The organism is Bordetella ansorpii (assembly GCF_900078705.1).
Taxonomy (GTDB): Bacteria; Pseudomonadota; Gammaproteobacteria; order Burkholderiales; family Burkholderiaceae_B; genus Bordetella; species Bordetella ansorpii_A.
This window is the reverse complement of record NZ_FKIF01000009.1, coordinates 222,384-278,533: the sequence shown is the minus strand read 5'-3', so window position 1 is coordinate 278,533 and position 56,150 is coordinate 222,384. Positions and strand designations below refer to the sequence as shown.

50 protein-coding genes and 2 tRNA genes (2 of these 52 cut by a window edge) are annotated in these 56,150 nt (G+C 67.6%); 23 read left to right on the top strand and 29 right to left on the bottom strand.

The genetic code is table 11. From position 1 onward, the window contains the following. Positions 1-1,060, top strand: partial view of a ParB/Srx family N-terminal domain-containing protein gene (locus A6745_RS24015; protein ID WP_082853261.1) — the 3' portion only. Its footprint begins 293 nt before the window's first position; only the last 1,060 of its 1,353 coding nucleotides appear in the window; its start codon lies off the left edge, out of view; the stop codon is at positions 1,058-1,060. Between the two features lie 122 nt (positions 1,061-1,182). Here the strand turns inward: A6745_RS24015 and A6745_RS24010 are convergent, their stop codons facing one another. The 3 genes from A6745_RS24010 to A6745_RS24000 form a co-directional block, all read right to left on the bottom strand. Beyond that, positions 1,183-1,434, bottom strand: coding sequence for a hypothetical protein (locus A6745_RS24010; RefSeq protein WP_066132891.1), 252 nt, complete (start codon positions 1,432-1,434; stop codon positions 1,183-1,185). A gap of 5 nt (positions 1,435-1,439) precedes the next feature. Next, positions 1,440-1,910, bottom strand: a complete 471-nt coding sequence (locus A6745_RS24005; protein WP_066132888.1) for a hypothetical protein — start codon at positions 1,908-1,910, stop codon at positions 1,440-1,442. Positions 1,911-2,031: 121 nt separating this feature from the next. Continuing rightward, positions 2,032-2,119: transfer RNA gene (locus A6745_RS24000), tRNA-Ser, on the bottom strand. Positions 2,120-2,304: 185 nt separating this feature from the next. Between A6745_RS24000 and A6745_RS23995 the strand changes: the two genes are divergently transcribed. The 3 genes from A6745_RS23995 (at position 2,305) to secG (ending at position 4,672) form a co-directional block, all read left to right on the top strand. Continuing rightward, positions 2,305-3,282, top strand: coding sequence for an NAD(P)H-quinone oxidoreductase (locus tag A6745_RS23995; RefSeq protein WP_066132886.1), 978 nt, complete (start codon positions 2,305-2,307; stop codon positions 3,280-3,282). A gap of 145 nt (positions 3,283-3,427) precedes the next feature. Next, positions 3,428-4,174, top strand: coding sequence for a triose-phosphate isomerase (gene tpiA / locus A6745_RS23990; RefSeq protein ID WP_066132885.1), 747 nt, complete (start codon positions 3,428-3,430; stop codon positions 4,172-4,174). A gap of 21 nt (positions 4,175-4,195) precedes the next feature. After that, positions 4,196-4,672 carry a preprotein translocase subunit SecG gene (gene secG, locus A6745_RS23985; protein ID WP_066132882.1) on the top strand — a complete coding sequence of 159 codons (477 nt, stop codon included), beginning with the start codon at positions 4,196-4,198 and terminating at the stop codon, positions 4,670-4,672. A gap of 93 nt (positions 4,673-4,765) precedes the next feature. Here the strand turns inward: secG and A6745_RS23980 are convergent, their stop codons facing one another. Further along, positions 4,766-5,698: a LysR substrate-binding domain-containing protein gene (locus A6745_RS23980; protein ID WP_066132881.1), complete on the bottom strand. Its 933-nt coding sequence runs from the start codon at positions 5,696-5,698 to the stop codon at positions 4,766-4,768. 243 nt (positions 5,699-5,941) lie between these two features. On the opposite strand from A6745_RS23980, the gene A6745_RS23975 reads away from it, so the two are divergent. The 6 genes from A6745_RS23975 to A6745_RS23950 all read left to right on the top strand — a co-directional run bounded on the left by A6745_RS23975 (position 5,942) and on the right by A6745_RS23950 (position 13,431). Next, on the top strand, positions 5,942-7,786 hold the full coding sequence (locus A6745_RS23975; protein ID WP_066133224.1) for a CocE/NonD family hydrolase: 1,845 nt from the start codon (positions 5,942-5,944) through the stop codon (positions 7,784-7,786). 47 nt (positions 7,787-7,833) lie between these two features. Further along, on the top strand, positions 7,834-8,862 hold the full coding sequence (locus A6745_RS23970; protein ID WP_066132877.1) for an extracellular solute-binding protein: 1,029 nt from the start codon (positions 7,834-7,836) through the stop codon (positions 8,860-8,862). 135 nt (positions 8,863-8,997) lie between these two features. Further along, positions 8,998-10,755, top strand: coding sequence for a monovalent cation:proton antiporter-2 (CPA2) family protein (locus tag A6745_RS23965; RefSeq protein WP_066132875.1), 1,758 nt, complete (start codon positions 8,998-9,000; stop codon positions 10,753-10,755). 261 nt (positions 10,756-11,016) lie between these two features. Further along, positions 11,017-11,101 (top strand) — tRNA-Leu (locus A6745_RS23960). A gap of 382 nt (positions 11,102-11,483) precedes the next feature. Further along, positions 11,484-12,731, top strand: a complete 1,248-nt coding sequence (locus A6745_RS23955) for a dicarboxylate/amino acid:cation symporter (protein WP_066132874.1) — start codon at positions 11,484-11,486, stop codon at positions 12,729-12,731. A gap of 82 nt (positions 12,732-12,813) precedes the next feature. Then, positions 12,814-13,431, top strand: a complete 618-nt coding sequence (locus tag A6745_RS23950) for a polysaccharide deacetylase family protein (protein ID WP_066132869.1) — start codon at positions 12,814-12,816, stop codon at positions 13,429-13,431. On the opposite strand, the gene A6745_RS23945 is transcribed toward A6745_RS23950, so the two are convergent. Then, complete coding sequence (locus A6745_RS23945) at positions 13,408-14,433, bottom strand: phosphotransferase family protein (protein WP_156513521.1); 1,026 nt, start codon at positions 14,431-14,433, stop codon at positions 13,408-13,410. The two genes, A6745_RS23950 and A6745_RS23945, sit on opposite strands and share 24 nt — an antisense overlap. Here A6745_RS23945 and A6745_RS23940 point away from each other — a divergent pair. Continuing rightward, positions 14,432-15,130, top strand: a complete 699-nt coding sequence (locus A6745_RS23940) for a cephalosporin hydroxylase family protein (RefSeq protein WP_066132866.1) — start codon at positions 14,432-14,434, stop codon at positions 15,128-15,130. The two genes, A6745_RS23945 and A6745_RS23940, sit on opposite strands and share 2 nt — an antisense overlap. On the opposite strand, the gene A6745_RS23935 is transcribed toward A6745_RS23940, so the two are convergent. The 6 genes from A6745_RS23935 to A6745_RS23910 all read right to left on the bottom strand — a co-directional run bounded on the left by A6745_RS23935 (position 15,087) and on the right by A6745_RS23910 (position 21,029). Next, complete coding sequence (locus tag A6745_RS23935; protein WP_066132863.1) at positions 15,087-16,298, bottom strand: glycosyltransferase; 1,212 nt, start codon at positions 16,296-16,298, stop codon at positions 15,087-15,089. The genes A6745_RS23940 and A6745_RS23935 overlap by 44 nt on opposite strands. Next, on the bottom strand, positions 16,295-17,500 hold the full coding sequence (locus A6745_RS23930) for an asparagine synthase-related protein (protein WP_082853260.1): 1,206 nt from the start codon (positions 17,498-17,500) through the stop codon (positions 16,295-16,297). Before A6745_RS23930 ends, A6745_RS23935 begins: the two co-directional genes overlap by 4 nt. After that, on the bottom strand, positions 17,497-18,342 hold the full coding sequence (locus A6745_RS23925; RefSeq protein WP_066133218.1) for a GTP 3',8-cyclase MoaA family protein: 846 nt from the start codon (positions 18,340-18,342) through the stop codon (positions 17,497-17,499). The genes A6745_RS23930 and A6745_RS23925 overlap by 4 nt, the downstream gene beginning before the upstream one ends. A 15-nt stretch (positions 18,343-18,357) precedes the next feature. After that, positions 18,358-19,365: a phosphotransferase enzyme family protein gene (locus A6745_RS23920; RefSeq protein ID WP_066132860.1), complete on the bottom strand. Its 1,008-nt coding sequence runs from the start codon at positions 19,363-19,365 to the stop codon at positions 18,358-18,360. A gap of 6 nt (positions 19,366-19,371) precedes the next feature. Then, positions 19,372-20,121 carry a class I SAM-dependent methyltransferase gene (locus A6745_RS23915; RefSeq protein WP_066132857.1) on the bottom strand — a complete coding sequence of 250 codons (750 nt, stop codon included), beginning with the start codon at positions 20,119-20,121 and terminating at the stop codon, positions 19,372-19,374. A gap of 86 nt (positions 20,122-20,207) precedes the next feature. Further along, positions 20,208-21,029: an IclR family transcriptional regulator gene (locus A6745_RS23910; RefSeq protein ID WP_066132856.1), complete on the bottom strand. Its 822-nt coding sequence runs from the start codon at positions 21,027-21,029 to the stop codon at positions 20,208-20,210. 120 nt (positions 21,030-21,149) lie between these two features. Here A6745_RS23910 and A6745_RS23905 point away from each other — a divergent pair, with 120 nt between their 5' ends. Together A6745_RS23905 and A6745_RS23900 are read left to right on the top strand one after the other, a co-directional pair. Then, positions 21,150-22,124, top strand: a complete 975-nt coding sequence (locus A6745_RS23905) for a Bug family tripartite tricarboxylate transporter substrate binding protein (RefSeq protein WP_156513520.1) — start codon at positions 21,150-21,152, stop codon at positions 22,122-22,124. A gap of 74 nt (positions 22,125-22,198) precedes the next feature. Next, positions 22,199-24,544: a cytochrome P450/oxidoreductase gene (locus A6745_RS23900; protein ID WP_066132851.1), complete on the top strand. Its 2,346-nt coding sequence runs from the start codon at positions 22,199-22,201 to the stop codon at positions 24,542-24,544. Positions 24,545-24,679: 135 nt separating this feature from the next. Here A6745_RS23900 and A6745_RS23895 read toward each other — a convergent pair whose 3' ends face one another. Continuing rightward, complete coding sequence (locus A6745_RS23895) at positions 24,680-25,510, bottom strand: oxidoreductase (protein WP_066132848.1); 831 nt, start codon at positions 25,508-25,510, stop codon at positions 24,680-24,682. 157 nt (positions 25,511-25,667) lie between these two features. On the opposite strand from A6745_RS23895, the gene A6745_RS23890 reads away from it, so the two are divergent. Then, positions 25,668-26,579 (top strand): AraC family transcriptional regulator, encoded by a 912-nt coding sequence (locus A6745_RS23890; protein WP_156513532.1) that lies wholly within the window; start codon positions 25,668-25,670, stop codon positions 26,577-26,579. Positions 26,580-26,621: 42 nt separating this feature from the next. On the opposite strand, the gene A6745_RS23885 is transcribed toward A6745_RS23890, so the two are convergent. From A6745_RS23885 to A6745_RS23875, 3 genes are all read right to left on the bottom strand, one after another. After that, on the bottom strand, positions 26,622-28,157 hold the full coding sequence (locus A6745_RS23885) for an FAD-dependent monooxygenase (RefSeq protein WP_066132846.1): 1,536 nt from the start codon (positions 28,155-28,157) through the stop codon (positions 26,622-26,624). Positions 28,158-28,519: 362 nt separating this feature from the next. Continuing rightward, on the bottom strand, positions 28,520-29,092 hold the full coding sequence (locus A6745_RS23880; protein WP_066133212.1) for a YceI family protein: 573 nt from the start codon (positions 29,090-29,092) through the stop codon (positions 28,520-28,522). 219 nt (positions 29,093-29,311) lie between these two features. After that, the gene (locus A6745_RS23875; RefSeq protein WP_066133206.1) at positions 29,312-30,247 is read right to left on the bottom strand and encodes an AraC family transcriptional regulator; all 936 of its coding nucleotides are present in this window, start codon (positions 30,245-30,247) and stop codon (positions 29,312-29,314) included. Positions 30,248-30,515: 268 nt separating this feature from the next. On the opposite strand from A6745_RS23875, the gene A6745_RS23870 reads away from it, so the two are divergent. Together A6745_RS23870 and A6745_RS23865 are read left to right on the top strand one after the other, a co-directional pair. Beyond that, positions 30,516-31,253, top strand: a complete 738-nt coding sequence (locus tag A6745_RS23870; protein WP_066132843.1) for an SDR family oxidoreductase — start codon at positions 30,516-30,518, stop codon at positions 31,251-31,253. 256 nt (positions 31,254-31,509) lie between these two features. Further along, positions 31,510-32,289: an SDR family oxidoreductase gene (locus tag A6745_RS23865; protein ID WP_066132840.1), complete on the top strand. Its 780-nt coding sequence runs from the start codon at positions 31,510-31,512 to the stop codon at positions 32,287-32,289. A 55-nt stretch (positions 32,290-32,344) separates the two neighbouring features. Here the strand turns inward: A6745_RS23865 and A6745_RS23860 are convergent, their stop codons facing one another. The 4 genes from A6745_RS23860 to A6745_RS23845 all read right to left on the bottom strand — a co-directional run bounded on the left by A6745_RS23860 (position 32,345) and on the right by A6745_RS23845 (position 38,420). Beyond that, a complete protein-coding gene (locus tag A6745_RS23860; protein ID WP_066132837.1) occupies positions 32,345-33,823 on the bottom strand; it encodes a SulP family inorganic anion transporter in 1,479 nt (492 codons plus the stop codon). 318 nt (positions 33,824-34,141) lie between these two features. Then, positions 34,142-35,671, bottom strand: coding sequence for a PepSY domain-containing protein (locus tag A6745_RS23855; protein WP_066132834.1), 1,530 nt, complete (start codon positions 35,669-35,671; stop codon positions 34,142-34,144). Between the two features lie 16 nt (positions 35,672-35,687). Then, complete coding sequence (locus tag A6745_RS23850; protein WP_066132830.1) at positions 35,688-37,823, bottom strand: TonB-dependent receptor; 2,136 nt, start codon at positions 37,821-37,823, stop codon at positions 35,688-35,690. Positions 37,824-38,024: 201 nt separating this feature from the next. After that, entirely contained in the window at positions 38,025-38,420 is a 396-nt protein-coding gene (locus A6745_RS23845) for a DUF2946 family protein (protein ID WP_066132827.1), read from the bottom strand. 257 nt (positions 38,421-38,677) lie between these two features. Between A6745_RS23845 and A6745_RS23840 the strand changes: the two genes are divergently transcribed. Next, complete coding sequence (locus tag A6745_RS23840; RefSeq protein ID WP_066132825.1) at positions 38,678-40,141, top strand: cryptochrome/photolyase family protein; 1,464 nt, start codon at positions 38,678-38,680, stop codon at positions 40,139-40,141. A gap of 20 nt (positions 40,142-40,161) precedes the next feature. On the opposite strand, the gene A6745_RS23835 is transcribed toward A6745_RS23840, so the two are convergent. The 5 genes from A6745_RS23835 to A6745_RS23815 all read right to left on the bottom strand — a co-directional run bounded on the left by A6745_RS23835 (position 40,162) and on the right by A6745_RS23815 (position 47,096). Beyond that, entirely contained in the window at positions 40,162-41,457 is a 1,296-nt protein-coding gene (locus tag A6745_RS23835) for a DUF445 domain-containing protein (RefSeq protein ID WP_066132822.1), read from the bottom strand. A gap of 112 nt (positions 41,458-41,569) precedes the next feature. Continuing rightward, complete coding sequence (locus tag A6745_RS23830) at positions 41,570-41,926, bottom strand: YdcA family protein (protein ID WP_231886083.1); 357 nt, start codon at positions 41,924-41,926, stop codon at positions 41,570-41,572. 13 nt (positions 41,927-41,939) lie between these two features. Beyond that, the gene (locus tag A6745_RS23825; RefSeq protein WP_066132815.1) at positions 41,940-44,372 is read right to left on the bottom strand and encodes a response regulator; all 2,433 of its coding nucleotides are present in this window, start codon (positions 44,370-44,372) and stop codon (positions 41,940-41,942) included. Then, positions 44,369-44,866 (bottom strand): response regulator, encoded by a 498-nt coding sequence (locus A6745_RS23820; protein ID WP_231886082.1) that lies wholly within the window; start codon positions 44,864-44,866, stop codon positions 44,369-44,371. The genes A6745_RS23825 and A6745_RS23820 overlap by 4 nt, the downstream gene beginning before the upstream one ends. 7 nt (positions 44,867-44,873) lie before the next feature. Beyond that, a complete protein-coding gene (locus tag A6745_RS23815; protein WP_197488224.1) occupies positions 44,874-47,096 on the bottom strand; it encodes an ATP-binding protein in 2,223 nt (740 codons plus the stop codon). A gap of 175 nt (positions 47,097-47,271) precedes the next feature. On the opposite strand from A6745_RS23815, the gene A6745_RS23810 reads away from it, so the two are divergent. Then, positions 47,272-48,510: an alpha/beta hydrolase gene (locus A6745_RS23810; RefSeq protein WP_197488223.1), complete on the top strand. Its 1,239-nt coding sequence runs from the start codon at positions 47,272-47,274 to the stop codon at positions 48,508-48,510. On the opposite strand, the gene A6745_RS23805 is transcribed toward A6745_RS23810, so the two are convergent. The 3 genes from A6745_RS23805 to A6745_RS23795 form a co-directional block, all read right to left on the bottom strand. Beyond that, on the bottom strand, positions 48,443-49,111 hold the full coding sequence (locus A6745_RS23805) for a transposase (RefSeq protein ID WP_066132809.1): 669 nt from the start codon (positions 49,109-49,111) through the stop codon (positions 48,443-48,445). The genes A6745_RS23810 and A6745_RS23805 overlap by 68 nt on opposite strands. A gap of 440 nt (positions 49,112-49,551) precedes the next feature. After that, entirely contained in the window at positions 49,552-50,211 is a 660-nt protein-coding gene (locus tag A6745_RS23800) for a thiopurine S-methyltransferase (protein ID WP_066132805.1), read from the bottom strand. Positions 50,212-50,279: 68 nt separating this feature from the next. Next, complete coding sequence (locus A6745_RS23795; protein ID WP_066133197.1) at positions 50,280-51,260, bottom strand: aldo/keto reductase; 981 nt, start codon at positions 51,258-51,260, stop codon at positions 50,280-50,282. 156 nt (positions 51,261-51,416) lie between these two features. Here A6745_RS23795 and A6745_RS23790 point away from each other — a divergent pair, with 156 nt between their 5' ends. The 5 genes from A6745_RS23790 (at position 51,417) to A6745_RS23770 (ending at position 55,214) form a co-directional block, all read left to right on the top strand. After that, positions 51,417-52,001 carry a TetR/AcrR family transcriptional regulator gene (locus tag A6745_RS23790; RefSeq protein ID WP_066132802.1) on the top strand — a complete coding sequence of 195 codons (585 nt, stop codon included), beginning with the start codon at positions 51,417-51,419 and terminating at the stop codon, positions 51,999-52,001. A gap of 51 nt (positions 52,002-52,052) precedes the next feature. After that, positions 52,053-52,532, top strand: coding sequence for a nuclear transport factor 2 family protein (locus A6745_RS23785; RefSeq protein ID WP_066132799.1), 480 nt, complete (start codon positions 52,053-52,055; stop codon positions 52,530-52,532). Positions 52,533-52,673: 141 nt separating this feature from the next. Then, complete coding sequence (locus A6745_RS23780; RefSeq protein ID WP_066132796.1) at positions 52,674-53,660, top strand: diacylglycerol/lipid kinase family protein; 987 nt, start codon at positions 52,674-52,676, stop codon at positions 53,658-53,660. Continuing rightward, positions 53,657-54,454 (top strand): metallophosphoesterase family protein, encoded by a 798-nt coding sequence (locus tag A6745_RS23775; protein ID WP_066132793.1) that lies wholly within the window; start codon positions 53,657-53,659, stop codon positions 54,452-54,454. Before A6745_RS23780 ends, A6745_RS23775 begins: the two co-directional genes overlap by 4 nt. A gap of 7 nt (positions 54,455-54,461) precedes the next feature. Then, positions 54,462-55,214: a phosphatase PAP2 family protein gene (locus A6745_RS23770; RefSeq protein WP_066132790.1), complete on the top strand. Its 753-nt coding sequence runs from the start codon at positions 54,462-54,464 to the stop codon at positions 55,212-55,214. 33 nt (positions 55,215-55,247) lie between these two features. On the opposite strand, the gene A6745_RS23765 is transcribed toward A6745_RS23770, so the two are convergent. After that, entirely contained in the window at positions 55,248-55,673 is a 426-nt protein-coding gene (locus A6745_RS23765) for a PaaI family thioesterase (protein ID WP_066132787.1), read from the bottom strand. After that, on the bottom strand, positions 55,670-56,150 hold the 3' portion of the coding sequence (locus A6745_RS23760) for a TetR/AcrR family transcriptional regulator (protein WP_066132784.1). Its footprint extends 128 nt past the window's final position; only the last 481 of its 609 coding nucleotides appear in the window; its start codon lies off the right edge, out of view — the gene reads right to left on this strand; its stop codon occupies positions 55,670-55,672. The genes A6745_RS23765 and A6745_RS23760 overlap by 4 nt, the downstream gene beginning before the upstream one ends.

Here is a 56,150-nt window from a genome sequence, read left to right as displayed (position 1 = left end):
CAAGCTCGGCCGCTGGCAGGGCGACTTCGACCGCCCCACGTGGACCGCCGATCCGGATTCGCAACTGGACTACATCAACGACACGGTCGGCAAGAAGTTCGGCGACTACTGCGAGGACACCGGCCAGCATGATTTCGGCGGTTTCGCCACCATCGCCGAGGCGCGCGCCGCGACGCTGGCCGACCTGAGTTCGTTCCAGTGCGACAGCGAGCCGGGCGCGGATCCCGACGACAAGGCCGTGATGAAGACGGTCGTGATCGGCTACGACGGCAATCTGTACCTGACCGACGGCCATCATTCGTTCAGCGCCCTGCGCGAGATCTTCGACGGCGGCCCCGAGCTCGACGTGTATGTGCGCGTGTCGGCCAACTACAGCGACATCGCCACCAAGGAAGCCTTCTGGCAGAAGATGGTCGACCAGAAGCAGGCCTGGCTGGTCGATGGCGACAACAACCCCATCACCGTCGACCAGCTGCCGACGCGCCTGGGCATGGCCAACGACACCGAGCCGGGCGGCATGTCGGAAGACAAGTACCGTTCGCTGGTCTACTTCACCCGCGACATCGCCTACAAGCAGGGCGACCTGCCCGAGTTCGCCGAATTCCTGTGGGGCGACTGGATCCGCCGCCAGCAGCAGGTCATGGGCACGCAGATCCGCGTCCTGCCGTACTACGCGCTGTCCTCCACGACGACGGCCGGCCTGACCGACGTGCTGGCCAAGAGCACGATCGAAGAGAGCGCCACCACTCCCGGCACGTACGAGGCGGTAGCCGGCGACAGCAACATCAGCTACTCGGCCGCCGTTCGCGACGTCACGCTGCAGATGATGAAGTTGAGCGGCACCGACGTGGTCTATGGCGACTACACGGCCGCCAGCCTGGGCCACATCACCCTGGGCGCCGACGCCGACGAGACCGACGACGCCCTGACGGAACTGGACGAGCTGTCGCGCGGCGACGTGAAGAACAACGGCGAGTCGCGCAAGGCCGGCAAGCTGTGGTATTCGGCACACTATCGCACCTGCGGCAAGCCTGCCGCAGGTACGTGCTGGGGCTATTGATATCGGGCGGGACCATGCGTCTTCGGACGCGCGGACGCTCGCGTCGATGATGTGAAATGGCCGCGACGCAAGTCGCGGCCATTTTCATTGGTCCGTGCGTGCGACGGCTGTGTGGAGCGTTTTCAGGGCAGCGAATCCCGCACCAACGTCGCCCATTCCTGGAAGTCCTGCGCCGGCCAGTTGTTGCCGAGTTTCAGCCCGTTGATGTCATAGGCGCGTGGCGCGCCGCCGAACCAGTTGAACCAGCCCTGGCCCGGCACATGCACCAGCGGCACATCGAATTCCTTGATATGGAAGGTGGAGCCGGGCGGAAATTCGTCCTCGCGGGGAACGCGGCGGGTGACAGCGGCAGGGCGGGTCTTGAACAGGCGCATGGGGCTCAGATCAGATATCGCGCATGGGCATCCCGCAGGAACTGTTTTCCCTTCGCGGTCAGGCCAGAATCCTCGACGAATGCGAGGAAGTCGCGGCTCAGGCCTTCACGGTCCCACGAACCGCCGATGATCGTCTCGGGACCGAACACGACGTGAAAGCGTTCGCCGGATGGCAGCCAGGCGAAAAGCGGGCCTGACGCGAACGCCAGGATGACGTCCGCGTAGGACACGTCGAAGAACGCCCGCCATGCGCGGTCGGTGCCTGCGGTGACGATGGTCTGTTGCGGTTTTCCGAACTCGGCATGATGGATGTGGATGGGGGCGTCGGCATTGCCCGCCATCGTGGCCAGCGCAATCAACCCGTCCTTGTCGAGCACATCGGGAAAGATGCGGGCCGTATAGCCGCGCGCATGGAGGTAGGCGGGGCGCAGCAGGCGCTCCTCGTCCAGCGCCTCACCGAAGAACGTAGCGGTCATGGTTCTCGCATCACGTTTCTGGCCCGCTTCGTGGCCGACTGGGGCATGCATGATGCATTGCCATCCGCGTCGCGGACCACTGTGTGCCAATCAGGCCTGCCTTGCCGGCGCCTCGATTCGCTGGCGGAAGCGGTGAGATTCGAACTCACGAACGGTTGCCCGTTGCCGGTTTTCAAGACCGGTGCAATCGACCACTCTGCCACGCTTCCTGCTGCATTCGTGACTCGCGCTGGCCGGAGCGGACAGCCGTGCGCCATGAGCGCCCGTTGGTCACTGAAGGGCTGCAATCATAATCCATCCCGGCGGCGGGCGTCTGCCGTGTGGCCGTTGCGGTTTCGTGGATCGCCGCAAACAGCGGGATAATGGACGCCTCAACCAAGTTGGAGGCATTCCCATGCGTGCAGTCGAGATTTCCAAGCCCGGTGGCCCTGAAGTACTGGTGCCGGTCGAGCGCCCCATGCCCGAGCCCGGTCCGGGCGAAGTGCTGATCAAGGTGGCCGCGGCCGGCATCAACCGGCCCGACGTGTTCCAGCGCAAGGGCAACTACGCCCCGCCGCCCGGAGCTTCCGACCTGCCGGGCCTGGAAGTCGCGGGCGAAATCGTCGCGGGCGATGCCGCGGCCGGCGGTTTCGCGCTGGGCGACCCGGTGTGCGCGCTGGTGGCGGGCGGCGGCTATGCCGAGTACTGCGTGGCGCCTGCCCTGCAGTGCCTGCCGATCCCCAAGGGCCTGAGCCTGATCGAGGCCGCGGGCCTGCCCGAGACCTATTTCACCGTCTGGAGCAACGTGTTCGACCGCGGCCAACTGGCCGAAGGCGAGGCGCTGCTGGTGCACGGCGGGGCCAGCGGCATCGGCACCACGGCCATCCAGATCGCGCGCGCCATGGGCAACCCGGTGTATGCCACGGTGGGCAGCGACGACCGCGTGCGCGCCGTCGAGGAACTGGGCGCCACCAAGGGCATCAACTACAAGTCGCAGGACTTCGTGAAGGAAGTGCTCGACGCCACGGGCGGCGCCGGCGTCGACGTCATCCTGGACATGGTGGCGGGCGACTACATTCCCCGCAACATCAAATGCCTGGCCGACGATGGCCGCATCGTCATCATCGCGTTGCTGGGCGGCGCCCAGGCGCAGGTCGACTGCAATCACGTGTTGCGCCGGCGCCTCACCATTACCGGCTCCACGCTGCGTCCGCGCCCGGTGGCCTTCAAGGGCCGGATCGCGCGCGCCCTGCAGGCCCGCGTGTGGCCGCTGCTCGAGTCGGGGGCCATCAAGCCCGTGGTCCACGCCACGCTGCCGCTGGAGCAGGCGGCAGCCGGCCACGCCATGATGGAGTCGGGTGAAAACATCGGCAAGATCATCCTGACCCTCTAAAGGCTGTAACGGTCAGGCGCGTTGCGCGTCAACAGGATACAATCTTGGGTTTGACCGGGATTTTCCCTTCCGGTCTTCCTCTATCAGAGATCCTCCCAAGATCCTTTTGCAAACCCATTGCAAACCCGTTGACAACCCATCGCCAATGACCACGACCCACGCTCGCGCCCGCCTTGTGCTGGGCAACTGGAAGATGCACGGCAACCTGGCCGGGAACGCCGCGTTGCTCGACGCCCTGGGCACCGCCGACCCGGCCGCGCATTGCCAGTTCGGGGTTTGCGTGCCGTTTCCGTACCTGGCCCAGGTGCAGCAACTGCTGGAAGGCAGCTCCATCGCCTGGGGCGCGCAGGACGTCAGCAAGCACGACAAGGGCGCCTACACGGGCGAAGTGTCCGCCGCCATGCTGGTCGAGTTCGGCTGCACCTGGGCGCTGGTGGGCCACTCCGAGCGCCGCTCGCTGCACGGCGAGTCCGACCAGATGGTGGCCGACAAGGCCGCCGCCGCGCTGGCCGCCGGCATCACCCCGGTGGTCTGCGTGGGCGAGTCGCTGGACGAGCGCGAGGGTGGCAACACCCTGGGCGTGATCCAGCGCCAACTGGCTCCCGTGCTGGCCCTGGGCGCCGACGCCCTGGCGCGCATGGTGCTGGCCTACGAGCCCGTCTGGGCCATCGGCACCGGCCGCACCGCCAGCCCCGAGCAGGCCCAGGAAGTGCACAGCGCCATCCGTGTGGCCCTGCAAGGCCTGGGCGTGCCCCAGGTTCAAGTTTTGTACGGCGGCAGCGTCAAGGCGGCCAATGCCGCCAGCCTGTTCGCCATGCCCGACATCGACGGCGCCCTGGTGGGCGGCGCGTCGCTGGTGGCCGATGAATTCCTGCGCATCGCCGCAGCCTAAAGTTTCCGTTCGGAGTTTTTCATGTCTATCAATACTGTGTTGATGATCATCCAGGTCCTGTCGGCCCTGTCGATCATCGTGCTGGTCCTGCTGCAGCAGGGCAAGGGCGCCGACATGGGGTCGGCATTCGGCACCGGCTCGGCCGGCAGCCTGTTCGGCGCATCTGGCGCGGCCAATTTCCTGTCGCGTTCCACCAAGTGGGCCGCCGTGGTCTTCTTCGTGTCCACCGCCGGCCTGGCGTACGTCACGCACTCGCTGCACATCGGCAGCGCCAATCCTGTCGAAAGCGGCGTGATGCAGAACTACCAGGACCGTTCGGTGCCCCAGGTGCCGGGGGGCGCGGCGCCGTCGTCGTCCGTGCCCGGCGCGGGCTCGGTGCCTGCCGCGCCGTCCACGCCGGCTCCGGCTGCTCCGGCCGCTTCCGACAACTCGGTGCCCAAGGCTCCGGCGGAAACGCCCGCCGCGCCGGCAAGCCCGGCCCCGGCCCCGGCCAAGTAAGTCTCTCGCTTCGCCCGCGCGCGAACGGCACGTTCGCCGCCGGTACGCAAGACCCCGACAGCCTGGCGCCGTATCGCGCCAGGCTGGTTCATTTCATGGCGCGGACCGCATGCGTGCCCCGCGCCATCGGCCTCCCTCGATCAGTTCCCGCACCAGGCTGACCAGCGCGTGTTCCACCGCCTGGCAGGCCAGGCTGGTCTCGGCCGCCGCCGACACGCACAGCGCGGCGCGGCGGCGCAGGGTGTCGTCCAGGATCGGAATGCCCACGATGTCGGGCGCCACCGAATTCCCCTCCGCCAGCGCCGACCACGGCAGCACCGTCCAGCCCCGGCCATGCCGCGTGCAGGTCAGCAGGATGGACACCGCGCTGGTCTCGGCCACCAGCGTCAGCGGCAGTCCCGCTTCCGAGCAGGCGCGCTCCACGATCACCCGCACCGAATTCGGAAAGCTCGGCAACAGCAGCGGCAACGACACCGCCTCGGCCAGGCTGATCGCCTGCTGCCGGGCTTCTATCGGCAAGCCCACCAGCATCAGTTCCTCAGCGAACAGCGGCACCGTGCGCATGCCGTGGCGTGGCCGAACCTCCATGGCGATGGCCATGTCCAGGCGTTGCGTGGCCACGGATTCGGCCAGGCTGTAGGTCGACGCCTCGATCAGCTCCAGCGTGACGCCGGGCAGCGCCTGGGCCACGCGGTCGATCAGCGGCAGCGCCAGCACCCGCGACGTGCTGGTGGGCAGACCCACGGTGACGTGGCCCGAGGGCGTCTCGCGGGTGCGCGCGACCGCCGCGCTGGCTTCCTCCACCTGCCGCAGCACGGCCTTGGCGTGCTGGTACAGCACCAGGCCGGTATCGGTGGGGCGCACGCCCAGCGGGCTGCGTTGCAGCAGCACGGTGTCCAGCTCGGCCTCCAGGTTGGCGATGTGCTGGCTGAGCGAGGGTTGCGCCACGTGCAGCGCCTGGGCGGCGGCCGTGATGCTTTCGAGTTCCACGATGCGGGCGTAGTAGCGCAGTTGCCGCAGGTCCATCGGATCGGGGGATAGGCTGGTGTTATGGGCAGGGAGTGCAGAGGCCCAGACTAGGCCTTAACCGGTCCGCATGCACTAGAGATAACCCCTATAAAAATGGCCTGCCGAGGCGGCCATGCCCCTACCATCGTTTTTTCCTATGGGTGCATCGGCAATGCGTATTTGGTTCGCGGCGCCGCACGCGCCGATGATGCGTCGATCGGCGGGCATGTGGCCCGGCCGCAACGTATCACCGGTAGTGCCATGTCCGCAGAAGCCATCGTGTCCGACGACGCCTGGACGGTGTCGCCCCAGCAATATGCGCAATCGCGTCCCCCCGAGTTCGCCTTGCCCGCCGCGCCGCAATCGCGGTATCTGACGATGCGCGACGGCTGCCGCCTGGCGATCGACGTCTACCTGCCGCAAGCCCATGAAGGACGCGAGCCCCCGGCGAAGTTGCCGACGCTGCTGTTCTTCACGCCTTACTACCGCCGTTTCAAGATGGCCGAGGGCGCCGCGGGCGAGAACAATCCCAACACCGGCAAGTTCCGCGATTACTTCGTGCCGCGTGGCTATGCCGTGATCGTGATCGACGTGCGCGGCACCGGCGCCAGCTTCGGCACGCGCGACAGCTTCCGCTCGCCGCGCGAGCGCGAGGACAGCCGCGAGGTGGCCGATTGGGTGGTCGCACAGCCGTGGTCCGACGGCGTGCTGGGCGCCACGGGCGTGTCCTATCTGGGCGCCGCCTCCGATTTCCTGGCCAGCACGGGCCACCCCGCGGTAAAGGCCATCGCGCCGCTGTTCTCGGTGTGGGACACCTACATCGACAACTATTTCCCCGGTGGCATCCAGCTCAAGGCGCTGACGCAAAGCTATGACGACCTGATGGTGGCCATGGACCACGACCGCCGCGAGATGCTGTCGCGCTTCGTGTACTACGCCAATCCGGATTTCCGTGGCCCGCAGCCGGTGGACGAAGACGCGGACGGCACGCTGGTGCGGCAGGCCGTGCGCGAGCACCTGGGCAACTTCCGCCAGACCGAGTTCATGCCGGAATTCCGCTTCCGCGAGGAAGCGCTGCCGTACGACCCGACCTTCAGCTCGGCCTCGTTCAGCCCCTATGCCGTGGCCGAAGGCACGCGCGAAGACGTGGCGATCCTGTCGGTGTCGGGCTGGATGGACGGCGCGGGCTACGCCAATGGCGCCATCGCCCGTTTCCTGACGTTGTCGAAGAATCCGCGCCATCTGCTGCTGGGGCCGTGGGATCACGGCGCGCGTATCGACGTGTCGCCGTGGCGCAAAGCCGAATCGCCCGACTTCCCCTGGCTGGCCGAGATCCTGCGCTTCTTCGACCATTACCTGATGGGCCGCGACACCGGCCTGCAGAACGAGGCGCCCGTGCATTACTTCAGCCTGCATGCGCAGGCCTGGCGTGGCGCGGAACAATGGCCGCCGCAGTGGGAGCAGACCGAACTGCACCTGAACGGCGAGGGCCGTCTGGAGGCCCAGCCGTCCCAGGCCGAGGGCTCGGACGACTATCAGGTCGATTTCACGTGGGGCACGGGCCACGGCACGCGCTACGAGCGTATCGCGGCCATCAACAGCACCGAGTACTACCCGGACTGGCAGGGCCGCACCGGCAAGCTGCTGAGCTACACCTCGGCCCCGCTGGACAGCGCCGCCGAGCTGGCTGGCCATGCGGTGATCGAGCTGCACCTGTCCAGCAGCGAACCCGATGCCGCGCTGTTCGTCTACCTGACCGAGATCGAGGCCGATGGCCGCGAGCGCTACGTGACCGAGGGCCTGCTGCGCGCGCTGCATCGCAAGGAAGCGCCATGCCCACCGATGTTCCGCACCTCGTGGCCGTTCCGCACCTTCCGCCGCGAGGATGCCCGTCCGCTGGTGCCGGGCCAGGCCGAACTGATCCGCTTCGCCCTGCTGCCCGTGGCCTGGCGTTTCTCGCCGGGCAGCCGCATCCGCGTGTCGCTGGCGGGCGCCGATGCCGACCACTGCGGCCAGATCCCGCATGGCCGTCCGCCCAGGCTGACCGTGCATCGCGGGCCCGGCCAGGACTCCCGCCTCTTGCTGCCGCTGCGCAAGCCGGCCTGACCCTTTTCGCTTTCTGAATCGTTGCCCCTGAAGACCGGAGATCCGACATGCCTCACCTGACTCGCCGTCAACTGCTTTGCGCCGCCATGGCTGGCGCGGCCTTTCCCGGGCTGTCCTTCGCCGCCCGCCAGCAACTGGTGGTGGGCACGTGGGGCGGCGACTTCGGCAATATCCTGAAGGCGGCCGTGGACGATGCGCTGATGCAGCCCAAGGGCATCGAAGTCGTCCAGTCCATCGGCGCTCCGATGCAGCGCCGCGCCAAGCTGCTGGCCGAACGCAATTCGCGCCGCGGCAGCATGGACGTGGCCTGCCTGGCCGACTTCGACATCCACGCCGCCGCCGGCATGAACGCGCTGGCGCCCGTGAACGAAGACACCGTGGCGCGCACCCGCCACGTGCTGCCCTTCCTGAAGAAGCCGCACTCGATCCCCCATATCTATTCGGCCTACGTCATCGTCTACAACACCGACATGGTGAAGACGCCCCCCACGTCGTTCGCCGATCTGTGGGACCCGAAATGGCGTGGCCGCGTGGGCCTGTGCGATTTCCAGTACACGACCAACACCGCCATCGCCGCCATCGTGGGCGGCGGCTCGATGAACAACTTCGCGCCCGCCCAGGCCAAGCTGGACGAGATGAAGGCGCTGGACGCCAAGGTACTGCCGTCCACCGAGGCCGTGGCCGTGGCGCTGAAGTCGGGCGACATCTGGTTCACCATCATTGCGGCGGCGCGCGCCTACATGTGGCGCAAGCAGGGCGTGCCCGTGGCGCGGGTGGTGCCCAGCGAAGGGGGTATCCCGACGTCGTATGAAGCCGCCGTGCCGGCCAACACGCGCCAGAAGGAACTGGCCTACGGGTATCTGGACGCGATGCTGTCGCCCAGCGCGCAGGCGGCCTTCGCTACCAAGATGGGCTATCTGCCCACCGTGGACGACGTGAAGCTGCCGGAAGAGCTGGACCGCGAGATCAATTTCTCTGCCCAGCAGCGCGAGCGCATGATGCAACTGGACCTGGATTATCTGCAGCAGAACCAGGCGTCGATCCTGGATGCGTGGAACAAGACGTTCAAGGGATGATGGCCAGGCGGGGGCATGCCCGCTGAACGATCGACGCGGCGGGCCTCATACCAAGGTATGGGCCCTTTTCACGCCCGGGTCTTCAAACAGCCTTTATGATGCGGCCAAACAACGCATACAGGAAAGGCTCGCGCTATGGCAGTGGAATCCGGGGCAGGTGGTTTGGAGCAGGTGCTGACCCTGCTGGGGGCGGCGGTGGTCGCGGTGCCGCTGTTCCGCAAGCTGGGGCTGGGCTCGGTGTTGGGGTATCTGGTGGCCGGGCTGGTGATCGGTCCCTTCGGCCTGGGGCTGATCCGCGACGACGGCACCTTGCTGCACGTGGCCGAGCTGGGTGTGGTGATGTTCCTGTTCATCATCGGCCTGGAGATGCGGCCCTCGCATCTGTGGGGCCTGCGGCGGCAGATCTTCGGCCTGGGCAGCGCGCAGATCCTTGTCTGTGGCCTGTTGCTGACGGGCGTGGGCCTGGCCTTCGGTTTTCCGCTGGCGGTGTCTTTCGTGTCGGCGATGGGCTTCGTGCTGACGTCCACCGCCATCGTCGTGCAGATCCTGAACGAGCGCGGCGACATCGCCCAGCCGGGCGGCCAGCGCATCGTCTCGGTGCTGCTGTTCGAGGATCTGCTGATCGTGCCGCTGCTGGCCATCGTGGCCTTCCTGGCCCCGGCAGGCGCCGGGCCGCGCGAGCCCGCCGCCGTGCTGCAGAACATCGGCGTCGCCGCCGGCGCCCTCGCCGCGCTGGTCGCGGCGGGCCTGTGGCTGCTCAACCCCCTGTTCCGCATCCTGGCCCGCGCCAGGGCGCGCGAGGTGATGACGGCCGCCGCCCTGCTGGTGGTGCTGGGCGCGGCCGTGTTGATGGAGAAAAGCAATCTGTCCATGGCCATGGGCGCCTTCATCGCGGGCGTGCTGCTGTCCGAGTCCAGCTTCCGCCATCAGTTGGAGGCCGACATCGAGCCGTTCCGGGGGCTGCTGCTGGGGCTGTTCTTCCTGGCGGTGGGCCTGTCGCTGCGGCTGGATGTGGTCTATGCCAACTGGATGCTGATCTGCGCCGGCGTGGTCGCGATGATGGTGGTGAAGGCGCTGTGCATCTACGGGGTGGCGCGTCTGCTGAAGAGTTCGCGCGGCGAGGCGTCGGATCGCGCCATTTTGATGGCGCAGGGCGGCGAGTTCGCTTTCGTGCTGTATCAGGCGGCTGCGCATGGGGGCGTGATCGACGCGCAGGTCAATGCCAACATGACGGCGATCATCGTGCTGTCCATGGTGCTGACGCCGCTGGCCGTGATCGCTCAGAAGCGCATGGCGCGCAAGGAAGCGCCGTCGATGGATGGCGTGGACCGTGCCCAGGACCTGAAGGGCTGCGTGCTGATCGTGGGTTTTGGCCGCGTGGGGCAGATCGCCAGCCAGGGCCTGCTGGCCAGTGGGGCGGATATTTCCATCATCGACAACGATCCCGAAGTGATCCGCAATGCCGAGAAGTATGGGTTCAAGGTGTACTACGGCGACGGGGTGCGGCCGGATGTGCTGCATGCGGCGGGGATTGATAAGGCCCGGTTGATCCTGATCTGCGTGGATGACAAGGTGGCGGCTACGCGGATTGTCGAGAACGTGCAGGAGGTCAACCCGCATACCGAGATTCTGGTGCGGGCGTGGGACCGGGAGCATGCGGTGGAACTGATCAAGCACGATGCCGATTTTGTGGTCCGCGAGACGTTCGAGTCGGGGATGGCGATGGGGCGCGAGGCGGTGCTGCGGCTGGGGGCCACCGAGGAGGAAGCGCAGGAATATCTGGACGAGGTGCGGCGGCGGGATGCGGAACGGTTGGTGCTGGAGACGACCGGGGGGATCTTTGCCGGCCGGGATCTGATTCTGGGGAACATGGCGAAGAAGCAGGGGTCTTGAGGGGCTGGGGCGGGGCTTTGTTGGGGCTGCTGGTAGCGTGCCTGGAGCCTCGGTCTTGCGCGGGGGAGAGCGTCCAGGTTCGGCCTGTGCCTGGTTACAACAGCCGCTGCCGGCCCCGGGGCGTCCCATTTGAATGCTGATACAGACTCATGCTAGAATTTCCGACTTCCTTGGCAAAGTGCAGCCTCAGCACATGCGGCCAGGAAGTCTTCTGAGCCCGATAGCCGCCGCGGTATGGGTTCGAAAGATGAAGTGCAAGATGCCGACGTGGTGAAATTGGTAGACACGCTATCTTGAGGGGGTAGTGGCGAAAGCTGTGCGAGTTCGAGTCTCGCCGTCGGCACCAAGAATTTGTCCGGGGTTGTCCCCGGGAGTACCAAGAGCCCGCATTTCTCCTATGAGGATGCGGGCTTTTTGTCGCCTGACGTCCCAGTTTGTCCTCCAGCATCCACTGCGTTTGACTGGGGCTTTGAGTATGTCTTCGGCCACATACTCAAGACGGGCCGCAAATGATGCGGCCTCATCGGCGGCCCTCGAACGCGCCAAGGGTTTTCCCGTATGATTCGCCCTCCGGGCACCGGTGCATACACAAAATACGCACCCATCTGCCCATTTTTTGTACCTGCTCGCCCCGCCGTGCTGCTCCCCGGCGGACGGCAGCCGCCTTCTCCGCACCACTGGACGCGCCCCGCCACGAGCCCGCGCGCCGCCATGAGGAATCATCCGCCATGAAGAACCGCCTGACCCTGAGCATCGCCATCGCCATGCTCCTGGGTGTCGCCGTCGGCTACGCATGCCACGTCAGCATTACCGGCGCCGCGCAGCTCAAGGAAGTTGCCGGCTACTTTTCCATCATCACCGACATCTTCCTGCGCCTGATCAAGATGATCATCGCGCCGCTGGTGTTCGCCACGCTGGTGTCCGGCCTGGCCGGACTGGACAGCGGCGGCGAGGTGGGGCGGATCGGCTTGCGGTCGGTGCTGTGGTTCGTCTGCGCGTCGCTGGTCTCGCTGGGCATCGGCCTGGTGATGGCGAACGTGACGGCGCCGGGCGCGGGCCTGAACCTGACGGCGCCCGCCTCGGAAGTGACCACGGGCTTGAACACCTCGGGCCTGAACGTGAAGGACGTCATCACGCATGCTTTCCCGACCAGCGTGCTGGACGCGATGGCGCGCAACGACATCCTGCAGATCCTGGTGTTCTCGGTGTTCATGGGCCTGGCGCTCAGTGCACTGAAGCGCGATCCCAAGGTCGCCTATGTGGTCAACGTGGTCGACGGCATGGTGCCGGTGATGCTGCGCCTGACGGACTATGTGATGCGCTTCGCGCCGTTCGGCGTGTTCGGCGCCATTGCGTCGGTGGTGGCGGTGCGCGGCCTGGACGTGCTGTTTACCTACGGCAAGCTGCTGGGCTCGTTCTATCTGGCTTTGGTGCTGCTGTGGCTCGTGCTGTTCGCGGTGGGCTGGGCCTTCCTGGGTTCGAAGATCCTTACGCTGCTGAAGACGATCCGCGAACCGGCGATGATCGCCTTCTCGACTGCCAGCAGCGAAGCCGCCTTCCCGCGCCTGACCGAGAAACTGGAAGAGTACGGCGTGGACAAGAAGGTGGTGGGCTTCACGCTGCCCCTGGGCTATGCCTTCAACCTGGACGGCTCGATGCTGTATCAGGCGTTCGCGGCCATTTTCATCGCTCAGGCGTTCGGCGTGGAGATGTCGGTGCCGCAGCAGGTCACCATGCTGCTGATCCTGATGATCAGCAGCAAGGGCATGGCCAGCGTGCCGCGCGGCGCCGTGGTGGTCGTGGCGGCGGTGGCGCCGATGTTCCACCTGCCGGCGGCGGGGATCGCGCTGATCCTGGCCATCGACCAGTTGCTGGACATGGGCCGCACGATGACCAACGTGATCGGCAACAGCGTGGCCACGGCGGTGATCGCCAAGTGGGAAGAACAGCGCAAGCCGGGGGCTGACGCGGCCTGATCGTCGTGCCGCGAGGTTTCAGGCCCTGCTACGATGGCTGCCGTGCCCCACGCCTGCGCGGCACTTCCCGCACCACGCACGCATGCTCGTCCGCCTGACCTTCGACGACGGCCCCGGCCCGTCCACCCCGGATCTGCTCGACGTCCTGCGCGATGCCTCGTGCAGGGCCTCCTTCTTCCTGCTGGGCGGGAACCTGGCGGCCGGCTGGGAGGTGGCGGTGCGGATGGCCAGGGAAGGGCATGTGCTGGGCAATCACACCTGTTCGCACGCCAGGGCGGGCGAGCTGCCCCAGGCCGGGCTTGCCGCCGAGATCGAGGCCACGGACGCGTTGATCCGCAAGGTCTATATGGATGCCGGACTGAAGCCTCCCGCATCGATTCCCCTTCGCCTGCCTTACGGCGTGCAGCCCGAAGACCCGCGAGTACGCGTGCTTGAAGGATTGGGCCGCGAATCGCTGGGATGGACGCTGATCCTGGACGATTGGCATCGGCCGCAACCCGCGCCGGATGTGCTGCTTGCCAGCATCGAGCAGCATGTCGAGAAGCAAGGCAGGGCGGGGCAGGACGTGTTGCTCTGCCTGCACGACGGCTCGCGCCATCGCGAGGCGCGTCCGGCCACGGTGGAAACCGTGCGGCGTTTGTTGGTCGATCCGCACCTGCGAACCCTGGTGCGGAAGTCAGGGCCAGCGGGCATCCCATAACTGGCGCACGCAACCCAGGAATCCCATGCCCGGGCCCGGCATCCACAGGCCGCGCTGCGCGGCATGCAGATGGATCAATACCTGGTCCGCGCAGAACAGATGCATGAGCATGCCGCGGTTGCTGCGCAGCCATCCGATGGGAGCGTGCGCCTGGATCTGCGCGTAGGCGTGCAGTCCGCCGTCCCAGGCCGAGGCATCGAAGACGAAGGCGTCTTCACGCGCGACGTCCCGCGACAAGGCAAACAGCGCGAACGCGGTCTCCACCCAAGGCGATCCCTGCCCGACGTCGTCGAAATCCAGGATGCCGCAGACGTGCCGATCGCGGTAAAGCAGATTTCCCGCGTGGTAATCGCCATGCAGCCATTGGACAGGTCCGGGAATACCGCCCGCTACCGCCAGGCGGTCGGCGATACGCGTCAACAGGATGCCGTATCGTTCCGGAGTCATCGATGGCAGGACGGGGCAGGCCCGCTCGGCCACCCGTGCATGCCGGCCCCGCAGCCATGACAGCGGATCGGCGGTATCGGCCGCGATGCCCACCGCCAGCGCCGCATGCAGGCGCGCCAGCGTGTGCATGGCGCTGGCGACCCCTCTAGCGTGATCCGCATCGCTCGTGTCCGATGCCGGCGGATAGACGCCATCGCGGGCATCGACGGCCGCTTCTCCGAATTCACCGACCTCGCCGGCAATCACGTCGAACACATGCAGCCAACGCCCATACTCGCGCGCGCACGGCTGGCCGTCCCACGTGGGCACGAGGCGGGGCACGGCGGGCAATCCCTGCACGCCGGCCAGATGCCGCAACACCTTCGCTTCATCGCGCACCTGTCTTTCGGGCTTGGCTGTCCAGGACACCCGAAGAACGACCTCCCGCGCGCGCGCCCGCGCCACATATGTTTTGTTAGTATGGCCGGTCGGCGTGGCCCGCACCGAGTCCGCCCGCAGTCCCCAATGCCTTTCCAGCAAGGCGGCGACGTCTATTTCCTTCACGCTATCCATCATGTCCGAGCGCATCTCCGCCCGCATGCGGGACATCAATATCGAATGGCTGACGCGAGCCGCGGAATTCGATCATCTGTTCAATATCCGCTGGCTGGGCGAGCGCTTCTTCCATCTGCCGGGCGACATGCTGGCCTTGCAGGAACTGGTGTGGCGCCTCCGCCCGTCGGTCATCGTGCAGACGGGCATCGCGGCAGGCGGCGGCGTGGTGTTCTCGGCGTCGATGCTGGAATTGGCGACGGACACGGGCCGCGTCGTGGCCGTCGAACCACGGCTGCGCGACGAGGTGCGGCAGACGCTGCAATCCCACCGCCTGGCCCATCGCATGCACCTGGTCGAAGGCGAGTCCTGCTCGCCCGGCGTGTTGGCCCAGGTGCGGCAACAGATCGAGCAGGGCGGCGGCCAGGGGCCGGTGATGGCCATCCTGGACCTGACGCACACCCATGCGCACGTGCTGGACGAACTGCGCCGCTACGGCGAACTGGTCACGCCTGGCAGCTACGTGGTGGTCATGGACACCATCATGGAATACCTGCCCGCCGGGATGTTCCAGGGCAAGCCCTACGGGCGCGGCAACAACCCCGCCACGGCGGCGGCGGCATTTCTCGGCAGCGATACCCGGTTCGAGGTCGATCATGACATCGAGGACCGCGTCATCATGACGCTGTCTCCGGGCGGTTTCCTGAAGCGAGTGCGCTGATCCGTTGCGCGGCCCGCGCCGAGCCGTCCTGACTGGCGTAGCTGGCGGCGATGCGAACCGCGTTGCCATGGAAAGCGCCGGGGCGTTGCAGCAGGGCGCCGACGGCATCTGCGATCTGCGCCACCGGGGCCTCGCGCAGATCCAGGCGGCACCCCGCGCCCGCGCGCTCGACGAAATGCGCCGAGTGGAACTGGTCATTGCACAGCGGCGACAGCAGCATGGGCACGCCGCAGGCCAGCGATTCCATCACCGAGTTGGCGCCGCCATGGTTGATGAACACGCTGGCGCGGCGCAGCACCGCCAGTTGCGGCGCGTAGCGCACGGCGATGGCCTGCTCGCCCAGGTCGGGCATCTGGCCGGAGTCCACCAGTTCGCCGGCCGACAGCACCAGTTGCACGGGCGTGCCGTGCACCGCCCGCGCGACCTTGGCGAAGACGTCCGGGTGGTAGTAGAGCTGGCTGCCCAGTGACAGGTAGACCAGGGGCCGCGCCGGGTCCAGGCGTTCCCAGGGGAAGGGCAGTTCGTCGCCGCGCGCGCCGTGCGGCAGGGCGGGGCCGGCCAGTTCGACGCCTGGCGGCGCCTTGCCCACCAGGGCTTCGGTCGCGAAGGCCAGGGTCAGGTGCGGCGACAGCACGTCGCAGCCGCGAAATTCGGCTTTCAAGCCATGGCGGGCGAACAGGGCGTCGCGTTCGGGCGCCAGCCAGCGCACGGTGCGCAGCAGGTCCGAATCCAGGTCATCCGGCAGCACGGGATTCAGCGAATTCGACATCGACACCCAGGGCACGCCTTCCAGCGAGGCCGCGATGGCCGACGCATACAGCAGCGGATCGATCACCACGACGGTGGGCCGCCAATGCCGGATGAGGGCGCGGATGCCGTCCACCAGGTCGGCGGCGCGCTCCACCAGCAGCGTGTGGATCCATGCCCGCAGCCAGGCCGCATCGCGGATGTTGGCCGCGAAACCCGCGCCGCGGGACAGGTCGTGGCGCTGCGGCGTTTCGCGGGGGCCGAGGAAGGCGAAGCCGCCCGCGGCCTGCAACTGATCGCTGATGTCGGCGGGGGCGTAGAAGGCCACCTCGAAGCCGGCCGCGCGCAGGTGCTGGGCGGGGCCGATACACGGATTGACGTGCCCCTTCTCGGGGACGACGCAGAACAGGATGCGTTTCATGGCTGAAGAGGGGCTTGAAGGTGGTCCAGGGTCAGGGCCAGCGTGGTCCACTGCATGCGCTCGATGTCCGTGCGCAAGGTGGGGGCGTCCAGGTCAAGCATGCCGGCCAGCGCCAGGATGCGGCCGCGGTCCATCACGGACGACAGGTCCATGGCGGGGGCCAGGCGGCCGCGCTTGGGACCGCGCACCAGGCGGTCGGGCAAGCCCAGTGTCGATCCCAGGTCGCGCAGGCATTGCTTGCCGGGATCGGGCGGTAGCGAGATCAGGTGCTGGACGACGGCGGTATCGATGAACGGGGCATGCAGCCGCACCGATGCGGCGCCGAACAGGGCGCCGCACAGCGGCAGATAGTTGGCCGACACGTCGCGCCGCATCACCTGGTCGGCGCCGTCGCCCGAGAGGGCGGCCTGGATGCCGTCGGCGGCCATGGCCTCGGCCAGCAGCAGCTTGGCCACCGGGTGCAGGTTGAACATGGGCTCTTCCACGCACCGGGTGGCGCGGGGCAGCGCGCGGACGAAGTCTTGCTCGGTCACCCGCACGACCTTCACGCGCGCGCCCAGGCGCCGCGCGATGTCCAGCGCGGCGTCGCGTTCGCAGTAGCCGGGCAGGCCGGTGGCCAGGATGTAGGCGGGGATCTCGCGCTGCTGGCCCAGTTCCTTCAGAAGGGCCAGCAGCAAGGCCGAATCCAGGCCGCCGCTCAGCGCCAGGGCGACACGCTGGCCGCTGGCCAGCACGCGCTGCACGGCCCCGCGCAACAGCGCATGCAGGTCGCCGGCCTGGGGGCGGATATCCACGGGACGAACCCTCAGGCCGGCAGGCGTCTGCTCCAGCGCATGCCCGGGGGGAACGGCGCGGACGTTGCGCAGCACGGTGCGCCCGGCAAGCCTCGCGCCGCCGTGGACTTCGTTGAACGGAACCTCGCGCGTGCCGCCCGTCACGCCGCCGTGCGGGGCCGCCCGCGCGTCGCCGGGCATATGGCCGTGCGCGTCTGCCAGGTAGCCCCGGATCGCATCCACGTCCGCATCGCCCGCCGAAGTGCCGCTGGCTCGCAGGACATGCCGGATGCCCGGACCCCATTGCACCGCCTGGCCGCCCGCCGGTTCCCGACGGGCGATGGCGGCATCGGCGCCGCGCGAGTCTGTCTCGCCCACGAGGTAATGCAACCGCTCAAACCCAAACGGATCCCGCGCGCCCACGATCATGCGTATTCGGCCTTCAAGGCGATGACCTCGGCGCGCTTCATGATGCGGTGCGGCGCCTGAGGCGCGCTGCCGCCGTGGCAATGCAGACAGGCCTGCAACGGGGCCTCGCGCAGCAGATAGGCCAGCAGGTCGTCCCGCATGCCATCGTCGTCGCGCAGCGCCAGGCCATCATCCCGGAAATCCCGCTTGCCTTGATACAGCGTATGGAAATGCGCCGGCCGCGTGCACGTGTAGAACATGCCGTCGCGGATCATGTGGCAACGCTCGCGTATCCAGCAGTCCTGGTAGATGCGCCGCGCGGTCTCGGCGTCGTCGTCGGGATGCACGCGGGTCATGGTCGAGAATTCGTCCTGCGCCTTCCAGTTCAGCCGCACGCCATGCCGAGCCGCCTGGGCTTCGACGTGGGCGACCAGTTCATCCGGCAGCCGGGGCTTGGGATAGCGCGAGATTGTCAGCGCATCCACTTCCCGCCAGAACACATCGGGCATCTCGCCCAGCTTCAGGCCATTGGTGGTGATGGAGATGACGGGGGCAATGCCCGATGCCCGCGCGATGCGCACGATGTCGATCAGCCCGGGATGCAACAGCGGTTCGCCGCCGACCAGCTTGAACATCCTGGGGCTGAGCACGCGCGCGGCGCGGCGCAGGTCGCCGGCCAGCGATTGCGGGCTGACGTGCCACTCGGGCAACAGGGGCGACAGCGAACAGCATTCGGCGCAGGTCAGGTTGCAGTGGTCGACGATGTGCGTTTCCAGCGAACGCGTCTGGATGCGGCCATCGACCACCGGATAGCTGCGATCCATCGGTGGCGGAAACACGTGCTGGCGGGCGGGAGTGTTCATGTCGGCGTCCTGCGTTCAGTGCGGCGCTTCCAGGCAGCGGCCGTAGAAGTCGATCAATTGGCCGCGCGCGCCATCCATCATCGAGACCATGCGCAGCGCGCCTTGCAGAGGCGTGTCGAAGCGGCGCGGATCGGCCAGCCAGCCCTGCAGCATCCAGCGCTTGGCGGCGTGCTGCAGGCAGGCCGCGTCCACGGCCCAGGCCATGCGTTCGGGGCGCAGCGGACGCACGCGCAGATAGGCGTGCACGAAAGTCCGTGCCAGTTGCGCGGCTTCCAGCGGCAGGTGGTTCAGGCAACGCACGAGTTCGTATTCGCGAGGCGCGCCCATCGACGCTTCCCAATCCAGCACCAGCGGCGGCAACGCGTCGCCGAACAGATAGTTGAATTGATTGTAGTCATTGTGGATGGGGCGCTGCGGGTCGTCCATGGGGAAGGCGGCGAGGCTGCCGGCGTGGTGCGCGTCGAGCAGGCGCAGGCAGATTTCCGTGTAGCGACGCAGCCGCGCCACGTCGGTGCCGGGCGGCGCCAGGGCCGGGGCGCTGTCCAGTTCCTGCCGCAATGCCTCGGCCTCCAGCGCCTGCAGGCGCGACGACAGCGTGTCCTGGGCGGGCAGCCTGTCCAGCGTATCCAGGCTGGCATGCAGGGCCGCCAGGCTGGCGCCCAGCGCGGCCCATTCTTCCGGCGTAAAGGTGTCGTAGGTCCTGGACTGGCCGGCTTCCCAGCGGGTCAGCATGGCGGCGGTGCCGTCGCCCTGCGTCCAAACGGCGTCCCCGCATTGCGTGCGCATCAGCGACTGCACCCGAAAACGCGCATCCGCATGGGCATTCAGGTGCTCCAGCAGCGCGGCCTCTTTGGCGGCCCGCTCGTGCTGGCCGGCGCGATACCGCTTGGCGGCGACATCGCCCGCCGAGGTCGGGACGCGCCACACGCGTTCGCTGACGCGCCTTGCAACGCCATTCTGCGTCAGGCCATAAGCCTGGCAGAGGGCGGCCAGCGTTTCAGGCGGGACGGACGAATCTTCCATGTGCGCTCAGATCCGCCGCGCCGGGCCATGCCGGTAGGGATGTCCCGTGACGAAGGTGTTGTGCCCCACGTAGCGCAGCTTGTACATCGCGGGGCGGAACAGCACCGAAGGGCTGTTGTCGGCAATGCCCAGCAACGGGTAGAGGTCTCGCCGCACGAAGAAGGCGTTGTTGCCCATGTCGTCGCAGCACGCCAGCTCGTAACCCTTGCGCTGGCCCAGGTGGTACAGCGATTCCAGGCTGGCGCCGTAATAGGTCGAGCCATCCCAGGTGTGATCGGGGTTGAAGCACATCACCCAGCGTTCGGGCGGCGCGTAATAGGGGTTGTATTCGATGGTCACGATGCGCGGCCGAAAGGCCGCCAGGCCCTGCCACACCCAATAGTCGTTGCCGTCGATGTCCAGCGACAGCAGGTCGAAGTCTTCGGGCACGCCAGCCTCGCGCAGCAAGGCATCCACGGTGTCGGGCTGCACCTGCTCGCGGCGCAATTGCACGTTGCGCGCCGCGCCGTAGTTGGCCCGCAGCTTGTCGTAGCGGTAGGCGCTGGCTTCCACCAGCAGGCCTTGCCATCCCTGCTCGCGCAGCAGCAGGGCGGTGTTGCTGTTGCGCAGGCCGTCGCTGGCGCCGATGTCCACGCAATGCCGCGTCGTGGGGGCGATGCGCTCCATCAGGCGGGCAAGGATGGCTTCTTCGGTGCCCTGTGCGTACAGGCTGGGGGCCAGACCGGACAGGTCGAGCGCGGCGGGGGCGTCCTGCATGGCGTTCCTGGAAGGCGGCTTGGGGGATGGGCCGCCTTCGAGCCGGCGGCCGGGCCATGCCGAAGCCTATCAAAGAACGGCGTCGTTCAGGGGGGTGCCCCGGTCCTGGCGGCATGGCCCAGCAGCCGGCTGATGGCCTGCGCCTCGCGGCGCACCGCCTGGGCGATGGGCCCGTCCACCGAGGCGTCGAAGCCGCCCGTGGCGCCCAGCGCCGTCAGCACGGCGCGCGGACGGCCGGTGTAGTCGTACAACGCCGCCGCGACCGCGCTGATGCCGGGCAGGTTGGTGTCGCGCACGCAGGCGCAGCCGGCGGCCAGCACCGAGCGCTGCAAGTGGCCGATGGGATCGTCGGCGTCCAGCAGGGCGCGGCGGCCGGGGGGCGCGCTGTCCAACTCGGCCAGCGCCAGCGCGCGCACGGCGCTCTCGTCCAGCGTGGCCAGCAGCGCGCGGCCCGTGGCCGACCACAGCAGCGGCATCACCGAGCCCACCCGCACGTTCACCGTGACCGGCAGGCCGGGCTCCTCGAAACGCACGATGGTGGGGCCCTTGTTGCCCATGACGGCCACGAAGCAGGTCACTTCCAGTTCTTCGCGCAGCCGCACCAGCGAGGCCTCGGCCATGCGGATGGGATCGGCCTGGCGCATGGCGGCCAGGCCCAGCAGCAGGCTCTCCAGGCCCAGGTAGTACTGCTGCGTGGCAGTGTCCTGGTTGACCAGGCCGGCCTCCATCAGGCTGACCAGGTAGCGGTGCACCTTGGCGGGGCTTTCCTCGACGGCGCCGGCCAGCAGGGTCAGGCTGGCGCGGCCGCCCAGTTCCGCCAGGGCCTTCAGCACGGCCATGCCCGTCTCGGCGGCCTGCACGCGCTGGCGGCGTTCACGAGGGCGGACAGGGATGGGCGTGGCGGTCATGGGGGGCGTCGGGAAGGAAAGCCGCAGGTTAAACCCTGATTGACGAATTACGCAATGCGTATATGATTTACGCAAAATACGCTGCATTCCACAACAGCCATGACACCCACGGAGACAACCATGCGCCTGGCCCGCATATCCCACATCCTTGCCCTCTGTCTGCTGGCGGTCGCACCCGCCGCGCACGCCGCCGAACCCTATCCGTCCAAGCCCGTGCGCTGGATCGTGCCGTATGCGGCCGGCGGCGGGTCCGACTTTCTGGCCCGCACCGTGGGGCAGGGCCTGACCACCCGCCTGGGGCAGGCCGTCGTCATCGACAACAAGCCGGGTGGCAACACCGCCATCGGCGCCTCCGAGACCGCGCGTTCCGCGCCCGACGGCTACACCATGCTGTCGGCCGACAACGGCACGCTGGTCTTCAATCCGGCGCTGTACCAGAAGCTGTCGTACGACCCGGTCAAGGATCTGGCGCCCGTCACGCTGATGGGCCGTTTTCCGATGATCCTGGTGGCCGGTCCCGCGCTGAAGGCCAACGACGTGAAGGGCTTCCTGGAAGCCGCCAAGTCCAGCGGCAGGGGCCTGGACTACGGTTCGGCGGGCGCGGGCAGCCCGCACCACCTGGCGATGGAACTGCTGAAGGTGAAGACGGGCGTCAACCTGGTGCACGTGCCTTACCGGGGCGCGGCGCCGGCCCTGGCCGACGTGGCCGGCGGCCAGATCCCCGCCATGATGGTCGACCTGGCTGCGGGCGCCGGCTTCATCCAGGGCGGCAAGGTGCGCGCGCTGGCCGTCGCCAACCCCACGCGCCTGCCGCAACTGCCCGACGTGCCCACGTTCGCCGAACTGGGCTACAAGGGCGTCGAGGCGGCCGCGCTGGTCGGCATCGTGGTGCCCGCCGCCACGCCGCAGCCCGTCATCGACACGCTGAACCGCCAACTGGTGGCGACCATCAAAGATCCGGCCATCCGCCAGAAGCTGGTGGACTTCGGCATCGAGCCGGTGGGCAACTCGCCGGCCGAGTACCGCGACCTGCTGCAGGCCGAGCGCACCCGCTGGCACAAGCTGATCAAAGACCTGAACATCAAGCTCGACTGAGCGCTTCGTCACCCGGACGGGGCCGGCGCGATGGCCGGCCCGCGTCCTGTCCCGTTTCATCTCCGGAGGACGCCATGTCCGCAACCGCCCCTTCCGTCTCGCGTTGCCCCATCAACCACGCCGGCGCGTCCGCTGTCACGGCCGGCGGCTGTCCGGTGACCGTCAGCGCGCGCGCGGCCGAGTTCGATCCGTTCGGCGACGGCTACCAGCAGGACCCTCCGGAATATGTGCGCTGGGCGCGCGAACAGGAGCCCGTGTTCTACAGCCCCAAGCTGGGCTACTGGGTGGTCACGCGCTACGACGACATCAAGGCGATCTTCCGCGACAACCTCACCTTCAGCCCGTCCATCGCGCTGGAGAAGATCACCCCGACGGGGCCGGAAGCCAACGCGGTGCTGGCCACCTATGGCTATGCGATGAACCGCACGCTGGTCAACGAGGACGAGCCCGCGCACATGCCGCGCCGCCGCGTGCTGATGGAACCCTTCACGCCCGAGGCGCTGAAGCACCACGAGCCCATGGTGCGCAGGCTGACGCGCGAGTACGTCGACAAGTTCGTCAATGATGGCCGCGCCGACCTGGTTGACCAGATGCTGTGGGAAGTGCCGCTGACGGTGGCGCTGCATTTCCTGGGCGTGCCCGAGGAAGACATGGACCTGCTGCGTCAGTACTCCATCGCGCATACCGTCAATACCTGGGGCCGCCCCAAGCCCGAGGAACAGGTGGCCGTGGCGCATGCCGTCGGCAATTTCTGGCAGTTGGCGGGCAAGATCCTGGACAAGATGCGCCAGGATCCCGACCAGCCGGGCTGGATGCAATACGGCATCCGCAAGCAGCGCGAGCATCCCGAAGTGGTGACGGACTCATACCTGCATTCGATGATGATGGCCGGCATCGTGGCCGCGCACGAGACCACGGCCAACGCCTCGGCCAACGCCATCAAGCTGCTGTTGCAGCATCCCGATGCGTGGCGCGACCTCTGCGAGGATCCCTCGCTGATTCCCAACGCGGTGGAAGAGTGCCTGCGCCACAACGGCTCGGTGGCGGCCTGGCGCCGCCTGGCCACGCGCGATACCGAGATCGCGGGCGTGCCGATCGCGGCGGGCTCGAAGCTGCTGATCGTCAGTGCCTCGGCCAATCACGACGAACGGCATTTCGCCGATGCGGACCTGTTCGACATCCGGCGCGAGAACGCCAGCGACCAGCTGACGTTCGGCTACGGCTCGCACCAGTGCATGGGCAAGAATCTGGCCCGCATGGAGATGCAGGTGTTCCTGGAGGAACTGACCCGCCGCCTGCCGCACATGAAGCTGGCCGAGCAGCGCTTCACCTATGTCCCGAATACCTCGTTCCGCGGGCCGGAGCATCTGTGGGTGGAGTGGGACGCCAGCCGGAATCCGGAGTTGCGGACGCCCGAAGTGCTGTCGTCGCGGCAGCCCGTGCGCATCGGCGAGCCCACGGCCAGCGCCATCACGCGGACGCTGGTGGTGGAGCGCGCCGAGCTCGTGGCGCGCGACGTGATGATGCTGGCGTTGGCCTCGCCGGACGGCCGCGCGCTGCCGCGCTGGGCGCCGGGGGCGCACATCGACGTGGAGTGCGGCGACACCGGCATGTCCCGCCAGTATTCGCTGTGCGGCGATCCGGCGGATTCGGGGCGGCTGGTGATCGCCGTGCTGCGCGAGGCCGACGGCCGGGGCGGTTCGGCGTGGATCCATGCGAATGCGAGGCAAGGCATGCGGCTGCGCGTGCGTGGGCCGCGCACGCACTTCCGCCTGGACGAGGAAACCCGCCGCGCGGTCTTCATCGCGGGCGGCATCGGCATCACGCCGATCAGCGCGATGGCACGCCGGGCGCGCGAGCTGGGCATCGATTACGAACTGCACTACAGCGGCCGCTCGCGCGCCTGCATGGCCCTGCTGCCGGAATTGGCCGCGCTGCACGGCGACAGGCTGCGCGTGCACGTGGGCGATGAGGGGCAGCGCAATGATTTCACCGCGTTGCTGGCTGAGCCTCGTCCGGGCGTGCAGGTCTATGCCTGCGGGCCGGAACGCATGCTGGACGGGCTGGCGCAGGCTTGCGCGCATTGGCCCGCGGACACGCTGCGCGTGGAGCATTTCCATTCCACGTTGGGCAAGCTGGATCCGTCCAGGGAGCACGGCTTCGAGGTGGAACTGAAGGATTCCGGGCTGACGTTGCAGGTGCCGGCCGGCCAGACCCTGCTGGCGGCGCTGCGCGCGGCCAACATCGACGTGCAGAGCGATTGCGAGGAAGGCCTGTGCGGCTCTTGCGAAGTGCGCGTGCTGGCCGGCGACATCGACCACCGCGACGTGGTGCTGACGCGCGCCGAGCGCGAGGCGAACGGCAAGATGATGAGCTGCTGTTCGCGGGCCAAGGGCGCGAAGATCGTGCTGGAGTTGTAAGACTGCCGGGGCTGGTTCAAGAGCGACTTCAGTTCATCCCTCGCCGGGTCTTCCGCCATGGAGCTGGGGCAGCGCCGCGACGTCGGCCGTACGCCGTCCACGCAGGGAAGACCTCCCGGGAAAACGCTCTCTGTATCAACCATCGGTCGAAATCGTCAGCGCTTCCCATTGCTCGATCTCCCGCGCGAAGGCCGTCAGCCTGCCCCGCACCAGGCCCAAGGCATCGCTGCCCAGCAACAGATGCGCGGGCGGTCGATCCGCATCGATCGCCGCCAGCATCGCCCGCGCCGCCTTCGCCGGATCGCCCAACTGTTTGCCGCTTTTTTCCTCGCGCGCCTGGCGGATGGGATCGAAGATCGCGTCGTAGTCCGCGATGGAGCGCGGCGTGCGGGCCATCGAGCGGCCCGCCCAGTCCGTGCGGAACGAGCCCGGCGCCACCGCCGTCACCGAGATGCCGAGCGAGGCCACTTCCTTGCCCAGCGCCTCGGAAATGCCTTCCAGCGCGAATTTGCTGCCGCAGTAGTAGGTGATGCCGGGCATGGTGATGTGGCCGCCCATCGAGGTGATGTTCAGGATGTGTCCGCGCCGGCGCTGCCGCATGAAGGGCAACACGGCCTTCATCATGGCGACCGCGCCGAACACGTTCACGTCGAACTGCCGGCGTATTTCCGACAGCGGCGATTCTTCCATGACGCCTTCATGGCCGTAGCCGGCGTTGTTGACCAATATGTCGATGGGGCCGATGCCGGCTTCGATGCCGGCCACGATGCCGTCGATGGCGTCGAAGTCGGTCACGTCCAGCTGGCGCGCGTGGGCCGTCGTGGACAGGGCCTCGAATTCCTGCCGTGCCTGCTCGTTCCGTACCGTGCCGACCACGGTGTGGCCCGCGGCCAATGCTTCCTGTGCCAGGGCACGGCCAAAGCCGCTGCTGACGCCCGTGATGAGCAGGATCTTTTGGGATGCCATCTGGATTTCTCCGATATCTAGATTGAAGAATGCATAATAATTATGTGCATCAAGCCAATGAATCCAGGATTCGCTATTTATCTTGCATAAAGCTATGAGCGCAAAACGTCCCGCCAAGATGCCGACGAGCGCGCCGCCCTTGGTCGGCCAGCAGCGCATGATCGCGCTGCTGCACGCCCTGGCGCCCGACGAGGGCTACAACCTGACGACCCTGCCCAGCGTGCGCATCCTGCGTTCGAACCGCGCGCTGCCGCGCACGCCGGTGCTGTACGACCCTGGCATCGTCATCGTCTGCCAGGGCCGCAAGCGCGGCTACTTCGGCGGGCAGTTGTACCTGTACGACGAGCGGCACTATCTGGCCGTGTCGGTGCCCGTGCCTTTCAGCATGGAGACCGAGGCCACGGCGGACCATCCCTTGCTGGCGCTGTATCTGCACCTGGATTTCACGATGGCGGCCGAGCTGGCCGAGCGGATCGACCTGCAGGGCGCGGACGGCAAGGCGCAAGCGCCGCGGAGCATGATGTCCACGCCGATGGACCAGGCGATGCAGGCCTCGGTGCTGCGCTTCCTAGAGGCCATGAGCCGTCCGCTGGAGGCCGCCGTGCTGGGCCCCGGCCTGCTGCGCGAACTGTATTTCCGCGTGTTGACGGGCGAACAGGGTGCGGCGATGCGGCAGGCGCTGGCCATGCGCGGGCATTTCGGCAGGATCGGCCGCGCCTTGCGCCGTATCCATGCCGGGTACGCGCAGCCCCTGGACGTGGCGCTGCTGGCCGAAGAGGCGGGCATGAGCGTGCCCAGTTTCCACAGCCACTTCAAGGCGATCACGCAGGTGTCGCCGATGCAGTACGTGAAATCGACCCGGCTGCATCAAGGGCGTTTGCTGATGGTGCGCCAGGACCTGACCGCCGAGGCGGCGGGTTACGCGGTGGGCTACACCAGCCCGTCTCAGTTCAACCGCGAGTTCAAGCGCCTGTTCGGCGCGACGCCCGCGGCCGAGGCCAGGCGCATGCGCGAGAGCTTCGCCATTCCGGAAGCCTTCGCGGACGCGGTGTACGTGTCGTCGCATTGACGTGCCTGTTGGCCGGAAGGCGCCGCGCTGGCGCTGCTGGCGCTACGGCAGCCCGAACCCGTTCTCGATCGCCGCCGAGGCGGCCGTCTGGTCCGGCTCTCCTTCGCCTGCCCAGGCGACGATGCCGTCAGGGCGCACCAGCGCGGCGCTCAAGCCCCAGGTGTCTGCCGCTTCGCCGCACACATACCCGATGCGGCCGTCCCAGCGCCGCGCCATGTCCGCCAAGGGCGCCCGAACGCTGAAATCCAGCAGCAAGCCTTTGCCATGGCGCAGGTGTGTCGCCAGCCGGGTGCCGTCTGCCAGCACGAAGTCCGGTGCGCTACGGCCCACCAGCGGATGGGCATCAGCCAGTTCGTAACGCAATGACACGCCCCACAGGCGTTGCGCGAAATAGGTTGCGCCATCGCGCGTCTCGATGAGATCGCGCAGGATGGCCCCGAGCGCGCGCGAGCTTGCGCCGGGCCGCAGCAGGGCGACCTGCGCGCGCGACCAGTCCAGTATCCGCGCCCCGATGGGCATGCGCTCTGATGGGTAGCTGTCCAGCAAGCCCGGTGGCGCGGCGCCGTGGATCGTGGCGGCCAGTTTCCAGCCGAGATTCATGGCGTCGCCCAACCCCAGGTTCAGGCCCTGGCCGCCCAGCGGCGAATGCGTGTGCGCGGCATCTCCGGCCAGCAGCACGCGGCCTTGGCGATAGGCCGTGGCCTGGAAGGCGCGGTCGCTCCACGTCGTGGCGAGCCCGAGCGCGACGAGCTCGACGTCCACCCCGGATACCCGGCGCAGCACCGATTGCACGTGTTCCCGCGTCAGCGGTCCGCTGCGATGGAATGCGCCGCCATCGAAATCCACCAGGGTGACGAAGCCCGGACGCTGGTAGGTGTACATGCCCGTGGGCGTGTGATGCCGGCCCGGCGCCAGGGCGTCGGGATCCGCCAGGGCGATATCCGCGCAATAGCCGGTGAATTCCGGATCGGTGCCTTCGAACGTGAAGCCCGCCGACTTGCGCACCATGCTGCGGCCGCCGTCGCATCCCACCAGCCAACGGGCATGGAAGGCCTGTCCCCCCGCTTGCACCGTGACATGGTCTTCGGTTTGTGCGACCGCCGAGACGCCGGCGCCGCGCCGTATCTCCGCGCCCATCGTCACGGCGCGGGCCGCCAGCACCTGTTCGATATGCGCGATGTCGCTGACCAGCATGCCTGCTTCGGCATCGGGCAGGCGATACGGCCATCGGGACGGGTCCACCTGGTCCCGATGGATCGGGATGCCGGCGAAATGGCCCGCCAGCAGGCGGGGCTGCCGCATCCAGGGCGGCAGCGGCGCGCGGTCTTGCGGGGCGGACGCCTGGCCGGGCCGGCAGGCCGCGACGTCCGCCAGCAAACCCCGCCGGTCCAGGGCTTGCTGCGTCGCCACCGACAGGCCGCGCATGCCGAACGGCAGCCGTTTCAGCGGCGTGTCCGGATTGCCGGCTCGTTCCAGCACCAATACCGAGACACCGGCCAGGCGCAGCTCGCAGGCCAGGAACAGCCCGACGGGGCCGGCGCCGGCAATGATGACGTCATGGGAAATCGAATCGTGCATGAGAGACCTCGGAATGGAATGGCCGTTCGACCAGAACAGTTCGTTGTCTTGAGAACCGCACCGACGAACAGGACTCACGCGGGATCGCGTGGCGGTTCGTCGTGGGACTCATGCGCGGGCATGGACAGAGCTTCCGGGAGGTGGAAGGACTTGGGCTGGACCACACCAAGTCTGCCTTTTTCGACGGGGCCAATTTACGCCGGTTCGCGAGCGTTCGGCAAGCGCGGGCGCTTCATGCGTACGCGGGGTGTTGTTATCGCGGGGGAGCCTTCCGTGCCGCCTGGGGCGGCGCAAGCTGAACGGCCCCCGCACGTTGGCGCAATATCCAACGTGCGGGGGCCGTTTCAATGGAGCCGGGGCGATCAGTCCGCCTTGACGCCCTCCACCTGGATCTGCAGGCGCGTGAACATCTGGAAACCCCATTCCTTGCCGAAGCTGACGCCGTAGTCGGCACGGTTGAATTCGGCGTGGGCATCGGCGCCACACACTTCGCGCTTCAGGATCGGATTTTCATAGCACTTGAACGAATTCAGCGTAAGCGTCAGCGGGCGGGTCACGCCGTGCAGCGTGAACTCGCCTTCGATCTTCGTCGGGACGTCGCCCTTGAAGGTGAACTTCTTGCTCTTGTAGACGGCCTTGGGGAATTTCGCCACGTCCAGCATCTTGTCGCTGACGATTTCCTTGTCCAGGTCCGCGTCGCCGCTGCTGACGGTGGCGGTGTCGATCTCGACTTCCAGGCTGCCCGTCTTGGCGGCGCGGTCGATCACCACCTTGCCCGAGCTTTTCAGGAACTTGCCGCGCCACACCGATGCGCCGTTGAAGTGGTCGACTTCGAAGCTGGGGTAGGTGTGCGAGGGATCGAGGTTGTACGTGACGGGGGCCGCGATCACGGGCGAGGCCGCCAGTGCGAGGCAGGTGATGAGGAGTTTTTTCATGGCCGGATCTTCATGCAGCAAGTGGATCAGGTGGTTGCCCTCGGGCCGTCGGCTCAGGCCGCGAGCTCATGATCGACGCGCCGGGCAACCAGGGGAAGGACGATCCTAGCATGGCGAATTTGGCCGCTTGGCGCGTCTCATAAGACGCACTGTTCCATTTTCTGCCGGCGGCGCGGGCCTGTTCTGGCGTGATGAGCGTGGATGGCGCCGGCTGAAGGATCAGTTCGCGGCGGCCTCCTCGGCGGCTTCGCCGCGCCACTCCAGATCCTCCAGCTTCGTTGCCGGCGACAGGCTGAACGTCACGCGCATATCCCGGACTTCATCCGACGGCGTGCGTCCGAAGAAGCGCTTGAACTCCCGGCTGAACTGCGAGGGGCTTTCATACCCCACCTTCGCCGCCGCGCCCGCCGCCGTCAGGCCGTCGCGGATCATCAGCAGGCGGGCCTGATGCAGGCGCGTCGACTTGATGTACTGGATGGGCGAGGTCTGCGTCACCGTCCGGAAGTTCGCGTGGAATGCCGGTACGCTCATTCCGGCCTCCTTCGCCAGTTGCGCCACCGTCAGCGGCTGCGCGAGATCGGCATGGATGCAGTTCAAGGCACGGGCCACGCGCCCGAACCGACCGTTGTGCGCCAGCGCCGCGCGCATGGCGACGCCCTGGGCGCCCGTCAGCACCCGGAAGCAGATCTCGTTGACGATGGCCGGCCCCAGTATCCGGGCGTCCAGGGGCGAGGCCAGCGCGCGCAACAGCCGCAATGTGGCATCGGCCAGGTCTTCATCGAGCGGCGTGGACACGATCCCCACCGGCGCGCCCTGCGCCGGACCGCCGGCATGGTCGAGCTCGGTGATCAGTTCGCTCAGTTCCAGCAGGTCCAGCCGGATGGCCACGCCCAGCATCGGCTCGTCCTCGCTGGCGATGGTCTCGGTGGAGAAGGGCAGTGGCACCGACAGCACCAGGTACTGCTGCGCGTCGTACACATACATCTCGTCGCCCAGGAAGCCCAGCTTGCGGCCCTGGCACACGATGACGATGCTGGGCTCGTACAGCACGGGCGTGCGAGCCAGCGGCCGGTTCGAGCGCATCAGGCGCACGCTGTCCAGCGCCGACTGGGTGTAGCCCTCGTTGGGCGCCAGGCGCATCAGGATGTCGGTCATGCGCAGGGATGCCGGGGTGGTGCTTTTCACGTGGTGTCTCCGTGTCTGCGGCGTGGCTCCATTGTAGACGGAGGCAAGGATGGAAAACGAGCCTTTTGATAGGAATGGGCAAGCATCGAGTCGTCGTAGGTATTCGCCGGGCAAGCCATCGCTTCTACCATTTCGTCACAGGCTCTTGATACGCAAGGCCGGCTCAACCCCAGGGCAGGAAACCGCCGCAATCGTGCGGCTGGGTACCCTGCCTGGAGCGATCGATAGGAGTGTGCAAATGGTTACCCAATCCCAATCCAAGGTCATCCTCATCACCGGCGCCAGCAGCGGGATCGGCGAAGGCGCGGTACGTTTGCTGGCGGCGCAGGGCCATCGCCTGGTGATCGGCGCGCGCCGCACCGACCGGCTGGCCGCCTTGGTCGACGCGCTGGGCGAGGCCGGCAAGTCGGTTCATTACCGAGCCCTGGACGTGACGTCGGCGCAGGACACCGCCGCCTTCGCGCAGTACGCGATGGACACGTTCGGCCGCATCGACGTCATCGTCAACAACGCGGGCGTGATGCCGCTGTCGCCGCTGAACGCGCTGAAGCTGGACGAGTGGAACCGCATGATCGACGTCAACATCCGCGGCGTGCTGCACGGGATCGCGGCCGTGCTGCCCATCATGGAGCGGCAGGGCGAGGGCCAGGTCATCAACATCTCGTCCATCGGCGGACTGGCGGTGTGGCCGCGCTGCGCGGTGTACAGCGCCACGAAGTTCGCGGTGCGCGCCATTTCCGATGGGCTGCGCCAGGAAACGGACAAGCTGCGCGTGACGGTGATCTGCCCCGGCGTGGTCGAGTCGGAGCTGGCCGACACCATCACCGACGAAGGCGCGCAGGCCGCGATGCGTGAATTCCGCAGCGTGGCGATGACGCCGGACGCGATCGCCCGCGCCATTGCGTTCGCGATCGACCAGCCGGCGGGCGTGGACGTGAACGAGATCGTCGTGCGTCCCACGGCCAGCCCGTACTGATCCAGCCGATTCCGGCATTCCCCCGCACGACGTCGTCCCAGCGCACGGCGAGGCCCGGTCCGGTTGGAGCGGGCCTCCTTTCTTGGGGGCGTGCCTTGTCATGTCTTCATGGGCCGGGCGGGCTTTTGGCCAGAGGCGCTTGACTCGCGTTATCCTGCGTCTTTACCGCAAGGCCTGGGACAGGGCGGCGGGTATGCCGTATGCCGCAACTCGTGCCGCACTTCTCCCGGAATTCATCCTCGACAAGGACGGCTCCATGGATCTGCAGTTGAATGGCAAGCGTGTGCTGGTAACCGGCGCATCCAAGGGCATCGGGCTGGCCTGCGCCGTGGCGTTCGCCCGCGAAGGCGCGCGGCCGGTGCTGGTGGCGCGCGATGCGCTGGGGCTGGCCGAGGCCGCGGGCCAGGTGGCCAAGCAGGCGGGCGTGCAGGTCGACATCATCGCGTGCGACCTGGCCGAGCCCTACGCGGCGGAGCGCCTGGCCGACAAGGCCGGCGGACTGGACATCCTGGTGAACAACGCGGGCGCCATTCCCGCCGGCTCGCTCGAACAGGTCGACGATGCGCGCTGGCGCTCCGGCTGGGAACTGAAGGTGCACGGCTACATCGCGCTGGCCCGGGTCTACTACCCGCAGATGTGCCAGGCGAATGCCGGCGTCATCGCCAACGTGATCGGCATGGGCGGCGCCAATCCGCGCGCGGATTACATCGCGGGCGCGGCGGGCAACGCCGCGCTGATCGGCTTCACGCGCGCAATGGGCGGCGAGGGGCCGAACCACGGCGTGCGGGTGTTCGGCGTGAATCCCGCGCGCACGCGCACCGATCGCGTGCTGACGATGGCGCGGCAACGCGCCGAAGCCCGCTGGGGCGACGCGCAGCGCTGGCAGGAAACGCTGAGCGACCTGCCGTTCGGCCGGTTGATGGAACCCGCCGAAGTGGCCGACCTGGTGGTGTTCGGCTGCTCGCCGCGCGCCGGGTATCTCAGCGGCACGGTCATCGACCTGGATGGCGGCGAGCAGTATGCGGGGCGGCGCTGACGAGCGAATCCAGCGGGGCGACGGGCTGGCGTGCCGCGCCGCTGAAAAAGAGGCTTCAATGCCCCGGCGCGGTCGCCTTCCCGGGCTTGTCATGCGTTGCATACTTCTCCACCATCGTGGTGCTGGCGCGGTTCAGTCCCCGCACGTCCACCTCGATGCCGTTGCGCCGGAACTTGTGCACCACGCGGTCCAGCGCGTCCACGGCGGTGATGTCCCAGAAGTGCGCATGCGACAGGTCCAGCAGCACGCGCGGCACGGCCTCCTTGAAATCGAACTCGCCGGCCAGCGACTCGGATGACGCGAAGAACACCTGGCCGCGCACGCTGTAGCGGCGCGTCCGGCCCTCGTCTTCCAGCGCCGACTCCACCCGCAGGATGCGCTGCACCTTCGAGGCGAAGAACACCGCGCTCAGCAGCACGCCGGCCCCGACGCCCAGCGCCAGGTTGTGCGTGAAGACCACGACCGCCACGGTGGTCAGCATCACGAACGACGAACTGCGCGGATGCGTGACCAGGTTGCGGAACGAGCGCCAGTCGAAAGTGCTGATCGACACCATGATCATCACGGCCACCAGCGCGGCCATCGGGATCTGCTTGACCCACGGACCCAGGAACACGACCAGGATCAGCAGCACGACGCCCGCCGTCAGGCTGGACAGGCGGGTGCGGCCGCCGGACTTCACGTTGATGATGGACTGGCCGATCATGGCGCAACCGGGCATGCCGCCCAGGAAGCCGGCCACGATGTTGGCGAAACCCTGGCCGCGGCACTCGCGGTTCTTGTCGCTGGAGGTATCGGTGAAATCGTCCACGATGGAGGCCGTCATCAGCGACTCCAGCAGGCCGACCACCGCGATGGCCAGCGAATAGGGCAGGATGATGCGCAGCGTGTCCAGCGACAGCGGCACGTCGGGCAGCGCGAACGACGGCAGGCTGCCGGGGAAGGCGCCCATGTCGCCCACCGTGCGCACGGGCAGGCCCATGGCGACGGCGACGATGGTCAGCAGGATGATGCAGGCCAGCGGCGAGGGAATGGCCCTCGTGACGTACGGGAACAGGTAGATGATGGCCAGGCCGGCCGCCACCAGGACGTAGACGGCGGCGGGGCCGGCCGTCAGTTCCGGGATCTGGGCCAGGAAGATCAGGATGGCCAGCGCGTTGATGAAGCCGGTGATGACCGAACGCGAGACGAAGCGCATCAGGCCGCCCAGCCGCAGCAGGCCGGCGCCGATCTGGAACAGGCCGGCCAGCACGGCCGCGGCGAACACGTACTGCACGCCGTGGTCTTTCACCAGCGAGGTGATCAGCAGTGCGACCGCGCCGGTGGCGGCCGAGATCATGGCGGGACGGCCGCCGGTGATGGCCGTGACGACGGCGATGCTGAAGGCCGCGTACAGGCCGACGGCGGGATCGACGCCGGCAATCAGGGAAAAGGCCAGGGCTTCCGGGATGAGCGCCAGGGCGACGACCAGGCCGGACAGCAGGTCGCCGCGGACGTTCGACAGCCAGTCCTGGCGCAGCGAGGGGAGGATCATGATGGTTGCGTGTGTCTGATGAAGCGGAGGGCGGGCAGATGCCAGCCGCGCGGCGATGCGTGCTTCGTCCAGGCGCGGGCCCGACGGAATGCGTGCAGGAAATGGGAGCGCGAGCCCGCCATGTGGAGGGCGGCATGCGCCGCCGTCGCCGCGGCGACCGACCTCTGGAATCAGGGGCTGGAGAGCATCCAGGCAGAGAGGTCGGCAGCGGCTTTACATGGGTAGGCGGGGCGGGGGAAAGTTCAGCGCGGATTGTAGGGCGAGGATCGCGATGGCGGCAAATCGGTCTGGCCCGAAGGGCATCCGCGCCGGCTATTGTCATGCCCTGCGGTGTCTTCCTCGTGACGCCGGCAGCCTGGAAAACCAGGTGCGCAGCCGCCGCCAGCCGATCACGATGCCGGTGAGGGAAATGATCAGGCCACCCAGGCTCAGCACGATCAGCGCGAGGTCGCGCAGCCGGCCATCCCGCAGCAGGGCGGGCGTATCCCAGCTGTGCAGGAAGTTGAACAGCCAGCGGCCCACGCGCTGCGAGCGGTCCAGGCTGGCCGCTACGTCGCCGGTCCGCAGGTCGATGTAGACGCGCGTGGCGCCCGCGTCGGCGAAGTCCAGGCGCAGCACGGGCAGGCCGCGCGGTTGCGCGCCGTTCATGGCTTCCGGCTGGCGCTGATAGTAGTAATTGTCGTAGCGGTCCAGCACCCGGTCGGCTGAAACCGGTGCGGCGAACAGCTTGCGCGCGGCCGGCAGCAACTGGCCCGCGGTCCATTGCGCAGCGATGCGGGCCTGACCGTGCCCGTTGTCCAGCACCAGCCGGCTGGCGCCCGCCGCGTCGTAGGCCAGTACGTAGGGCGTGCCGTCCAGCCGCCGCCATTGAAGCTCCACCGCCTGGAATCCCTGGTCGCCCAGCGCCCGCAGCATGCCGGCGGGATCCTGCAGCACGCCGTCGTTTCCGCCGCCGGGTCCGCCACGATAGGCCGCCACGTCAGGCCGGCCGTGCGCCGGGGAGAACACCCCCAGCGGATTCATGGACATCAGGCCGCTGAAGATCCACGTGAACAGGATGCCGCTGAACGCCAGCCCCACCACGTGGTGCCAGTGCATCCAGCCTTCGCGATACGGCGAGCGCGACCCGGATTTGTAGCGGCCCCGGAAGCGCCAGCGCCAGACGCCCACCACGATGCCGGTGCCCGCGCTGAGGGTACCGAAGGCCGACAGCACGATCACCGTCCATGACCACACAGGGTCGACTGGCTGGTTGCGGAACAGGTACAGCCAGTGCAGCCAGGCGCCGACGTAGTTCCAGCGCTGTTGCGCCAGGGGCGCGTCCATCACCACCTGGCCGGTGGCGGACGATACGTATAGCGTGCCCGGCTCGGGGCCTTGCAACTGTATGCGGTACAGGGGGCGGTGCGGGTCCAGCCCGCGCGAGTGGGTCCAGCGGTCCTCCCGGATTTCGTCCTGGCCGCGAATCGACGCGCCAGGCAGGAACGCCAGCGCGGCGGCCGCCGCACTGCCGGCGTCGACCGGCCGCGCCGGCAGTCCCGTCGTGGCGGAGTAGGCCCGAGGAACCCCTCGCGCATCGTCCTCCACGTAATACGGCTGGCCGCGTATGGACGTCAGCACCGCATGGGCGCCGCCGCCCGGCAATGCGGCGGGCGTCGCGCGGCAGTCCCGCGCGGACAACGCGGGCAGCGCGCCCAGCCGCTCCCAGGGCGTCAGCTTGGGATAGCCCACATACAGCATGACCACGCCGCTGGCGAACCACAACGCCATCAGCACGCAGCCGGCCACGCCGGTCCAGCGGTGCACCAGATACGTCAGCCGCCGGGCGCGCGCGCCGATGTCCGTCATGGCCGTCCCTCCCGGATCAGAAGCGGTGGTTCAGCGTCAGCTCGACGCGCCGGTCCGCGCCGTACAGCCATTGCGTGGACGTGTAATAGGCCGTGGTGAAATAGGCCCGGTTGAACACGTTGTAGCCGCGCAGGCTGACGGTGGTGTCGCGGCTCATGTCCCAGCGCAACGCCAGGTCGGTGGTGGTGTACGACGGCAGTTCCAGCGTGTTGGCGCTGTCGGCGTAGCGCTTGCCCACGTAGCGCAGGCCGCCCATCGCCGTCCAGCCCGCCTGGAAGTTCCAGCTCAGCCACAGGTTGGCCAGGCGTTCGGCCACGTTGGGCGGCACCTTGCCTTCGCGGGACACCGCCACGCCGCCGGCCGACTCGGTGAAGTCGTCGTACTTGGCGCGCAGCACGGTGGCGTTGGCTTCCAGCTTCCAGCCGGGCGCGAACGCCATCGCCAGCGAGGCCTCCAGCCCGCGCGACGATTGCTCGCCGACCTGCACCCGCAGGCTGGGATCGGCGGGGTCGCGCGTCAGCAGGTTGGACTTGCGGATGTGATAGGCCGCCAGCGTCCATTCGCCGCGGCCATTCCAGAAGCCCTGCTTGACACCCACCTCGACCTGCTTGCCGCGCGACATGTCGAAGTCGGCGTTCGACGGGCTGAGCATCAGCAGCCCGCCGACCGGATCGGCCGCCTCGGAGTACTGCGCGTAGACGGACAGCTCGGGCTGGATATCGTAGACCGTGCCCACGCGCCAGCCGATGTCCGAGTACGTGCGGTCCAGCACCTGCTGGCCGGCCACCAGGTCCTGCCGCCGCAGGCGCGCATGGTCGTAGCGCAGGCCGCCGATCACGCTCCACTGCCGGGTCAGCGCGAGGCGGTCCTCGGCGAACAGCGAGTATTGCCCGGCCTTGTTGCGGTAGCGCGGAATGAACGGGACGTCGCTGGCGAAATAACCGGGGTCGAAATCGTAGGGATCGACCGGGCCGCTGGTACCGACGTAGGTATTGTTCGTGTGCTTGAACGTGCTGTGGTTCACGTCGAAGCCCACCGACAGCGTGTTGTCCAGGCCGCCCAGCTTGCCCTTGAAGGTGGCGTCGGTGGTCAGGCCCGTCTGCGACTGGTCGTGCGAGATGGCGGTGTTGTCGGAGCGGTCGATCAGGCCCGCGGCCGGATCGTAGACATAGGCCTCGGCGTTGCGCCAGTCGCGCTTGCTGCCCACGTGGTACAGGCGCGTGCGCAGCGTGGTGGCGTCGTTGGGCGTCCAGGTCGCGTCCAGTTGCGTCCACTGGTCGCGAAAGCGCATGAAGCTGTCGCGCACGTTGTAGTTCTTGTCGCGCAGGGACTCCAGTTGCCGGCCATCCACCAGCGGCGTGCCGAAGTAGCGCATGGGCCGCTGGTAGCCGTAGGCATGGCTCAGCGTGAACGACAGGTCGGGCGTGGCGTCCCAGCGCAGGGCGCCCGAGAAGGTGGCGTCGCCCGAATCTCCACGGTCCACCCAGCCGGCCGTATGGTTGCCGCTGACGTCCAGGCGGTACGAGAGCTGGTCCGTCAGCGCGCCGCCGCTGCCCAGGCCCAGCCGCGCCGTGTCCTCGGTGCCCACGGTGGCCTGCACCTCGCTGCGTATCGGGCCTTGCGTGGGCTTCTTGGGCACGACGTTGACCACGCCGCCGATGGCGCCGTCGCCGTAGATCACCGACGCCGGGCCGCGCAGCACTTCGATGCGCTCGATCGACCAGGTGTCGAACGGAAACGTCACGCCCACGCCGCCGTATTGGCGCAGGCCGTCGTACAGGCGCATGACCGACGTGCTGTCGGTGAAACCGCGCGTGGACAGCGCGGACAGGCCATTGCCCGGATGCGGCATGGCGCTGATGGCGCCGGCGCGGCTGATGGCATCCGATACGTTGGCGTCGCCGCGGTCTTCCAGTTGCTGGCGCGTGATGATGTCCAGGCTGGCCGGCGTCTGCCGTGGCGTCAGGCCCAGATTGGAGCCCGTCGTGGCGGGCGCGTCCAGCGTGTCGTCGACGCGGTCCGCGCTGACCGACACGGGGGCGAGCAGGGCGGGCGTCTGGGCCTGGGCGGCGCAGGCGGCGAGCCCCAGCGTCAACGGTCCGGCCGTGCGCAACAAGGCCGCGCGCAGGCTGCCCGGAAAGGGAGAATGCATGATGTCGTTCCTGAATGCGGCGGGACGGCGGACACGGACGACACGGCGCTCGCCTGGCGACCGTGCTGGTCCGCCAGGCGCTCAACGACGCGCGCGCCGGCATTCGCGAGCCGCCTGTCTTGAAGGCGTTCGCGGTCCCGCGGGTTATCGGTGGGGAGATCGCGCCGGGCCCGCGCAAGCAGGCGGCCGGACGCGCGGCATTCAGGCGGCGACGGGGGGCGCGCGCGCCAGCGAGACGTTCCAGACCGGCGCGGCGCGCGGGGCGGGATCGTCGGCCACGACCAGGCGCAGATAGCGCACCAGGACCACCGCGACGTGCGGTGTTTCCGTGGTCGGAAGCAGGGAGGGCGAGTGGCACAACAGGCAATGGCCCGTTGCGCGGCTGGCGGAGGGCTTGTCCCCTTCGGAAGACTGGCCGTCGGTCAGGTCGATGGCGACGAATTCATGCGTGGCCGAATTGCAGAACTGCACCCACACCGTGCGCGCGACCGCACTCTTGCCACTGGCCAGCCCCAATGCGGGAACCAGCGAGGCATAGAGGAATGCGATCAGCAGGAGCCAGCACGACCGGCGTCGTGCCGAAAAGCTCAGGCCCATGGTGTGTCGTAATGGTAATGAGGCGTGCTTGACGCGGGAATTCTAGCAGCCATGCGCTGTTGCGCGCATGCCGCGGAATGTCGCACCGCAGCAGCGGCGCGATGGATGACGCTTGAAATTCGGGCATTGCGGCGCGGCTTGGCGTATGCGGTGGAATGGCTCGCCACGGCGTCCGGGCCCATGCCTTCCTGTACAGTGGAAGGCATCCCGCAGCCCTGCTTGCGCCGCTGCTTGCGCATCGCCTCTCCATTTTTCTCATGCCAGAAACCGCCGCCATTGCCCCCGCCATCGTCTGGTTCCGCGACGACCTGCGCCTGGCCGATCATCCTGCCCTGGCGCGCGCGGCCAAGTCCGGCGCGCCGCTGGTCTGCGTGTACGTGCTGGACGATCTCAATCCCGACATCCGTACCCTGGGAAGCGCGTCGCGCTGGTGGCTGCATCGCGCCTTGCAGGCGCTGGACACGGCGCTGGCCGAGCAGGGCGGTTCGTTGCTGCTGCTGCGTGGCGACGAGACACGCGCCATCGCCGGCCTGGCCGAATCCCTGGGCGCGGGCGCGGTGTACTGGAACCGCCGCTATGCGCTGGCGCAGCGCACGGTGGATGCGGGTTTGAAGGCGTCGTTGCGCCAACGGGGCCTGACCGTCGAGAGCGCGGGCGGCAGCCTGCTGTTCGAGCCCTGGGAGGTGCAGACCGGCTCGGGCGGCCCGTTCCGGGTATACACGCCGTTCTGGCGCGCCGCCTGCAAGCTGGGCAGCGTGGCGCCACCCTTGCCCGCGCCTGCGGGACTGTCCTTCGCGAGGCTGCCCGCCCAGTTGCCGATGCGCGCCACGCTGGAGGACCTGAAACTGCTGCCTCAGCCTCCCGAGCCCGATTGGGCCGGTGGCATGCGCGACGCCTGGACGGGCGGCGAAGCCGCGGCAACGGAGCGCCTGACCCATTTCCTGGCGCGCGGTCTGCACGGCTACGCGGAAGGCCGCGACCGCCCCGATCAGCCCGCCACCAGCCGCCTGTCGCCCTACCTGCGCTTCGGCGAGGTGTCGCCGCGCCAGGCCTGGCATGCGGTTCAGGCGGCCGAGGGCAGCGGCCGCGAGAAATTCCTGGCCGAACTGGGATGGCGCGAGTTCTGCTACAGCCTGCTTTACCACTATCCCGATCTGCCCACGCGCAACTTCCGCCGCGAGTTCGACGACATGCCCTGGCGCGACGATCCCGCGGGCGTCAGCGCCTGGCAGCGCGGCCAGACGGGTTATCCGCTGGTGGATGCGGGCATGCGCGAACTGTGGACCACCGGCTGGATGCACAACCGCGTGCGCATGGTGGTGGCCTCGTTCCTGGTCAAGCACCTGCTGGTCGACTGGCGCGTGGGCGAGGCCTGGTTCTGGGACACCCTGGTCGATGCCGATCCGGCCAGCAATGTGGCCAACTGGCAGTGGGTGGCCGGTTGCGGCGCCGATGCCGCGCCGTATTTCCGCGTCTTCAATCCCATCCTGCAGGGCACGAAGTTCGATCCCAAGGGCGACTACGTGCGGCGTTGGGTGCCCGAGCTGGCCGGCTTGCCGGCTGCGGTGATCCACGAACCCTGGAAGGCCTCGGCCGGGCAACTGTCGGCCGCCGGCGTGAAGCTGGGCCGCGACTATCCCGAGCCCATCATCGTTCACGAAGACGGGCGCAAGCGGGCGCTGGCGGCGTTCGCGACGCTGACGGGCAAGGACAGCGCCTGATCATCCTGGTGGGCGGCGGGTCAGCCCGCCAGGTACGCCACCAGGTGCATCAGGCCATACAGCAGGCCGCCGATCAGCGCCCCGACGAAGGTGCCGCTCAGGCGTATCGACTGCAGGTCGCTGCCCAGGTTCAGTTCCAGCTGGCTGGTCAGTTCCTCGGCGCTCCAGGCCTGGACCCGGGCCACGATGAAGCGCCGGATCTTCTCCCGGTATTCTTCCACCAGCGGCTCCACCGTCTCGGTCACCCAGCCGTTGAACCAGGCTTTCATCTCGGGCTGCCCATCGATGCGCTTGCCCAGCGTCAGCGAGGCCTTGAACAGCGCGGCTCGCACTTCCGACTCATCGCGCGCCAGGTCCTCGCGCAGCCAGTCCAGCGCGCCGCGCCAGATGTCCTGGATGTACCGCGACAGTTCATGGTTCTCCAGCACGCGGTCGCGGAACAGGTCGATGCGGGCGCGCAGCGCCGCGTCGGTGCGCAGCCGCGCGATGAAGCGGGGAATGTTTCTTTCCAGTTTCACGCGAAGCTCATGGTCCTGGTCCCGCGCCATGTCGAGGAACAGCTGGCGCATGCCGGCCGCGACCTTGTCCGCGATGTTCTCGGCCACGGGCTTGTCCAGCCGCACCCAGCGCATCACCGACCACAGTTCTTCCGCGATCTTCTGCGCCAGTACGCCTCGCGCCGTGGGCGCGCCGGGGATGTCCGCGATGTCGCGCAGCAGGCGGTCCATCGCTTCCTGGTGGCGGCCGTCCTTGGTCAGCACGGTCAGCAGGCGCGCCAGCAGGTCCGGTACGTCCAGCTTGCCCAGCTTCTCCTTGGCATTGGCGCGGATGAAGTCCTGCAGCTCGTCGCTATCGAGCAGGGCCACCAGCCTCGGTGCGTGGCGCACCACGAAATCGGCCAGCCGCGCGGCCGATTCCGGCCGGGAAAGCGCCTGCACCAGCCGCTGCGCGGGATCGAAGGCGCGCAGGCGTTCCAGCACCTGTTCCTTGCCCAGGAAATGATCGCAGATGAAGTCGGCCAGGCTGGCGCCGATCCGGTCCTTGTTGCGGGGGATGATGGCGGTGTGGGGCAGCCAGCGCAGTCCGAGCGGATGCCGGAACAGCGCGGTCACGGCGAACCAGTCGGCCAGGCCGCCCACCATGGCCGCTTCGGCCATGGCCGCCAGCGCGCCGAGGTAGAGGTTCTGGTGCCCCGGGTCCAGCGCGGTCAGTCCGACGAACACCAGGCAGGCGCCCAGCAGGCTCAGCGTGGCCGTGCGCTTCTTGCGGCGCAATTTCCGCTGGCGGTCGCTCAGGTCGGAAGTCGTCTTGGGCATGGCGTCGCCGGAAGTCTGCATCGTCGTCTAAGGTCTGTCTTGGCGAGGTGGCGTCAGGCGCGTGATGGCGCCACCTGTTGTGGCGGCGGAGGATGAGGCCGCAGTGCGTATCCTACTTGCGCAGATAGCGCTTGCCGCCGTTGGCCGTCACGCAATACTGGCCGCCGCGAGGGCCGGTGCAGAAGCGGTTGTCGGCGCACGTGCAGTCGTTGCCCGAGGCCGACGCCTTGGGCGATGCGGGCTCGGCAGCCAGCCGCGCCGTGCCGGTGTAGGCAGGGCACGACCTCATGCTGGCGCTGGCCGAGCCGTCGTTGCAGATGAAGGTATCGCCCTCGCAGTGCGAGATGCCGCCCTTGCTGCCCGAGCAAGGCTTGTTTGCGGCCCCGGCCGCCATGGACGCGAATGCCAGCGCGGCGGCCATGAGCAACGCTGGGAAATGCCGCCATCCTCTCGCGTCGCGATGGAGCATGGCGGCTTTCCTTTCAGCCCTGCGAAGCGGCGCCCACGCCCAGTCCGCGCAGCGCATCGCCCAGCTGCGCGAACTGGTACGGCTTCTGTACCGAGGCCAGGCGGGGGTGCGGCGGCAGTTCGTCCTGGGGCACGACAGCGCCGCTGGCGATGACGATGGCCAGGTCGGGATAGCGTTGGGTCAGCGCGCGCAGCAGGTCCTCCCCCTTCATGTCGGGCAGGCCCATGTCGACGATGGCGCCTTCGAAGGCGCCGGGCTCGGCTTCCAGCAGGCGCAGCGCCTCGCCGCCGGTGGCGGCTTCGGCAACGTCGAAGCCCAGGTCTTCCAGGCCATCCATCGCCAGCATGCGGATCAGGTCTTCGTCCTCGACCAGCAGGATGCGCGAGGGGCCTTCAGGCGCGGCGTCGGGCGCCTGGCGGTCCAGGATGTCGCGGATACGGTTGGCCAGGTCCACGAACGAGAAGGGCTTGGGCAGCAGGTCGACGCCCGGCGGCAACTGCCCGCCATGCGTCAGCGCGCCTTCCGCGTATCCCGAGGTATACAGCACGGGCAGGCCGGGACGCAGCGCGCGCGCCGCTTCGGCCAGTTCGCGTCCGTTCATGCCCTTGGGCAGGCCGACGTCGGTGAAGACCAGCGAGATGTCCGGGTGGCGTCCGATCTGTTCCAGCGCCTCGGGGCCATCGGAGGCTTCGTGCACCACGTAGCCCAGGTCTTGCAGGATGCGGGTGGAATGCACGCGCACGCCGGTGTTGTCTTCCACCACCAGCACGACTTCGCCAGGGCGCGCCCCGCGGGCCTCGCCGTCGTGGATGATCTCGGCCTCGGGCAGGCCGGCCGTGTTCTGGCGCGGCAGGTACAGGTGCACCGTGGTGCCCGCGCCCAGCGTGCTGTCGATCTGCACGTGTCCGCCGGACTGCTTCACGAAACCATACACCTGGCTCAGGCCCAGGCCGGTGCCCACGCCGATGTCCTTGGTGGTGAAGAAGGGTTCGAACACCTTGTCCAGCAGTTCGGGCGGAATGCCCGTGCCGGTGTCGCCCAGGCTGATGCACACATACTGGCCCGGCAACAGGCCATTGGCCTGGGCATGGCCGATGCCGACCTCGGCATTGCCGGTGCGGATGCTGATGACGCCGCCGTCGGGCATGGCATCGCGCGCGTTCACCGCCAGGTTCACCAGCGCGCTTTCCAGCATGTGGGGGTCGATCAGCGTGTCCCACAGGTCGGCGGACAGTTCGGTGCGCACTTCGACGTGCTCGCCCAGGGTGCGCGACAGGATTTCGATGGTGTCGGAGACCAGGCTGTTCAGGTCGATGCGGCGCGGCTGCAGCGGCTGGCGCCGCGCGAACGACAGCAGCCGCTGCGTCAGCGCCGCCGCGCGCTGCGCCCCCAGCTTGGCGTGGGCCAGCGCCGTGGCCGTGCGGCCCGGCGCCTGGGTTAGCGTGCGTTCCAGCGTTTCCAGGTTGCCCAGGATGACGGTCAGGAAGTTGTTGAAGTCGTGCGCCACGCCACCGGTCAGTTGGCCGAAGGCCTCCATCTTCTGCGCCTGGCGCAGTTGTTCCTCGGCGCTGCGGGCGGCGCTTTCCGCGTCGGCGCGCTGCTGCATTTCCTGCAGCAGGCGTTCGTTGGTACGCAGCAGTTCGGCCGTGCGGGCCGCCACCATGTGTTCGAGTTCGTCGCGGGCGCGCTTGGCGTCCGTGATGTCGACGTTGGTGCCCAGCAGCCCCAGGACGCGTCCGGCGGCATCCATTCGCGGCACGCCCTTGCAGTGCAGCCAGCGCAGGTCGCCGTGGCGGTCCAACACGCGCATTTCCATCTGGAACTCGCGCCGCTCGCGCGTGGCGCGCTGCATGAGGTCGAGCACCAGCGGCAGGTCGCGGCCGTCGATCGCCTGTTGCCAGCCCTGGCCCAGCATGGCGCCGGGAGGCTGGCCGAACAGGTCTTCGAAGTAGCGGTTGGTGAAGATCATCTCGCCCTGTTCATCGGTCTCCCAGATCAGGGCGGGGGCGCTGTCGGACAGGGTGCGGAAACGCTCTTCGCTGTCGCGCAGGGCCTCCTCGGCGCACTTGCGGGCGCGCCGGTCTTCGGCTTCGAGCAGGGCGCGGCGAGCGGCGGAGCCCAAACGCTCCAGGCGCTCTTTCAACACGTAGTCGGTGGCGCCTTCCTTCATGGCCTTCACGCCGACTTCCTCGCCGATGATGCCGGATACGAAGATGAAAGGCACTTCCGGCGCCAGTTCGGCCGCCATGCGTTGCGCGGCCCAGCCGTCGATGTCGGGCAGCGAGAAATCGGACACCACCAGCGTGATGCCCCCCTGGCGCAGGCGCGCCTCGTACGATTGCCGTGTGCTGGCACGCTGCACGGCAACGCCGGGCAGCGCTTCGCCGAGCTGATACAGGATCAGCTCGGCATCCAGGTCGTCGTCCTCCAGGATCAGAACACTCACGGCTCGTCCGCAATCCTGCGTTTGCTTTTCGTTGCGCCGCGTTCACGGTGCATGGGAGGCGGCTGATTCAGGATGGCCCAGAACATGCCCAGGTTGCGGATCGCCTCGAAGAATTCCGTGAATTCGACCGGTTTGACCACGAACGAATTCACGCCCAGGCGATAGCTGCGCACCACGTCGCGTTCTTCGCGCGATGAGGTCAGCATGACCACGGGGATTTGCTGCTGCAGGGGATCCGCCTTCAGGCGCGAAAGGACTTCGAGCCCGTCGATCTTGGGCAGCTTCAGGTCGAGCAGGATGACGGCCGGGTCACCCGGCGGGCGAGAGGCATGGACGCCCTTGCGATATACGTAATCCAGGGCCTCGGCGCCATCGCGCACGACCACGACCTCGTTGGCGATATTGCACTGCGCGAGCGCGGCCAGCGTCAGTTCGACGTCATTGGCGCTGTCTTCCACCAGTAGGATGGGACGCAGGTCCTTCATTTTTTCCATTTAAGACTCATTGAGCGGGAAGCGCAAAAGAAAATCGGGCACCTTGGTTGACGGCGCCTTCGCCCTTGATCCAGCCGCCATGCTTCTCGACGATCCGCTTCGATAGCGCCAGGCCAATGCCCGTGCCTTCGAAGTCGTCGTGATGGTGCAGGCGCTGGAATACGCCGAACAGCTTGCCGACATAGGCCATGTCGAAGCCGACGCCATTATCTTCGATGCAGAAGATGGTGCTGGAGCCGCTGTCCGATCCGGTGATGCGTATGACGGGAGACTCGGTCGTACTGGAATACTTGACCGCATTCTCCATCAGGTTGTACCAGACTTGCCGGATGTACTTCGGATCGCCATAGCCGGGAGGAAGCGGCGAGATGTTCCACCTGGGGCGTGCGTCGGGCAGGCTCAGTTCCACGGCCTGCCTGACCTCGGCAACCATCTTGTTCATGTCCAACGTCTGCGGGGCCAGCGCCGCGCGGCCCAGGTGCGAGAAACGCAGCAGGTCGTCCACCAGGCGTCCCGCCGTCACGGCGGCGCGCACGATGTTGTCGATGTAGTGCGTGGACGTGTCGTCCAGGTCGCCTTCGCGGCGCTTGAGCAGCTCGGCGAACCCGGCGATGTGCCGGAACGGCGCGCGCAGGTCGTGCGACACCGAATACGAGAAGGACTCTAGCTCGACGTTGCTGCGCTGCAGTTGCTCGGTCAGCTCGGCGCGTTCTTCCGCCCGCTTGAGGATGAGGTTGACCACGACGTTGCGGAAGTCCGTCAGCGCGTCGCATTCGGAGCGGCGCCAGGGAAGGGCGCGGTTGCTCACCTGTTCCTGCCAGATGTCGAAGGATTTGCGCGGATGCAGGCGGCCCGATACCGGATCCAGCGATTTATGGGGATTGCCGCGCCAGCTGACGGTACGTATCTTCTGCGGCCGGAACCACAGCAGGAAGCTTTGATGCACCTGCGAGATGGACGCCGCCGCCAGGCCGCTGGCGACGTCGGCGAAGGCCTCGGCGCCGGGGCAATGCTGCGCCAGGTGTTCGGTGCTGTAGGTCTGGTCCACGCCCTGGTCCGCCAGCCAGTCGACGATCTGGCTGATCTGGCTCTCGGACGGCGTGTTGCCCACCGTGTAGATCTGGTCCTGCCAGACCAGCGCGGCGCCCTGGGCCTGCAGCAGCGACATCCAGGCGGGGGAGCGCTCCTTGAAGCCCTCCTGCAGGCTCTGCGAACGCGCCAGCAGGTCGACCAGTTCGACCTCGACCTTCTTCAGTTCGATGCGGTGGGTGTGCTCGGAGATGCGTTCGTTGGCGCCCAGCTGCTGCGCCAGGATACGGCCGAGCAGTTCGCTGGCCGCGCGTACCTGCGGCTGCACATGGTGCGGCGCGGCGCTGTGGCACGACAGCAGGCCCCACAGTTCGCCGTCGATCACCAGCGAGACGGACATGGACGAGTGCGTGCCCATGTTGCGCATGTATTCGACGTGGATGGGCGACACGCTGCGCCACGTCGCATAGGTCAGGTCCACCGGCTGCCGTTGCGGCCCGATGAAGGCGGGTTCCAGCGGCACCGGCACGTAGCTGGAGTCGGGAATCAGCCGCACGCGGTTCAGGCAATACAGCTGCCGCGCCTGCGTCGGGATGTCCGAGGCGGGGAAGCGGTGGTTCATGTACACCGGCAATACGCCGTTGTTGTCCTCGGCGACCACCGTGCCATGGCCGTCCGCGTCGAAGCGGTAGACCAGCACGCGGTCGAAGCCGGTCAGGCGGCGCAGTTCGGCCGAGGCGCGTTGCAGGATGACTTCCGGATCACCCGAGGGATCCAGGTCGTCCAGGAACGAGCGCAACTGCGGATACAGGGCGTCGAGCGTGGTGTGGCGGTGCGCGTCGACGGCCTCGAATTCGACCAGCAGGCCCTGCGGGCTGCGCGAGCCGGACATGTACAGGTGGCGGTCCTGCACGCGGATGTTGGCGCTGAGGGTCTGGCTTTCGCCCTCCGACCATTCGCGGATGGCATCCAGCGCGCTATTCCAGCCTTCGTCGCCATTATGCGAAAGCGGTTCGCCCTGGGTAATGGACAATCCAGTGACTTCGGCGCAGTTGACGCTGGCGCTGATGACGCATTGGTCATGCGCGGCGAGCAGGAGCAGCGCCCCGAACGGCTGTATGGCGCCGGGAATGCGTATGGGCTCCTGTGCGCACTGATCCAGATTCAGGTCAGCCGTGGACGAAGTTCCTAGTTCTTGCACCGTTGCCAGACCCTTTTTTCTGTTGGACATTGCACGTACTGTCAGAGGATAACACCCCATAGATGGCACCAATGACGTGGGTTACATCTGTGTTTCCGGGGGGGGGCCGGCCCTCGGGACGCCCCGCGATGTTGCCTATACTGGCGGCATCCAACTGCTCGCCGGCGCCGCTTACGTGCACAGATTCATTCTCGGCAAGGTTTCCCGTCTTCTCCGTTTGCCCACGCTGGGGCTGGCGCTGTCCTTGCTGGCCGGCTGCGCGGCCACGCACCAGCCCATGGGGCCCGCCGTGCAGCCCCCCCGCCTGGAAGACCAGGCCCTGGTGACGCCCGACGGCGTGCCGCTGCCGTTGCGCCAGTGGCTGCCCCCGGGGCCCCCGCGGGCCGCCATCCTGGCGCTGCACGGCATGAACGATTATTCGAATGCATTCGCCCAGCCCGCCGAGTACTGGGCGCGGCAGGGCATCGCCACCTATGCCTACGACCAGCGCGGCTTCGGCCGGGCGCCGCAACCGGGTATCTGGTCGGACACCGAGACCATGGTGGCCGACCTGAACGCCGCCGTGGACGCCATCCACGTCCGCCTGCCGGGCGTGCCGCTCTATGTGCTGGGTGAAAGCATGGGCGGCGCCGTCATCGTCGCGGCGCTGGCGCAACCGGGCCCCGGCGGAAAGCCGCTGGCCCGGCGCATCGATGGCGCGATCCTGTCGGCGCCCGCGCTGTGGGGCCGCCAGACCATGAATGCGTTCTACCGGCTGACGCTGTGGGCGGCCTACCGGACTTTCCCCGGCATGGCGCTGGAGCCCCCCGCCGGCCTGAAGATCGTGCCTTCGGACAACGGCGAGATGCTGCGTGCCCTGGGGCGCGATCCCCTGGTGCTCAAGCGCACGCGCATCGATGCCGTCAGCGGGCTGGTCGACCTGATGACCACCGCCTACGACGATCTGGACCGCTTGCCGCACGATGTGCCGGTGCTGGTGCTGTACGGCCAGCACGAGCAGGTGCTGGACCGTAAATCGGTCTCTGACGCGCTGGCCCGCCTGGACGCGATGCGGGCAGTCATGCCGGTGCGCCAGGCCATTTATGCGCGGGGTTATCACATGCTGCTGCGCGACCGTTGCGCCGCCACGGTCTGGAGCGACGTGGCGTCGTGGGTGGGCGCTACTGGCGCGCCGCTGCCCAGCGGCGCTGACCGGACTGCCTGGATCGAGGACAAGGACAAGGGCCAGGCGTGCCTGGCCGGGGCTGGCGGGGAGACGGGCTCGCAGGCAGGCAATGGCCTGCAAGCGCCGGCCGCCACGCCCGACGAGGGGCGTTTTCCGCCCGTGCCCTTGCCCAGGACTGACGTCAGGCTTCGGGCTGGATCGCCTGCTGTCCCACCCGTACGCGCCATGCTTCGAGCAAGGCCAGGTTGATGTGGAAGTCGTGGGTGGCCGATGCCTGCCTCGACGCTGCGGCAAGGGTGATCAGTTCGTTCAACAGTCCGACGATTTCGCGTTGAGACAGCAGCAGGGCAAAGGCGTCTTCCATGACATGGCGCGCCCAGATGGGCTGGCTGAGATCGAAGCCGACGAACCAGCGGTACAGCAGATTGTGGTTGATCTGTTCGTGAAGAATGGCGTCGGACGGAATCGAATACAGGATACGGATGAGCAGAGCGCGCACCAGCGGCTCCGCGGGAACGCGCATCTTGTTTGCGCGCATTGCCGCTTCAAGCAGGGTATTGGCCTCGTCCAGCCGGGCGTTGATGGAGTCGCGGAGCAGACCCAGGATATGTCCCTCGGGAAGAAACTGCTCGATTTTCGGATGGCGGGCCCAGGTCGCGTGCCCCACCAGCCAGATGACGGGCGATTTGTATCGCCAAACGCATACCGGGGCATATTCCGCTTCCGCGATGTACGAGGCGAATTTGCTATAGAACTCGCTCATTTTCACGTGGCGGACGCCGATGGGCGATCCCGCGTCGGGCCGATGCACGGGAAGGGCGGTTTGGTTCGAGTCTGGCGTAATCGACATAGATTCCTCGCAGCGCATGAAGCCATGCGTTCGTCCGCCTGCGCTTTGCCGGCCTTGGGGCCGCTCAGGGGGCAGAAAAAAGCGCATTGCCATAAGAAGGCGGGTGCGCCAAATATAAAGAAATTTATGCGATAAATTCGTATCTGTTAAATGAAATTTCTTTGTCTCCCGGAAACGGCCGGATGCGGTGAAGGCGGGCAGGTTTTTCCGTTATTTTCCCGGGTTATTAACGGATCTGTAATTTTGCCTTGCTAAGCCTGCTCGGTGTTTGTGCGAGGCAAGAGGCTGAAATGTAAATGAGGTCCGCACCATAATGAGGGCAACAAGCGGGCGGAGGTGCGGGAAAGCCTTTCGAGAAACGCCTTTTTCCAGCGCGGTTTCCGAGGCGCGCCCGCCCTGATTGCCGTCGTCACGCTGGCGCGTGCGTTTCAGGCCCGCGGTCAGCCCTTGCGGCCCAGCCGGTATACCAGCGTCTCGAGCCGCGTCAAGCCGCGCTCGGCGAATTTCGGTTCTTTTTCCAGCGTGTCACGCCGGTAAACCTGTTCGGCCACGCTGTGCGGGCCGTACAGTGCCTGCACCTCGGCATCGTTTACCGAAAAGGGCGGGCCATCCATCTGTTGCTGGGGATAATCCAGCGTGACCAGCAGGCCCGCATAGTCGTCAGGCAATTGGCTGTAAATGTGCTGCACGTACGATGCGCGCATTTCAGGGGGCAGGGCGATCAGCGCCGCGCGGTCGAAGACGCCGCGGCAATCCGCCAGCGTTTGCGCGTCCAGCGCGAAAATATCGCCGCAAACGATTTCGATGTCGCCCGCCACATAATGCGTGCCCGCGGCGGACTCATGAATGGCGGCTTGCAGGCCCTGTTCTTCGAAGAACTGCTCGACGGCCAGCGGCGACAGTTCCACACCCAGCACGCGCAACCCCTGGTCGGCCAGCCAGCGCATGTCCAGCGATTTTCCGCAAAGCGGCACCAGCACGCGGCTGCCGCGCGGCACGGACAGCAGGGGCCAATAACGTTCCAGCGGCGGAGTGACCCGTGCCTGATGAAAATTCGTGTGTCCGTCGCGCCAGCGTTCCAACCAGAATTCCGCTTCCATGCCACGCCTCGTTATAGGTAGATGGAAGGCCGTGACGGCCCTCGGTAAACGGTATTGTAGGGATGGGCTCAGTTGAATCCCGCTACGGCATGCGGCACGTAGGGGGATTCCAACTGGGCGATTTCCTCGTCGCTCAACACCAGCGACAGCGAGGCGATCGCGTCGGCCAGGTGCTGCGGCTTGGACGCGCCGATGATCGGCGCCGTCACGCCGCGCTTCTGCCGCACCCAGGCCAGCGCCACCTGCGCGCGAGGCACGCCACGGGCCTCGGCCACCTCGCCGACGCGGTCGATGACCGCGCTATCCGCCTGCGCGGTCCGGTCGTACAGCTTGCCGCCGTAGACGTCCGTTTCCACGCGCGCGGTGATCTCGCCCGCGGGGCGGGTCAGGCGGCCGCGCGCCAGCGGGCTCCACGGGATGACGGCCACGCCCTGGTCCACGCACAGCGGCAGCATTTCGCGCTCTTCCTCGCGGTACAGCAGGTTCAGGTGGTTCTGCATGCTGGAGAAGGGCGTCCAGCCATGCTCCCGGGCCAGGTATTGCGCCTTGGAAAACTGCCACGCGTGCATTGACGACGCGCCGATGTAGCGTGCCTTGCCGGCCTTGACGACGTCGTGCAGCGCCTCGAGCGTTTCCTCGATGGGCGTGCCGTAGTCCCAGCGATGGATTTGATAAAGGTCGACATAGTCGGTGCCCAGCCTGCGCAGGCTGTTGTCGATCTCGGCCAGTATCGCCTTGCGCGACAGGCCCATGCCGTTGGGGCCGGGCCGCATGCGGTTGTACACCTTGGTGGCCAGCACGACGTCCTCGCGGCGTGCGAAATCCTTGATCGCGCGGCCCACGATTTCCTCGGACGTGCCGTCGGAATAGGTGTTGGCGGTATCCAGGAAATTGATGCCCGCCTCCAACGCCTGGCGGATCAAGGGACGGCTCCGGACCTCATCCAGGGTCCAGCTGTGCGCGCCGCGGTCGGCCGCGCCGTAGGTCATGCAGCCCAGGCAAAGCTGCGAGACCTCCAATCCTGTTGAACCGAATTTCACGTATTTCATGGCCGGGGCGGATGACATCGGGAAACTCCTGCGCTGGGGGATGCGGGTGAGAGGAAGCCTCACTGTAAATCAGCGCGGCCGGGTGCGGCGTTGACAAGCAGAGAATGATCGTTCTATCGTGCGCCGTATGCCGAGAACGATCATTCTCCCATTGCCATGAAGCCCGACGCCTCTCTCTCCGATTCCCAGATCCGCCTGCTCGATGCCACCGAACAACTGGTCTATGCCGACGGCATCCGTGCCACGGGCATGGACAGCATCGTCAAGACGTCGGGCGTGGCCCGCAAAAGTATCTACCGGCATTACGCCAACAAGGACGAACTGGTGGCGGCCGCGCTGCGGCGGCGCGACGAGCGCTGGATGCAGTGGTTCATCGACGAGACGTCCAGCCCCGCCGACCCCATGGACCGTCTGCTGTCCATGTTCCCGGCGTTGCAGCGCTGGTTCGAATCGCCGGGCTTTCACGGCTGCGCCTTCATCAATGCCGCGGGTGAAATCGGCGACGCCGGTCACCCCATCCGCGTGGTATCCCGCCTGCACAAACAGCGGCTGTACGACTATGTGCGTGAACTGGCTGGCGGCTGCATGCTGGCCGATCCCGACGACGTGGCCAGGCAATTGCTGGTGCTGATCGACGGCGCCATCGCCGTGGCGCTGGTCATGGGCGATCCGTCCTGCGCGGCCAGCGCGGGCCGCGCGGCGCGCACGCTGCTGGCGTCGGCGGCGTCCAGGACTTGCTAGTTTTCCACCCCGATCTTTCCTCTTTACGCCGTTTTCTTCCAGGAGCAAACCATGTCGAACCCGAGTGAAATCCGCCCGCCCGTGCCCCCGTTCACGCGCGAAACCGCCATCCAGAAAGTCCGCCTGGCCGAGGATGGCTGGAACAGCCGCGACGCCGCCAAGGTGGCGCTGGCCTACAGTCTGGATACCCGATGGCGCAACCGCGCCGAGTTCGCGAACAACCGCGACGAGGCGCGCGCGTTTCTCGAACGCAAGTGGGCCAAGGAACTGGATTACCGGCTGATCAAGGAACTGTGGGCCTTCACCGGGAACCGCATCGCGGTGCGTTACGCCTATGAATGGCACGACGACTCGGGAAACTGGTTCCGTTCGTATGGCAACGAGAACTGGGAGTTCAACCCGGATGGCCTGATGGTGAATCGCTACGCCTGCATCAACGACAAACCCATCGCCGAATCCGAGCGCAAGTTCCGCTGGCCGCTGGGGCGCCGGCCCGACGATCATCCCGGACTTTCCGAACTTGGTCTGTAAGGCCCAAGGGACGATTGGCGCGGCGGCGGCTGGGGCCTTTTCTTCGTGGAATTTGCTTTTTGATTCAAGGGTTGCGGCTGGTTGCCTGTTCGGCCTGCACGTGCCTTGCGGCCTTGCCTGGGCTTCGGTATCTTCCCTCGCATGATTCCCGATCCGCAGGGCACCGCCCGGGGCATGGCCCCGCTCACCGGCCAAGAGCCGTTCTTCATCGTCTGGAACCAGGGGTCGGGCCGCAATGACGCTGAACTCGTGCGTTCGACCATCCAGAAAGTGTTGGACGAGGCCGGCCGCACCTACGAGCTGATTGCCGTCGACGACGGCGCCAAGCTGCCGGACATCGCGCGCCGCGCGGTCGAGGCCGCGCGCGCCCGGGGCGGCGTCGTGGTGGCTTGCGGGGGCGACGGCACCTTGAATGCCGTGGCGCGCGCCGTGCTGGGCAGCGGCGTGCCGTTCGGCATCCTGCCCCAGGGCACGTTCAATTACTTCGGTCGCGCCTACGGCATTCCGCAGGATACCGAGATCGCCACGCGTGGCCTGATCGGCGCGCATCTGGAACCCGTGCAGGTCGGCCTGCTCAACGGGCAGGCCTTCCTGGTCAATGCCAGCCTGGGCCTGTATCCGCAATTGCTCGAAGACCGGGAGGCGTACAAGCAGCGCTATGGCCGCAGCCGCCTGGTGGCGCTGTGGTCGGCCATTGTCACCCTGCTGCGCGGCGGGCATCGCCGGCTGGCCCTGCACCTGGACAGTGGCGAAGTGCAGGGCGTGATCCGCACGCCCACGCTGGTGGTGGGCAACAATGCGCTGCAATTGCGGCAGATCGGCATTCCGCAGGCCGAGGAACTCGAGCGCGGCAAGCTGATGGCCATGACCGCCAAGCCGGTGGGATCGCTGGCCCTGTATGGCCTGCTGCTGCGCGGCCTGCTCAGCCGCCTGGGAGAAGCGGAGAACGTCATCAGCTTCCCCTTCGAAAGCATGACCGTCCGGCTGGGCAAGCGGCGGCGCCGCGGCATCAAGGTCGCCATGGACGGCGAGATCTGCTGGATGCAAGCGCCCCTGGAATTCCGCGTCTCGCCCGAGCCGCTGATGATGCTCGTGCCTGCCGAGGAGCACCGGGTGGAAGTGGCATGACGGTCGTCCTGCACATTACCGACACGCATTTCGGCACCGAGGTACCCGAGGTAGTGCAGGCCCTGCTGGCGCTTGCCGCGGGGCAGAAACCCGATCTCGTCCTGCTCAGCGGCGACATCACCCAGCGTGCGCGCCGCAACCAGTTCGCCGCGGCGCGCCGTTTCATCGAGGCGCTGCAACTGCCGGTGCTGGCCGTGCCCGGCAACCACGACATTCCCCTGTACAACGTGTTCGCGCGCCTGCTGAACCCCTACGGGAACTATCGGCGCGCCCTGGGTCCGGTGCTGGAGCCTTCCTACGAAGACGAACGCCTGCTGGTCCTGGGCGTGAACAGCACCCGGCCGCGCCGCCACAAGGATGGCGAGGTGTCGCCTGCGCAGGTACGGCGCGTGGCGCAGCGGCTGCGCGCCGGCCAGCCACGACAATTGAAGGTGGTGATGCTGCATCATCCCGTACGCGCCATCGAACCCACGGACGTGGCCAATCTGCTGATCGGCCGCGAACTGGCCGTGCCGCAGTGGGTGGACGCCGGCGTGGACCTGATCCTTGGCGGCCACATCCATTTGCCGTACGTGGTGCCCGTACTGGGTTCCGCAGGCGAATCCGGACGCCGTGCGTGGGCGGTGCAGGCCGGCACCGCCGTGTCGCATCGGGTGCGCGGCAGCGTGCCGAACTCGGTCAACCTGATCCGCCACGAATCCCTGGACGGCGTCATGCGCTGCGAACTCGAACGCTGGGATTTCCAGGCGGAGCAGGGCGCCTTTGCCTGCATCCACGCCACGCCGCTCGGGTGATTGCGCCATGGACCCGATAGCCGCCTGGGTCGCGGATCACGCACTGATGCTGTTCCTGACGCTGCCGGCCTTGTCCGCGGCGGCGGCGCTGGCCATCTGGCGCCTGGCGGCGGCCCTGCCGGCGGGGCGCCGCCGCATTGCGCTTTACGCGGGCCTGGCGTGCGGCATGGCCGTCTTGTTCACGGGGCTCGCGTTGTCGGTGCGCGGGCAGGGCGGCCTGGTGATGTTCGACATGCTGCTCGCCCGGCACCTGGGCGCCTCGGTGGCGCCGCGCGCGCTGTGGGCGCTGTCGTGGTTCACCCACTTGGGGGACCGGGATTTCCTGACGGTGGTGGCGGTGGGGATGACCTCGTTGCTGCTGCTGCGCCGGCAATGGCTGCTGGGCGCAGGATGCGTGGCCGCGACCCTTGGGGGAGGGCTGCTCAACCTGTTCCTCAAGAGCGCCTTCCAAAGGGAGCGGCCCGTTTTCGAACATGAGTACGCGGCCGTGTCGGGCTGGAGTTTCCCCAGTGGGCATGCATCTGCCGCCATGGCCGTCTATGGGATGGCCTGCTATCTGCTGTTGCGTGTGCTGCCCACGCCCTGGCGCCCCGCCTGCGTGGCGGGCGCCGCCGCGCTGATCATGGGTATCGGCATCAGCCGGGTCCTGCTGCAGGTGCATTACGCCAGCGACGTGGTGGCCGGGTTTGCGGTCACGGCGCTATGGCTTGCATTGTGCGTGGCGGTGGTCGAGCGTCGCCTGGGACCGGCGCGAGGCTGATCGGCGCACGCCGTCATGCCGGGCGAATACGGCTCAGGCTTTGGGCACCGACCACGTGCTGACCACGTGCGCCACGGGTTCACCGCCTTGTTCCGGATACAGCATCGCTTCCCCCGCCGTCAGGCGGCCGGTCTTGAACAGGCGGGCCTGCGCATGCACCGCGCCCGGAGGGCTCTTGCGCAGGAAATTCACGGTCAGGCTGGCGGTGACGGCTTCGGGCTGCCCGGTGGCGCCCACCACGGCGGCGTACAGGGCCAGATCGGCCAACCCCATCAACATGGGGCCCGCGACGATGCCGCCCAGGCGCTGATGGCCGTCGCTGGCGGGCAGCACCGCATGGGCGGTGCCGTGGCCGATGTCGACGATGTCGATGCCCAGCACTTGCGCGAACGGGTGCTGCTCTTGCAGCAGGCGCCGGAAGTCGGCCACGCTGATGCGGGCGGGGGTGGGGCTGTTCATGGCTGGCGTTGCTCCAGGGTGTCGCAGAATTGGTCCAGCAGGGGCTGGGCTTGTTGGTTCAACGATTTGAGCCGCCGCGTGTGGAACAGCAGCAGGAGGCCCATCAGGTAGGTGAAGACGTTCATCTGCTCCAGCCGTGCGGTGGACGCGTGCATCGCCCCTTGGGCGGCCAGGCCGCCGCCCAGTTCGTCGATGCAGGCCGCAAGCCGCCCATTCAGATCCTCGTCCGTTTCCCGGCCCAGGCCGTGGGGTCCCATGCCCTGGAACAGATACATGCCCAGAGAGAACTCGGTCTGGCGCTGCGCGTAATAGTCGAAAAAGGCCTGTATCACGTGCCGGGGGCGGGTGGCGGCCTGCCGCTCTTGCGCCAGGTGGCGCCGCAGCCGATCGAGCGAATCGCGCAGCAGGGCGGCGTAGATCGCCTCCTTGCCCGGGAAGCAGGGGTAGATGGCGCCGGTCGTGCAGCCGGCCTCCCTG

What these genes read in the sequence shown, in the direction of transcription:
- A6745_RS24010 (WP_066132891.1), bottom strand. Translation starts at nt 1,434, where the DNA reads ATGCGCCTGTTCAAGACCCGCCCTGCCGCTGTCACCCGCCGCGTTCCC.
- A6745_RS24005 (WP_066132888.1), bottom strand. Translation starts at nt 1,910, where the DNA reads ATGACCGCTACGTTCTTCGGTGAGGCGCTGGACGAGGAGCGCCTGCTG.
- A6745_RS23995 (WP_066132886.1), top strand. Translation starts at nt 2,305, where the DNA reads ATGCGTGCAGTCGAGATTTCCAAGCCCGGTGGCCCTGAAGTACTGGTG.
- tpiA (WP_066132885.1), top strand. Translation starts at nt 3,428, where the DNA reads ATGACCACGACCCACGCTCGCGCCCGCCTTGTGCTGGGCAACTGGAAG.
- secG (WP_066132882.1), top strand. Translation starts at nt 4,196, where the DNA reads ATGTCTATCAATACTGTGTTGATGATCATCCAGGTCCTGTCGGCCCTG.
- A6745_RS23980 (WP_066132881.1), bottom strand. Translation starts at nt 5,698, where the DNA reads ATGGACCTGCGGCAACTGCGCTACTACGCCCGCATCGTGGAACTCGAA.
- A6745_RS23975 (WP_066133224.1), top strand. Translation starts at nt 5,942, where the DNA reads ATGTCCGCAGAAGCCATCGTGTCCGACGACGCCTGGACGGTGTCGCCC.
- A6745_RS23970 (WP_066132877.1), top strand. Translation starts at nt 7,834, where the DNA reads ATGCCTCACCTGACTCGCCGTCAACTGCTTTGCGCCGCCATGGCTGGC.
- A6745_RS23965 (WP_066132875.1), top strand. Translation starts at nt 8,998, where the DNA reads ATGGCAGTGGAATCCGGGGCAGGTGGTTTGGAGCAGGTGCTGACCCTG.
- A6745_RS23955 (WP_066132874.1), top strand. Translation starts at nt 11,484, where the DNA reads ATGAAGAACCGCCTGACCCTGAGCATCGCCATCGCCATGCTCCTGGGT.
- A6745_RS23950 (WP_066132869.1), top strand. Translation starts at nt 12,814, where the DNA reads ATGCTCGTCCGCCTGACCTTCGACGACGGCCCCGGCCCGTCCACCCCG.
- A6745_RS23940 (WP_066132866.1), top strand. Translation starts at nt 14,432, where the DNA reads ATGTCCGAGCGCATCTCCGCCCGCATGCGGGACATCAATATCGAATGG.
- A6745_RS23945 (WP_156513521.1), bottom strand. Translation starts at nt 14,433, where the DNA reads ATGATGGATAGCGTGAAGGAAATAGACGTCGCCGCCTTGCTGGAAAGG.
- A6745_RS23935 (WP_066132863.1), bottom strand. Translation starts at nt 16,298, where the DNA reads ATGAAACGCATCCTGTTCTGCGTCGTCCCCGAGAAGGGGCACGTCAAT.
- A6745_RS23930 (WP_082853260.1), bottom strand. Translation starts at nt 17,500, where the DNA reads ATGATCGTGGGCGCGCGGGATCCGTTTGGGTTTGAGCGGTTGCATTAC.
- A6745_RS23925 (WP_066133218.1), bottom strand. Translation starts at nt 18,342, where the DNA reads ATGAACACTCCCGCCCGCCAGCACGTGTTTCCGCCACCGATGGATCGC.
- A6745_RS23920 (WP_066132860.1), bottom strand. Translation starts at nt 19,365, where the DNA reads ATGGAAGATTCGTCCGTCCCGCCTGAAACGCTGGCCGCCCTCTGCCAG.
- A6745_RS23915 (WP_066132857.1), bottom strand. Translation starts at nt 20,121, where the DNA reads ATGCAGGACGCCCCCGCCGCGCTCGACCTGTCCGGTCTGGCCCCCAGC.
- A6745_RS23910 (WP_066132856.1), bottom strand. Translation starts at nt 21,029, where the DNA reads ATGACCGCCACGCCCATCCCTGTCCGCCCTCGTGAACGCCGCCAGCGC.
- A6745_RS23905 (WP_156513520.1), top strand. Translation starts at nt 21,150, where the DNA reads ATGCGCCTGGCCCGCATATCCCACATCCTTGCCCTCTGTCTGCTGGCG.
- A6745_RS23900 (WP_066132851.1), top strand. Translation starts at nt 22,199, where the DNA reads ATGTCCGCAACCGCCCCTTCCGTCTCGCGTTGCCCCATCAACCACGCC.
- A6745_RS23895 (WP_066132848.1), bottom strand. Translation starts at nt 25,510, where the DNA reads ATGGCATCCCAAAAGATCCTGCTCATCACGGGCGTCAGCAGCGGCTTT.
- A6745_RS23890 (WP_156513532.1), top strand. Translation starts at nt 25,668, where the DNA reads ATGATCGCGCTGCTGCACGCCCTGGCGCCCGACGAGGGCTACAACCTG.
- A6745_RS23885 (WP_066132846.1), bottom strand. Translation starts at nt 28,157, where the DNA reads ATGCACGATTCGATTTCCCATGACGTCATCATTGCCGGCGCCGGCCCC.
- A6745_RS23880 (WP_066133212.1), bottom strand. Translation starts at nt 29,092, where the DNA reads ATGAAAAAACTCCTCATCACCTGCCTCGCACTGGCGGCCTCGCCCGTG.
- A6745_RS23875 (WP_066133206.1), bottom strand. Translation starts at nt 30,247, where the DNA reads ATGACCGACATCCTGATGCGCCTGGCGCCCAACGAGGGCTACACCCAG.
- A6745_RS23870 (WP_066132843.1), top strand. Translation starts at nt 30,516, where the DNA reads ATGGTTACCCAATCCCAATCCAAGGTCATCCTCATCACCGGCGCCAGC.
- A6745_RS23865 (WP_066132840.1), top strand. Translation starts at nt 31,510, where the DNA reads ATGGATCTGCAGTTGAATGGCAAGCGTGTGCTGGTAACCGGCGCATCC.
- A6745_RS23860 (WP_066132837.1), bottom strand. Translation starts at nt 33,823, where the DNA reads ATGATCCTCCCCTCGCTGCGCCAGGACTGGCTGTCGAACGTCCGCGGC.
- A6745_RS23855 (WP_066132834.1), bottom strand. Translation starts at nt 35,671, where the DNA reads ATGACGGACATCGGCGCGCGCGCCCGGCGGCTGACGTATCTGGTGCAC.
- A6745_RS23850 (WP_066132830.1), bottom strand. Translation starts at nt 37,823, where the DNA reads ATGCATTCTCCCTTTCCGGGCAGCCTGCGCGCGGCCTTGTTGCGCACG.
- A6745_RS23845 (WP_066132827.1), bottom strand. Translation starts at nt 38,420, where the DNA reads ATGGGCCTGAGCTTTTCGGCACGACGCCGGTCGTGCTGGCTCCTGCTG.
- A6745_RS23840 (WP_066132825.1), top strand. Translation starts at nt 38,678, where the DNA reads ATGCCAGAAACCGCCGCCATTGCCCCCGCCATCGTCTGGTTCCGCGAC.
- A6745_RS23835 (WP_066132822.1), bottom strand. Translation starts at nt 41,457, where the DNA reads ATGCCCAAGACGACTTCCGACCTGAGCGACCGCCAGCGGAAATTGCGC.
- A6745_RS23830 (WP_231886083.1), bottom strand. Translation starts at nt 41,926, where the DNA reads ATGCTCCATCGCGACGCGAGAGGATGGCGGCATTTCCCAGCGTTGCTC.
- A6745_RS23820 (WP_231886082.1), bottom strand. Translation starts at nt 44,866, where the DNA reads ATGGAAAAAATGAAGGACCTGCGTCCCATCCTACTGGTGGAAGACAGC.
- A6745_RS23805 (WP_066132809.1), bottom strand. Translation starts at nt 49,111, where the DNA reads ATGTCGATTACGCCAGACTCGAACCAAACCGCCCTTCCCGTGCATCGG.
- A6745_RS23800 (WP_066132805.1), bottom strand. Translation starts at nt 50,211, where the DNA reads ATGGAAGCGGAATTCTGGTTGGAACGCTGGCGCGACGGACACACGAAT.
- A6745_RS23795 (WP_066133197.1), bottom strand. Translation starts at nt 51,260, where the DNA reads ATGAAATACGTGAAATTCGGTTCAACAGGATTGGAGGTCTCGCAGCTT.
- A6745_RS23790 (WP_066132802.1), top strand. Translation starts at nt 51,417, where the DNA reads ATGAAGCCCGACGCCTCTCTCTCCGATTCCCAGATCCGCCTGCTCGAT.
- A6745_RS23785 (WP_066132799.1), top strand. Translation starts at nt 52,053, where the DNA reads ATGTCGAACCCGAGTGAAATCCGCCCGCCCGTGCCCCCGTTCACGCGC.
- A6745_RS23780 (WP_066132796.1), top strand. Translation starts at nt 52,674, where the DNA reads ATGATTCCCGATCCGCAGGGCACCGCCCGGGGCATGGCCCCGCTCACC.
- A6745_RS23775 (WP_066132793.1), top strand. Translation starts at nt 53,657, where the DNA reads ATGACGGTCGTCCTGCACATTACCGACACGCATTTCGGCACCGAGGTA.
- A6745_RS23770 (WP_066132790.1), top strand. Translation starts at nt 54,462, where the DNA reads ATGGACCCGATAGCCGCCTGGGTCGCGGATCACGCACTGATGCTGTTC.
- A6745_RS23765 (WP_066132787.1), bottom strand. Translation starts at nt 55,673, where the DNA reads ATGAACAGCCCCACCCCCGCCCGCATCAGCGTGGCCGACTTCCGGCGC.